Source organism: Enterocloster sp. HCN-30185, assembly GCF_037890305.1.
GTDB lineage: Bacteria > Bacillota > Clostridia > Lachnospirales > Lachnospiraceae > Enterocloster.
Genome location: NZ_JBBKBT010000009.1, coordinates 1 through 57,671, shown reverse-complemented (window position 1 = coordinate 57,671; position 57,671 = coordinate 1). Strand labels below are relative to the sequence as shown.

The following is a 57,671-nucleotide window of genomic DNA, read 5'->3' as shown; positions in this document are numbered from 1 at the left end:
CGGCAGAACAGATCGCAGCCAAAGCGCCTGAGGCAGGAACGATCCAGGATTTGACAGTGTCCGCAAGAGGATTAGGAGGCATTGCTTCTGAGCTCACTGTAAAGGGAGATCAGGATACGGTTCGGATCAAGGGACAGAGTGCCATTCGTACCTTTCTTGGAAATGAAGAAAATGCCATCCGCAGACAGGATGGTTCTAAGATGAACGCAGCGTCTCTGCCAAGTGCATTTATCTCTGTTGATAAAATAACAGAGGAGGACGGGAGCATATTTTTCCGCATCTATGGAGGAGGCTACGGACATGGAGTGGGGATGAGCCAGAACGGCGCTCAGTCTATGGCAAAATCAGGAAAAACTTATAAGGATATTCTGGACTTCTTTTATCACGGAGCAGAGCTTATGGAAAATTAAATAACAGAAAAAACAGCAGGCTCATCTGGGAGTATTTCTCAGATAAGCCTGCTGTTTTTGTGAGTGAGTGGTCTGATATGGGTTATGCTGCTACCAGAAAAACTTCTGTATTCTGAACGCCGTGATGCTTGGATTCGGAATGTGTATCGTAGAAAATATCAATGTGGTGGCCCCGGACTCCGCCACCTTTGTCTTCTGCGGTATATACGACGCCGTTGATCATGATTTTGGAGCCGTAGGGTACCACAGAAGGGTCGACTGCAATGGTATGCCCGGCAGTAGCCACGGCGCCTGTACTGGTATGACGGCCCCAGCCGCCGGAACAGCTTTTGCAGGGACAGTAGCCAGTGGTCTTAAAGATTCCCAGGGAGCGGACAGAAGAGGAGGCTTTAGAATCAGCTTCTTTCTTTACTGCATCCGGATTTCCATAGGTGTAGGTTCTTGTGTTGGAAAAAGTGCGTCCGTCTACCGTAGCCTCGATGATATAGGAGCCGTCGCCGAAGGAGGGCCAGTCCACATTCAGAGTAAAGCCATGATTTCCGTTGCCTTTATCGTCATCGAGCAGCTCCTGGCGGAATTCTCCGGCCTTTACGGATTGATTTAAGACTTCTTTTCCTGTTTCTTCATTTTTGATCGTAATATTTACATTCAGCGCCTCATCCGGCTCATCGCTGTCATAGGCCCAGCCGGTGATGGCGTGCTCAGTCACTTCTTCAAAGCAGCCCTTTGCAGGAGCTGCCAGAGCAGTGAAGGCAGAGGCAGCCATAAAGGAAACCATTATTGCCAGTCCGGTGAGTAAATGTCGTATCTTCATTATAAAATAACCTCCATGCGTTCATAATTGCAATCAATGCTTAACACAATAATAATAATATTTAACACTTTTGTAATATATGAGCAACAAATGCCATTTTAGCATAATTTTTTCGTATGTCAAGGAAAAAAAAAGTAATTCATTGGAAAAGAGATAAAAAAGATCGGAAAACAAGATTGGAAATAAAAAAAGTAGTTGCAGTTTTTTAAAAAGTATAGTAATATAATAGAGATGCGTCTGTAGCTCAGTGGATAGAGCAGTGGCCTCCGGAGCCGCGTGCGTAGGTTCGATTCCTATCAGACGCATTTTTGATACCTTATTCTGCATTACACAGAGAAACCAGGGGGCGTGTCCTCCTGGTTTTTCTGTTGCAATTTGAATCCCTTTTTGCTAGAATAGAGCGGAGATACGGCCTTTACGGGGCCTGAAACGGAGGTCATAGGATGAAGCGCAGGGTTAAATGGAAATCAAGCTATAAAGGGCCCGGAGATGATAAAAGCAGATATGTAAAGCTGGGAGCTGCTGCAGCTGCGGTTTTGGCAGTCCTGGCTGCAGGTTCTCTTATGGTATCCCATTTTGCGGGGAAGGACGGCACACACCAGGATGGCGTAATTGAGATTCTGGGCGAGGATGTGAGTCACGGCACAAAGGAGCAGACCTCTGAGGCAGCAGAGGCGGATGAGCCTTCAGAAGCTTCATTGGCAGAAGAAAACGGCTCAGAAGCAGAGACAGTGACGGATTTTTCTGCGTATGATCTGGAAAAGGATGCCTATCCGCAGGTAAACGAAGTAGTAGGAGCCTATTTTCAGGCAAAGATCGATCAGGATCCGGCTGCGCTCTATCAGGTTTTTGGAAAGGCCGATGACGGAAACATGGACTATTATAAAAAGGCCTTGAAGGAAGAAGCCGTATATGTGCAGGATTATCAGGATGTGACCTGTTATACCAGAAAGGGGCTTACAGAGGATTCCTTTGTGGTTTATGTGACCTATGATGTGAAGTTTAACCGGGTTGATACCCTGGCTCCGGGCATCATGTGGTGCTACGTGGCAAAGGATGAGAGCGGAAGCTATAAAATCCGGGAAAATGTCATTGGCGAGGAAGCCGATTATGTGGCAGAGCAGAACCGGACTGAGGGGGTACGGCTCCTCAATCGGCAGGTAAAGACAGAATTAAAAGAGGCCATAGAGTCCGATACGCTTTTAGCAGGCGTTTATAAGGGCTTAAGCAACGGCGCGATCGTCACAGGGGATGACAGTGCACAGGAAGGCTCTGACAGCCAGGTACAGATTCTGGAGGGAGGAATTTCCACGGACAGTCCGGAATCTCAGGAAGCAGCGGAAGAAGCCGGATCAGGAGAAGCTGAAGCAGAGGCAGATACACAGAGTTCAGGTGAAGAAACAGCACCGGAGCAGACGGTTCAGGAAAGCCAGAGCGAGTCCGAGGCTTCAGTCAGTATAGAATAAAACACAGGCGCATACTGCGCCGTTTGGAGGAAAAACGATCATGGATGTAAAGGATTTTTATTTTGATCTGCCTCAGGAGCTGATCGCTCAGGATCCCTTAGAGGACAGATCTTCATCAAGGCTTCTGGTGCTGGATAAGAACACAGGGGCGATTGAACACAGAGTATTTAAGGATATTGTAAATTATCTCCGTCCCGGAGACTGTCTGGTGATCAATGACACCAAGGTTATTCCTGCCCGATTGTTTGGCGTAAAGAAGGATACGGGGGCAAAAATAGAACTTCTTCTGTTAAAAAGAAGGGAGAATGATATTTGGGAAACTCTGGTAAAACCGGGGAAGAAGGCAAAGCCAGGAACGGTCATTGACTTTGGAGACGGGCTTCTTACAGGAACGGTTTTGGAGACTGTAGATGACGGAAACCGCCTGATTCAGTTTTCCTATGAGGGCATTTTTGAGGAAATTTTAGACCAGCTGGGACAGATGCCCCTTCCGCCCTATATCACCCATCAGTTAAAGGATAAAAACCGCTATCAGACGGTATATGCAGTTCACGAGGGTTCTGCGGCGGCTCCCACAGCAGGACTCCATTTTACAAAGGAGCTGTTAAAGCAGATTGAGGATATGGGAGTTAAGATTGCTCATGTGACCCTTCATGTGGGCCTGGGCACCTTCCGTCCGGTTAAGGTGGAAAATGTCCTTGATCACCATATGCATTCTGAGTTTTATGTGGTAGAGGAATCAGAGGCTAAAAAGGTGAATGACACTAAAGCAGCGGGAGGAAGAGTGATCTGCGTGGGCACTACCAGCTGCCGTACCGTGGAGTCTGCTTCTACCGAGGACGGCATTTTGCAGGCAAAAACAGGCTGGACCGATATTTTCATTTATCCGGGCTACCGTTTTAAAATCCTGGATGCCCTGATCACCAATTTCCATCTGCCGGAATCTACTTTGGTAATGCTGGTCAGCGCTCTGGCCGGAAGAGAGCATATCCTGAATGCTTATGAGGAGGCCATCCGGGAGCGGTATCGTTTCTTCTCCTTTGGGGATGCGATGTTTATTGTGAATGGTCAGGAGTAAGGAAAAAACGGCCGGGATGAAAGAAAGTTAAGCGAAAAAGCGTCAGGATACGTTTGACCGGACGCTTTTTCGCTTATTGCATTTGCGGGTTTTACGCTATACAGGTCCCATGTACAGTACGGTTTTGTTCCCCACATGAACCGCTCCGTTGTGAAAATGCCCCGGCTGAATCCTTGAAAACTGCTACAATACCTGTGGAAAATCTGTTCGCCTGATCCATTTACAAGCATTTTTCGTTCAAAACCGGCTAATTGGATCTGCGCCTGTTTTCTCATATCCTTATTTGGCTCTGCTGCAGACGGCAAATACAGAAGCAAAGGCCTTTTGTTGCCTGAATGTGGAATTGATGATATACTGATGGAACATATTATAGTTGTGAAAGTTTTGATGAAAAGAGAGGGATGCCTGTGGAAGAACGTTTAAATAAATGGCTGAGCCGCATGGGCGTTTGTTCCAGGCGGGAAGCAGATCGTCTGATTGAGGAAGGAAAGATCCTGGTGGACGGAAGACCGGCTGTAACAGGCCAGAAGGTGTCTGAGGGCCAGAGTGTGGTCTGCGGCGGCCGGATTGTGGGAAAAGCTGGGGAAAAGGAAAAAACTCCCAGACAGGTGCTTTTAGCGGTAAATAAGCCCAGAGGGATTGTATGCACTACCTCTGATAAAGACAGGGCACAAAACATTGTGGAATTTCTGGCATATCCGGAGCGGATTTATCCCATCGGCCGTCTGGATAAGGACTCTCAGGGCCTTTTACTGATGACCAATCAGGGGGATCTGGTAAATAAAATCATGCGCTGCGGCAATGGGCATGAAAAGGAGTATGAGGTAACCATAGACCGCCCGGTTACGGAGGAGTTTCTGAAAAAAATGGCGTCCGGCCTGTGGCTGGCTGAGCTGGAACGAAAGACACTGCCCTGTAAGGTAAGGAAAACAGGGGATAAAAGTTTTTCTATCATACTGACTCAGGGCTTAAACCGGCAGATCCGGAGAATGTGTGAGGCCTGCGGCTGCCATGTGCGCACTCTGAAACGGGTGCGGATTATGAATATTCATCTGGGGAACTTAAAGGAAGGCTCTTTCAGGGAAATAACAGGAGAGGAATACAGGACGCTTCTGGCGCAGCTTGAACAGTCAAAAAGTTTGTCCGAAAGAGATTTAAGACTTAAAAATAAATAATGCGAAACAGACAGGAGAAGTGAATGGAAACGAAAATCCAGAGAATGAAGGAATTGATTCCCGTCCTTAAGGAAGCCGGAAAGGCTTACTATCAGGAGAGCCGGGAGATTATGAGCAATTTTGAATATGACAGGCTCTATGATGAGCTGACATCACTGGAAGAGGAAACAGGGGTGATTTTGTCGGGAAGCCCTACCCAGCAGGTAGGCTATGAGGTTTTAAGCGAGCTTCCCAAGGAAACACATGAGGCACCTATGCTGTCGCTTGATAAGACAAAAAGCACAGAGGATTTACAGGAGTGGCTTGGCAGCCAGAAAGGCCTTCTTTCCTGGAAAATGGACGGGCTTACCATTGTACTGACCTATGAAAACGGAAGTTTAATCAAGGCAGTAACCAGAGGAAACGGAGAGATCGGGGAGGTGATCACAGCCAATGCAAGGGCATTTTCCAATATCCCTTTAAGTATTGCCTATAAGGGGCAGCTGGTGCTCAGGGGCGAAGCTGTGATCACATATTCGGATTTTGAAAAGATTAACAGCCAGATCGGGGATGCAGGCGCCAAATACAAGAACCCCAGAAATCTGTGCAGCGGCTCCGTACGCCAGCTCAACAGTCAGATTACAGCAGAAAGAAATGTACATTTTGAGGCATTTGCACTGGTGCGCGCTGAGGGAGTTGACTTTAAGAATTCCAGAAAATGCCAGTTTGAATGGCTAAAGAGCCAGGGCTTTGAAGTGGTTCACTATGAGGAAGTGACAGCAGAAAATCTCCCTGAGAAGATCGAGTGGTTTGGGAAGGAGACAGAGCACAATGATATCCCTTCAGACGGCCTGGTTCTTCTCTATGATGATATTGCATACGGAGAGTCACTGGGACGCACGGCGAAATTTCCGCACAATGCCATCGCATTTAAGTGGCAGGATGAGGTTCGGGAAACCACCCTTTCCTATATTGAGTGGAGCGCCTCCAGAACGGGTCTGATCAATCCGGTGGCTGTGTTTGAACCTGTGGAACTGGAGGGAACTACGGTGAGCAGGGCCAGCGTTCACAATATCAGCATTATGGAGAGCCTTGAGCTGGGAGAAGGGGATAGGATTACCGTCTATAAGGCCAATATGATCATTCCACAGATTGCGGATAATTTGACCCGCAGCGGCGTGAAGCATATTCCGGAGCATTGTCCGGTCTGCGGGGGTCCTACAAAGATCCGGCAGATCAATGATGTAAAGAGTCTGTATTGTACCAATCCGGACTGCCAGGCAAAGAAAATCAAAAGCTTTACCCTGTTTGTAAGCAGGGATGCATTAAATATTGACGGACTTTCAGAGGCAACTCTGGAAAAATTTATCAGCATGGGCTTTATCCACGAATATGCGGATATGTTCCATCTGGAGGCCCATAAAGATGCGATCGTAGAGATGGAGGGCTTTGGACAGAAGTCCTATGACAATTTGATTGCTTCCGTGAAGAAAGCTTCTCAAACGACCCTTCCCAGAGTGATCTACGGATTGGGAATCGCAGGAATCGGCCTGGCAAATGCAAAGATGCTCTGCCGTCATTTCCGATATGATTTTAAAGCCATGCGAAACAGCGGTCTGGAGGAGCTGACGGCTGTGGACGGGATCGGAGAGGTGCTGGCCCGGGCGTGGATGGATTATTTTGCAGATAAGAAAAATAATGATATGGTAGACCGGCTGTTAGAGGAGCTGTCCATAGAAGAGGAGCCGGTGCAGGAGGGAGAAAAGCCCTTTGAAGGGCTTACCTTTGTAATTACCGGATCGGTGGAGCATTTTGCCAACCGCAAGGAGCTCCAGGAGCTGATCGAAAGCAAGGGCGGCAAAGCATCCGGCTCCGTAACCTCCAAAACCGCATATCTCATCAATAATGACACCACATCTAATTCATCAAAAAATAAAAAGGCAAAAGAGCTGGGGATTCCGATTATTTCAGAAAAAGAATTCCTGAACATGCTCTAGGAGGGAGAGGGTTTATATGCCGATCAAAGTACAGAGGGATCTGCCCGCAAAGGCAATCCTGGAATCAGAAAATATATTTATTATGGATGAAGACAGAGCTATGAGGCAGGATATCCGGCCTTTGGAGATCTTGATTTTAAACCTGATGCCCTTAAAGGAAGAAACGGAAACCCAGCTTCTGAGGGCTCTTTCCAATACTCCCCTGCAGGTGGACTGCACCTTTCTCATGCTGTCCACCCACGTTTCAAAAAATACTTCGGCCAGTCATTTAAATAAATTTTATGTTACCTTTGAAAGCATCCGCAGGAAGAAATTTGACGGAATGATCATCACAGGTGCGCCGGTGGAGAATCTGGAATATGAGGAAGTGAATTACTGGGAGGAGCTGTCTGTTATCATGGAGTGGAGCAAGACTCATGTCACCTCCACCCTTCATATCTGCTGGGGGGCTCAGGCTGGGCTTTATTATCACTATGGGATTCCCAAATACAGCAGGGAGAGCAAGCTGTCAGGGATCTACAGCCATAGAGTTCTGGATCGGAAGGTTCCTCTTGTGAGAAGCTTAAATGACACCTTTTTAGCGCCGCACTCCCGGTATACGGAGGTCCGCAGAGAAGACATAAGGAAGCATCCGGAACTGATGATCCTGGCAGAGTCCGATGAGGCCGGCGTATTCCTGGTTATGAGCCGGGATGGCCGGCAGATTTTTGTCCAGGGCCATCCGGAATATGACCGCATGACGCTGAATAATGAATACCACAGGGATTTGAAGAAAGGGCTGGATCCTGCTCTTCCCTGTAATTACTATGAAAATAATGATCCCTTTTCCATTCCGGCGCTGACCTGGAGAAATACGTCCAATACGCTGTATACGAACTGGCTGAACTTTTATGTGTACCAGATTACGCCGTATTTGCTGGATTGTGAGGAGTAGGAAGATAAGTATAAAAAATGGCACTCGCTGCAATGGCGGGTGTCATTTTTTATCCTAACAAAATCTTAATCCTCCGCCATCTGACCCTTTTACCCTCTTAATCCCTCCCATGCTATGATACATACACAGGACAGGAAAACGTCTTCCTGATCCATGACCGGGAAGGAGGCAGGCATTATGAATACAGGAAGAGGAGCATTTGGCAGAATAGAGGCTGCCTTTGACCGCCGGGCCGAGAAATTTACATTTCGTCATCCCTATCTTACCATACTGATCATGTTTATCGCAGTGCCATTTGGGATGCTGGCAGCCGTATCGGCCCTGACTTTTTTAGCGGCTTTTCCGGCAGCGCTGCTGTTTGGACTGGTATAAAAGCATTTATGGAATCTTAACAGAGAGGGTCGGATGCTTAATGCCTATTTTATTATAACTGTGATAATCTCTTGAATACCGAAAGGAGGAAAGACAATGATGGATGTTTTGGTAATGGATGCTTTAATGATAGGTACTCTGCTGGCAGGCTTTGGACTGCTGAGACTTTTTCTCGGATGGTGCATCGACCAGACAGAGGGAACCGGAAAAAAGAACCAGTAAGCGGAATGGTTTGATCAAATGAGAATGCAGGTAATAAGGAGGAAATGGATATGGCGGGAATGATTTTTTTAGGACTTGTCCTGACAGGACTTGCCGGATATCTGGTGTATGCTCTAGTATACCCAGAAAAACTCTAGGCGCGGTTTCCTTTCGGATACGCCAAATGAAAGACAGGAGGAAGAAAAGCGATGCTGCAGATTATGGCGGCGCTTGTGATCTATATGGTTCTGGTGATTCCCATGGGAACGTACCTGTATCACATAACCACAGGCCGGAAAACATTTGCGGATCCTGTATTTGACAGGATCGATAACGGAATTTACAGAATCTGTAAAATTGACAGACAGGGCATGAACTGGAAACAGTATGCGGTAAGTCTGCTGACAACCAATGCGGTAATGATCTTTGCGGGATATTTGATCCTGCGTCTTCAGGGAAGTTTGTTTTTAAATCCCAATGGGACAGGAGCCATGGAACCGACTCTTGCCTTTAATACGATCATCAGCTTTATGACAAATACAAACCTTCAGCACTATGCCGGAGAGTCGGGTCTTTCCTATTTAAGCCAGACGCTGGTAATCATTTTTATGATGTTTACCTCGGCGGCCACGGGATATGCGGCCTGCATGGCCTTTATCCGCGGAATAACCGGAACGGGAAAGGATATGGGAAACTTCTATGAGGATATGATCCGTATCATGACCCGTGTGCTGATCCCCATTTCCATTGTGATCGCACTGATCCTTGTAAGCCAGGGAACACCGGAAAATTATACAGCCAATCTGACGGTGCAGACGTTAGAGGGAAAAAATCAGGATATCGCCATGGGACCGATGGCAGCGCTGGTTGCCATTAAGCATCTGGGAACCAACGGAGGCGGCTTTTTGGGGGCCAATTCATCGACTCCTCTGGAGAACCCGACCATTCTTTCCAATATGGTAGAAATGTATGCAATGGCAATTCTGCCCGGAGCCTGCGTGATCGTCTTTGGACGTATGTTCCATGATAAGAATAAAAAAGCGCAGGCAGAAAAGAAGGGCACCCGTCCCATGTTTGGCCGTCAGGCAGGCCCTGTATTCGGAGCCATGGCAATTCTGTTTTTAGTGGGGCTTATGATCTGCTTTTTTGCTGAAAAGGCCGGAAATCCGGTTCTGGAGCAGGCAGGTTTAAGTCAGGCCATGGGAAATATGGAAGGCAAAGAGGTACGGTTTGGAATCAGCCAGTCGGCGCTCTTTACCACCGTTACCACCTCCTTTACCACCGGTACGGTCAACAATATGCATGATTCCCTCACTCCCTTAGGCGGTATGGTGCCGCTGCTGCACATGATGCTTAACTGCGTATTCGGCGGCAAGGGCGTCGGATTTATGAACATGATCATGTATGCGATCCTGGCAGTTTTCCTCTGCGGACTTATGATCGGCCGTACGCCGGAATATCTGGGAAAGAAGATTGAAGGCAGGGAAATGAAGCTGATCGTGATCGTACTGATCCTTCATCCTCTTTTAATCCTGGGCTTTTCCGCTCTGGCAGTGGTAAACCAGGCGGGACTTGCAGGAATCACCAATCCGGGCTTTCACGGCTTAAGCCAGGTGCTCTATGAATTTGCCTCTTCAGCGGCAAACAACGGCTCCGGCTTTGAGGGGCTGGCGGACAATACGGGATTCTGGAATATGACAACCGGCATTGTAATGTTTTTAGGGCGCTATATTCCTATTATTGCCCAGATCGCCATTGCAGGAAGCCTTCTTGCAAAGCGCCGCATGAATGAAAGCGTGGGTACGCTGCGCACGGACAATGTGCTCTTTATGCTGATTCTTGTGTTTATCGTATATATTTTTGCGGCTCTGACCTTCTTCCCGGCTCTGGCTCTGGGACCAATCGCAGAGCATCTGATCCTGTGGTACCCCATGTAGGCAGGGAAACAGGTAGAAAGGAATTTCTATGGCAAGAGAGAAACATACTGAATTTATTACAAAGGATATTCTGAAAAGCTCCGTTAAAGGAGCCTTTCAGAAGCTGGATCCCAGATATATGATAAAGAATCCGGTGATGTTTGTGGTGGAGGTCGGATTTTTCATTACCCTGCTGTTAAGCATTTTTCCTTCTATGTTTGGAGATGGCGGTGAGCTTCGGATTTACAATACGATCGTAACGCTGATCCTGTTTGTGACAATCCTGTTTGCAAACTTTGCAGAATCGGTTGCAGAGGGCCGTGGAAAAGCTCAGGCAGAGACGTTAAAAAAGACGAAAAAGGATACCACGGCCCGGATTCTGGATAAAGCAGGGAATGAAACGGTGATCCCGGCTTCCCAGTTAAAGAAGGGAGACGTAGTATTAGTAGAAGCAGGGGAGCTGATCCCCAATGACGGAGAGGTGATTGAAGGAATTGCTTCTGTGGATGAATCGGCTATTACCGGTGAATCTGCCCCTGTAACAAGAGAGGCAGGCGGTGATTTTTCTTCTGTCACAGGCGGAACCACGGTGGTATCAGACTGGTTAAAGATCCGGATTACCTCAGAACCAGGCCAGTCCTTCTTAGATAAGATGATTTCACTTGTAGAAGGCGCGTCCAGACAGAAGACGCCCAATGAGATCGCTTTAAATACCCTTCTTGTAAGCTTAACCATTATTTTCCTTATTGTGGTAGTGACGCTGCACTGCTTTGCAGATTATTCTCAGACCCGGATTCCCATTTCAACCCTGATTGCCCTTCTGGTATGTCTGATCCCAACTACTATCGGCGGCCTTCTTTCTGCTATCGGTATTGCGGGAATGGACCGTGTGACCCGGTTTAATGTAATTGCCATGAGCGGTAAGGCCGTAGAGGCCTGCGGAGACGTAGATACCATGATCCTTGATAAGACGGGAACCATTACATACGGAAACCGTCTGGCTGCGGAGTTTTATCCGGTAAAGGGTGTTTTAAAGGAAGACCTGATTGATTATGCGGTGATGACCTCTTTAAAGGATACCACTCCGGAAGGAAAATCGGTGGTAGAACTGGGAAATACCATGGGAACCAGGATCGACCCTTCAGCAGCCGGTCAGATGGAATTTGTGGAGTTTACGGCTCAGACCAAGATGAGCGGCGTTAATCTTTCAAACGGTATGGAGGTAAGAAAGGGCGCCTCCGAGGCCATCAAGGCCAGAGTAAGGGAATTAAAGGGAACCATCCCTCAGGATCTGGAAGAAATTGTAACAGGAATTTCCAAGCTGGGTGGTACTCCCTTAGTGGTTTGCGCCGGAAATGTGATTTATGGTGTGATTTACTTAAAGGATACCGTAAAGCCCGGACTGACGGAACGCTTTGAGCGCCTGCGCCAGATCGGAATCAAGACCATCATGTGTACCGGTGATAATCCTCTGACAGCAGCTACCATTGCGAAGGAGGCAGGCGTAGACGGCTTTATCGCAGAGTGTAAGCCGGAGGATAAGATCGACGCCATTAAAAAAGAGCAGGCAGAGGGAAAGATCGTGGCAATGACCGGCGACGGAACGAATGATGCTCCGGCTCTGGCTCAGGCGGATGTGGGGCTGGCAATGAATTCCGGTACGGCCGCGGCAAAAGAGGCTGCTAATATGGTTGATCTGGATTCCGACCCTACAAAGATCCTTGAGGTAGTAGAGATCGGAAAGCAGCTTTTGATTACCAGAGGTTCTCTGACTACTTTTAGTATTGCAAATGACGTGGCAAAGTATTTCGCCATTATCCCGGCCATGTTTATGATGGTGATTCCTCAGATGGGCCGGCTTAATATCATGGGGCTTTCAAGCCCATACAGCGCCATTTTATCCGCACTGATTTTTAATGCGCTGATCATTCCCGGACTGATCCCCATTGCAATGCGCGGCGTTAAATATAAGCCTATGAGCTCGGAGCGTATGCTGCTTAAAAATATGGGAATCTACGGAGCAGGCGGAATTGTAGTACCTTTTATCGGAATCAAGATCATTGACCTGATCATTGCTCCCCTGGTTGGACTGATGGGGCTGTAATACAGCCCCCGGTTTCCGGGCGGTTTATGAGGAGGAGAGGAATATGAAGCAATTTTTAAAGACATTAAAGGGAGCGGTTGTCCTGACCGTGCTTATGGCTGTTTTAAGCTCTGTTATATATCCGGCTGTGACGACGGTACTGGCTCAGACGGTGTTTAAGGAAAAGGCAGATGGAAGCCTGATTTACGCAGACGGAAAGGCGGTAGGCTCTGAGGTGGTGGGACAGCAGTGGAGCAATCCCCGCTTTTTTAAAGGAAGACCTTCTTCGGTCAATTATAATGTGTATACAGATGAGGAAAAGGCAGACGGAACCTATACAGGCGTGGCATCGGGAACCTATAACTATGGTCCATCCAATGAGGCATTAAAGGAAAGGGTGGAAACAGCTGTAACAGAGTTTAAGGCAGAATATAAAAAAGCCACAGGAGAAGAACTGACAGAGGAAATCCCGACAGATCTTTTAACTGCTTCCGGTTCTGGACTGGATCCCCATATCAGCCCGGCATCAGCCAAGATCCAGGTTCCCATTGTGGCAGCCAATACAGGCTTTGAGGAGGAGGAGCTTTACCAGATGGTAGAGGCCCACACAGAGCATAAGGTATTTGGGATTTTTGGAGAGGAACGGGTCAATGTGCTGAAGCTGAATCTGGACCTGGCAAGGAAGCTGGGAGTGACAGCATAAGGAGGCTTAGATGGAAGAGAACAGACCGAACCCGGAGCTTCTTTTAAAAAAGCTCCGTAAAGAGGAAGAAAAGCGGGAGAAGGAGCGAAAGGGAAAGCTTAAGATCTTTCTGGGATATGCGGCCGGCGTGGGAAAAACCTATGCTATGCTGGAAGCAGCCCAGACCCTTCGCGACAGAGGACAAGAGGTGGTAGCCGGATATATTGAACCCCATGACCGCCCGGCCACTCTGGCTATGGCAGAGGGGCTGGAAACGCTTCCTCCGTTTATGGTTGAATATAAAGGCATCCGTTTAAGGGAATTTGATCTGGACGGAGCCTTAAAGAGAAAACCAAAGCTGATCTTAGTGGATGAGCTGGCGCATACAAATGCTCCCGGACTGCGGCATGAAAAGCGGTATCAGGATGTAAATGAGCTTTTACAGGCCGGGATCAGCGTATATACCACCTTAAATATCCAGCATCTGGAAAGCCTCAATGACCAGGTCGGAAGCATTACGGGAATCCGGGTCAGGGAAAGGATTCCGGACGGGATTTTTGATCAGGCAGATCAGGTAGAACTGATCGACATTGAGCCTTCGGATCTGCTTCAGAGACTGAAGGAGGGAAAAATCTATCATGCAGCCCAGGCAGAACGGGCGCTGGATCATTTTTTTGCAGAAGAAAAGCTGATTGCCCTGCGTGAGATTGCACTGAGACGCACTGCAGACCGGGTCAACCGTCTGGCAGTAATGGAGAGGGAAAACAGAGGTGGAGCAGATTACTATACAGGTGAGCATGTGCTGACCTGTATTTCGCCGTCTCCGACCTGTGCAAAGGTGATCCGTACAGCGTCCCGTCTGGCCTATGCATTTCGGGGGGAATTTACAGCCCTTTATGTGGAAACGCCTTCGTTACAGCATGCAGATCCGAAGGTCAGGCAGATGGTAGAGGAAAATATCCATCTGGCGAAAGCTCTGGGAGCCAGAATTGCTACGGTTTTTGGAGAGGATATTGCAGGGCAGATCGCAGAGTATGCCAAGCTTAGCAATGTATCAAAAGTCGTTCTTGGAAGAACGAATCACAAGATTTTATTTGGACAGACAAAGGGAACACTGGCGGATCATGTGGCTCAGTATGCTCCTAAACTGGATATTTACATCATTCCGGATATAGAAAACGGAGGGACGAAAAAGAAAAGAGGTTTTTACGCCGGATACGGCAGAGGAAAGAGAAAGAAACCGGAGACTTTTATGGAAGGGATCGGAGGAGACTGCGTGAAATGTTTTCTGGCTTTGGCAGTATCTACAGGGTTTGGAATGATGTTTCAGCATTTTCAAATGTCTGAATCCAATATTATCATGCTCTATCTTCTGGGGATTCTTTTAGCGGCTATGACTGTTTCCAGACGGGGGGCAGTGGTCATATCTTCTCTGCTCAGCGTGCTTTTGTTTAATTTCTTTTTTGTAGAGCCTCTTTACAGTTTTCAGATGGATGGAAAAGAATATCCGGTTACGATCGCCGTAATGCTGGCGGCTTCCCTTATTACTTCCTCTCTTATGAACCGTGTCCGCAGCCATTCCAGAGAAATGGCAAAAAAGGCATACCGGACGGAGATCCTTTTAGATAACAGCAGAAGGCTGCGGAGAATCCGGGATAAAAAGGAAGCGGTAAAGGAGGTGAGCGGACAGATCAAAAAGCTTCTGGGGCTGCCCGTGCTTTTTTATCTGTATTCCGGAGGCGGACTGGAAGGGCCGTTTTTCTTCCCGGCTGACGGAGAGGGCCATATGCAGGAGGAGGAATTTTTAAATCAGAAAGAACGGGCAGTGGCGATGTGGAGCGCCGCACGGGGAAAGAGGGCCGGAGCATGTACCCATACGCTGCCGGATGCCAAAGCGATTTACCTTCCTGTTAAGAGCGGTGATAGAGTATATGGCGTAGCGGGAATTGCTCTGGAGGAGCGAAGGGAGATCCCCCCGTTTGAATACAGCCTTTTAACCGCCATGTTAAATGAAGCCGGACTGGTATTTGAACGTATGGAAATGATGGCGGCTTCAGATGAAATGAAAGAAAGGAAGGGGGAAATTATATGACTCAGGGAGAGCATATTTTAGTTTGTCTGTCCTCTTCTCCGGCCAATGGAACCATTATCCGGGCTGCTGCCCGGATGGCGGAGGCCTTTAAGGGGGAATTTACAGCGCTGTATGTGGAAACTTCCCAATCCCAGAAAATGGACGAGGAGGACAGGAGCCGGCTTCGGGGGCATATCCGTCTGGCAAAGAAGCTGGGAGCCAAGATCGAAACCACCTGCGGGGACGACATTGCGTTTCAGATATCTGAGTTTGCCAGACTTTCCGGCGTGACAAAGATCGTGATCGGAAGAAGCATGGCGGAGCGCAGGCATCTGTTTGGAAAGCCGCCTCTGACGGAAAAGCTCATTACCAATGCTCCCAATATGGATATCTATATTATTCCCTGTCAGATGGCGGAAAACCGCAAGTTCAGCCGCAAAAACTGGCAGAGCGCTCTTGTATTATCTGTTGGAGATATGATAAAGAGTGTTTTGGGACTGGCAGCGGCAAGTTTCATCGGTATCCTGTTTGAACATTTGGGCTTTGATGAGGCTAATATTATTACTGTTTATGTGCTTGCAGTATTGATTATATCTGTGGTGATCCGCAATCAGATCTACAGCCTGATAGCGTCGATTGTCAGTGTTTTAGTATTTAATTTTCTGTTTACAGATCCCAAATATTCGCTGATGGCTTATGACAGAGGCTATCCAGTGACTTTTTTTGTGATGTTTATTGCGGCTTTCCTTACGGGGACGTTAGCTTCCCGGATGAAAAACGGTTCCAGACAGCTGGCCCATGTGGCTTTTCGGACCCGGGTGCTGTTTGAGACGAACCAGCTTTTACAGCAGAAAAAGACCCGGACTGAGATTGTATCTGCCACGGCCCACCAGCTGATGAAGCTTTTAAACCGGGATATCATTTTTTATCTGGCAAAGGACGGGAAGCTGGGAGAAGCTCAGGTATTCCGGATAGAGGGAACGGACATACCGGAGGATTATGTATCGGAAGAGGAAAAAAAGGCCGCCCAGTGGGCGTTTGACAATAACCGCCATGCGGGTGCCACCACCAGAATCCTGTCCCATGCAAGCTGTCTGTATCTGGCGGTGCGGATTAACGACGCGGTATACGGAGTAGTGGGAATTGTCATAAAGAAGCATCCGCTTGCCATGTTTGAAAACAGTATTCTCCTTTCAATTTTAGGTGAATGTGCCCTTGCGCTTGAAAATGAAAAAAATGCATGGGAGAAGCAGGAGGCTGCCGTCCTGGCAAAAAACGAGCAGCTTCGCTCCCAGCTTTTAAGGGCTATTTCCCATGATCTGCGTACCCCGCTGACCTCGATTTCCGGTAATGCGAGCAATCTTTTATCCAACGGCCCCTCCTTTGACGAGGCCACCAGACAGAGCCTGTATCAGGACATTTATGACGACGCCATGTGGCTGATCAATCTGGTGGAAAACCTTCTTTCCGTCACCCGGCTGGAGGAAGGGAGGCTGAACTTAAATATGTCTGCGGAACTGGTGGACGAGGTGATAAAAGAGGCGCTTAATCATGTGGACCGGAAATGCACGGAGCATATTCTTACGGAACGCTGTGAGGACGAACTCCTTTTGGCAAAAATGGATGCCAAGCTGATCGTCCAGGTGGTGATTAACCTGGTAAATAATGCCATCAAGTATACAGAGCCCGGTTCCCATATTTCGGTTGAAGCAAAACAGGAGGGAAAATGGGCGGTGATTTCCGTGGCCGATGACGGACCCGGCGTTCCGGATGAAAATAAAGAGAAGCTTTTTGAAATGTTTTACAGCGGGGCCAACCGGATCGTGGACAGCCGCAGAAGCCTGGGGCTGGGGCTTTCCCTGTGCAAATCCATTGTAAATGCCCATGGAGGCACCATTTCTATACGCGATAATGAGCCTCATGGGGCCGTGTTTACTTTTACGCTTCCCGTAGAAGAGGTACAGCTGACAGAATAAACCGGAAAAAATGTGTATTTTTGATGATACAAGGCGATTGTATGCTTAAAAAGGCTTGCAATCGCCTTTATCCATGCCTATAATATGTTTGATAAAAAATAGACAAGTGAGGATACAGAATATGAGAGGAGTAGAGACCAGGATCCAGGAGATCCGTCACAGAATTTTCCGTGAGGTTGCCCGCATGGCTTATCACACCGAATGGCCGGTGGACAAGCGGATCGAGGAGCTTCCCTACAAGATCATTCCCGGCGAAGTTGGGAATTTCCGCAACGATGTATTTTTAGAGCGCGCCATTGTAGGAGAACGTCTTCGTCTTGCCATGGGTCTTCCCAGCCGCAGTGCAGCAGAGCATGCGCCTCTTTCCGATAACATAGAAGCAGCCGATAAGGCGGAGACCTATTATACGCCGCCGCTGATCAATGTGATCAAGTTTGCCTGCAATGCCTGCAAGGAAAAACGTGTTATGGTAACAGACGGCTGCCAGGGCTGTCTGGCCCATCCCTGCGTGGAGGTCTGTCCCAAGGATGCCATTCATTTAGACCGTACCAACGGCCGTTCCCATATTGATGAGGACAAGTGCATTAAGTGCGGCAAGTGTGCAACCGTATGTTCCTATAAGGCGATCATCATTCAGGAGCGCCCCTGCGCCGCTGCCTGCGGAATGGACGCCATCCGCAGCGACGCAAACGGCAAGGCGGACATTGATTACGAAAAGTGCGTGTCATGCGGACAGTGCCTTGTAAACTGCCCCTTTGGAGCCATTGCAGATAAGTCCCAGATCTTTCAGGTCATCCGCTCCATCCAGTCCGGAGAAAAGGTGTATGCTGCCGTTGCTCCGGCCTTTGTAGGCCAGTTCGGTCCGAAGGTAACACCGGGAAAGGTTCGTGCGGCGATGAAGGCCCTGGGCTTTACGGATGTATTTGAGGTAGCGATCGGAGCGGATCTGTGTGCGACCCAGGAGGCCATTGACTTTTTGGAGGAGGTACCAGAAAAGCTTCCGTTTATGGCAACTTCCTGCTGTCCGGCCTGGTCTGTGATGGCAAAGAAGCTGTTCCCGGAGTACGCTAACTGCATTTCCATGGCATTGACCCCTATGGTTCTGACCGCCAGACTGATCAAGAGAGAGCACCCGGATGCCAAGATCGTATTTATCGGCCCCTGCGCGGCAAAGAAGCTGGAAGCGATGAGAAAATCTGTCCGCAGCGAGGTGGATTTTGTCCTGACCTTTGAAGAAATGGATGGAATCTTTGATGCAAAGCATGTGGATATTGAGAATATCGAAGAGGATCCAGAGGGCGTAAATGACGCTTCCACAGACGGAAGAAACTTTGCTGTGGCAGGCGGCGTGGCCAAGTCCGTAGCCGATGTGATCCATGCAAAATATCCGGATAAGGAAGTAAAGATCGCCAATGCAGAAGGCTTAAAGGAATGCCGTCAGCTTCTTAAGATGGCAACTCTTGGAAAGTACAACGGTTATCTGTTAGAGGGTATGGCCTGTCCCGGCGGCTGTGTAGCCGGAGCCGGAACCATGCAGCCTGTGAAAAAATCCCAGGCAGCCGTAAATCTCTACGCATCCAAGGCAAAGCATAAAAACTCAAATGAAACAGAGCATGTAAAAGAGCTGGATAAGCTTGTATATTAAAAAGATAAAATCCCCGGACAGCGGCTGGAGACGGCCTTTTGTCCGGGGATTTTTCTGTTTTTGCCCCCAGGCCGTTGCTTAAAAGAAAAAATTTCGATATAATGGACAGATAAAAGAAAAAATCTGCAAATGGAGAGGATGCTGTTTTGGAAACGGAGAAGAAACAGACCGTGCACACGAACGTTAAATGGAAAATTTTAGCTGCCACCGCTGTTTTCCTTACTTTGATCCTGGCGTTTCCTGGCTATTGTCAGGAGAAAAAACGGATCATCCGGGTGGGAGTATTCTCCATGGAAGGCTATCATATGACGGATGCAGATGGAGTGCGCAGCGGTTACGGCTATGACTTTCTTCAGAAGCTGAGCCGTTATGGAAATGTAGTTTATGAATATAAAACTGCAAACGCTGAGAATGGCGGCGTCCTAAAAATGCTGAAAAACGGAGAAGTTGACCTTGTGACATCGGCGGTAAAACGCGGGCAATGGGAAGAGGATTTTGTGTTTTCAAATCAGCCTGTAGGTACCTGCGGCACCATGCTGACGATAAAGGCGGGAAATGAACAGATCATTCCTCAGGACTATTCTACCTATGACGGGATGAGGGTAGGAATGATCCGTCAAAACATCAGAAATGAAAATTTTAAAAAATTTGCCGAAATGAAGGGCTTTTCCTATGAAAGTGTTTATTATCCAGATGCAGCCGCTCTTTATGACGGACTTCAAAGCGGTGAGGTAGATGCAGCAGTTACTACCAGTTTGCGGGCAGTTAAGAATGAATGGATGCTGGATATTTTTTCCCGGGAACCATTTTATGTTATGGTACGCAAAGAAGATACAAAGCTTTTGCAGTGGGTGGATCAGGCCATCGCGGCTATGGATCAGGACGAACCGGGATGGAGAACGCTGCTTTCCAGTCAATATTATGAAGATCAGCTCCATGGATCGCTTCATCTGAGCCAGAATGAAAAGAAATATCTGGATCAGCTGGAAAAAAATGGAAGTGTTTTTACGGTGGCGGTAAATCCGGACCGCTTTCCCTATTCCTACTATGAAGACGGACAGATAAAGGGAATCCTTCCGGAGCTTTTTGCGGATATTGCAGAGCGGGTGGGGATACGGTATCAGATTTTGATATCCAGGACCAGAGAAGAATATAAAACTCTTTTAGATGAAAAAAGGCCGGATTTGTGCATTGACTGTCATGACAGCTTTTCGCGGGCAGAGGATCTGGGCTACAAGCTGACGGATTCCTATGTAAGTGCAGGTATGTCCTGGCTTGAATTTAAGGATTCCAAGGGAGAAAAAGAGAAGATCGCTGTGATCGGAAATTCTGTTTTTCCTGAAAGCCTGCCTGAAACTCTGGGAAAGGACTGCCTGGTATACTGTGATTCCTTTGCAGAATGTTTAAAGGCGATGGAGACGGGAAGAGCAGATGCTTCCTATGCGTATACCTATCAGGTGGAAAAAACTGTGTTTGACGATATAAAGGATAAATATAAGACATCGTTTACATCGCATTATCAGTATTTTAATATTGGTATTTCCGAGGATCTTGACAGTATTCTGGTCCGGATCCTGAATAAGGGTATAAAGAGCATGGATTCTGATTTTGTAGATCAGGTTATCAGCAGGAACACCGATTACGGTACCCCGCCTTTTTCCATTGCCAGAGTGGCCTACCAGTATCCTGGACTTATGATCCTTTTATGCGTTATGATCGCAGCGATCATTGCGGGACTTGTATGGGTCTATGTACAGTATAAGTATCACAGCCGTTTGATGACAGCCCTGGAGGAGGCCAAAAGCGCCAGTAGGGCCAAGTCGGAATTCCTCTCTAATATGTCCCACGATATCCGTACGCCGATTAACGGGATTATGGGAATGCTGGAAATCGCCCGGCGCAGTATAGGGAATCCGGAGCGGATGGAGGATTGTCTGAATAAAATCCAGGGAGCTGCGGGTCATCTGATGGCTCTGATCAACGATGTGCTTGATATGGCAAAGCTGGAAAGCGGAAAAGCAGAAAGCAGCATGGAATCTTTTGAGCTGCAGGAGATCCTGGATGACTGTATTTCCATTACAGAGGGACAGCTTACAGGCAGGAGGATAGAATTTATAAAAGAGACGGATTACGCCAGAGGGGAGCGGGCAGTGGGAAATCCTCTTCATCTGCGCCGGATCCTTTTAAATCTTTTAAGCAATGCAGTTAAGTATACAGAAGACGGCGGAAGGATTCGCTTTTGCGTTCATAAAGAGGCAGAAGATGAAAACAGCATGCTTTTTGTATTTACAGTGGAAGACACCGGGATCGGCATGAGTCCGGAATATATGGATCATTTATTTGAGGCGTTTACCCAGGAGCATCGACAGGCCAGAACTACCTATCGGGGCACCGGCCTGGGAATGGCAATTACCAAAAAACTGGTCGATCAGCTGGGAGGAGTAATTGAGGCAGAAAGCCATCAGGGAGAAGGAAGCTGCTTTACCGTCAGGCTTTCCTTTGAAAAGGGAGAAGCTTCAGATGTGCATGAGGAAAGGAAAATGACATCTTGCCGGGCTGTTCTGAATGGTCTTAAGATCCTGGTGGCTGACGATAATGAATTGAACAGGGAAATTGCCGTATGCCTTTTGGAAGAAGAGGGTGCGCATGTGACGGCTGCAGAGAATGGAAAACAGGCTGCAGAGGTGTTTGAAAATCATCCGCCAGGCTGCTTTGACGCCATTCTTATGGACATTATGATGCCGGAAATGGATGGGCTGGAGGCTGCAAAAAGGATCCGCTCCTGTAAAGGACGGCCGGATGGAGAGACGGTTCCCATTATCGCCATGACAGCCAATGTGTTCGCAGAGGATATCGCAAAAACGCATGGTGCAGGAATGGATGCCCATCTTATAAAACCCATCGACTTGGATCAGGTATGCAGGGCACTGCACAAGTTGGTTAGAAAAGAGAAGAAGGATGAAGAGTACGGAAATAAGAACAAAACAGAGAATTCTGATCGTAGATGATTCGGAAATGAACCGGGCGATCCTTGCGGATATGCTGGGAGAGGGATACGAAATTTTAGAAGCGGAAAATGGTCTTGAGGCGGTAGCGTATTTAAAAAAGCTTACTACCAATATTGACCTGCTCCTGTTGGATATCATGATGCCTCTGATGGACGGATTTGAGGTTCTGGCTGTGATGAATAAATATCATATGATTTCCGACATTCCTGTGATTATGATTTCTGCAGAAAGCGCTTCCTCTTATGTGGAGCGTGCGTATGAAATGGGAGTTACAGACTATATCAGCCGCCCCTTTAATGCGCTTGTGGTTCAAAAGAGGGTGGAAAATACGCTCATGCTTTATGCTAAACAGAAGCGTCTGGTCCACATGGTGGCAGACCAGATTTATGAGAAGGAAAAGAATAACGATATGATGATCAATATTCTGAGCCATATGGTGGAATTCAGAAATGGAGAAAGCGGACTTCATATTCTTCATATCCATACAATGACAGAAATCCTGCTGCGTCAGTTATGCTCCAAAACAGACCGCTACGGCCTGACAAGAGAGGATATTGAGCGTATCAGCACAGCCTCAGCGCTGCATGACGTGGGAAAAATCAGTGTGCCTGATTCAATTTTAAATAAGCCGGGCCGTCTTACAGATGAAGAATTTCAGATCATGAAAAGCCATTCTGTGATAGGAGCCCAGATGCTTTCCCAGCTTCCTGTTTATAAGGATGAGCCCTTTATCCAGACTGCCTATGAAATCTGCCGATGGCATCATGAGCGCTATGACGGAAAAGGGTATCCGGACGGTTTAAAGGGAGACGAGATCCCGATTTCAGCTCAGATCGTATCTTTGGCGGATGTGTATGACGCCCTTACCAGCGAGCGTTGCTATAAAAAGGCATTTTCCCATCAAAAAGCCATGGAAATGATTTTAAACGGAGAGTGCGGCGCCATAAATCCCTTGCTTCTGGAGTGTCTTGAGGAAGTGCAGGAGCTGATCCGCGAAGAACTGCAGGTTTATTCTCCAGGCACCAGGCATAACCGGCAGATCTATGAGACAGTGGAGCGCAAACTGTATAATAAAGAACTTCGGATGGTGGGATACAATGTAGGCCAGATAGAGATCCAGGAGGAGAAAAAACAGTTTTTTCTTTCAAAAATCCCCATAGTCAGCTTTGAGTACAGCGCAGTGACAGGTATTACAGAGATGTCCGGTTATGCGGCAGAGGTTTTTGGAATGGAACCGAATGTGCTGGATATAAGAGATGAATCCTGGATAAATTCGGCAGGTACAGAGGCTGGGAAAATTGTAAAAATGGTTCGCGAAACAACGCCGGAGGATTCTGAGCGGGAGGATGAAATAGAACTCCTGTTTAATAATGTACTCCATAAGTGCCGTGTGACGGTACGCACTCTGTGGTCGAAAGATCAGAAACCTCAGTATCTGGGTGCGGTAGGAGTGGCTGTAAAAATATGAAAAGGCGTAATAGAGGTGGTATTTATGACAATAAAAGAATGCTATGAACAAATAGGAGCCGATTATGAGGATGTGCGTTCCAGACTGCGCAGCGATCTGTTGATCCGTAAGTTCTTTTTAAAATTTCCCGATGATAAGAGCTTTGGACAGTTAAAGGAGGCGTTAAAATCCGGGGATCGTGAGGGAGCCTTTCGAGGGACCCACACCTTAAAGGGGGTGGCGCAGAATCTGGGATTTGTTCCGCTTTATGAGGCGGCGGACCGTCTTACAGAGGATCTGCGTCCTGAGGGAAAAGGAGCGGCTTTAGAAGAAATAAACGATGCTTTTGCGGTGGTAAATGAGGCGTATGAGAAAATTATAAAGACGGCAGAGCAGTTTATAAAAGAAGAATAGAAGAATTAAAAGGAGGACGGAAAAATGAAACTGGTCATCATAGAACCTTTGGGTGTAGAAAAGGAACGGCTGCTTTCCATGGCAGAGGAGGCCCTAAAAGGAAGGGCAGAGATTATTTATTATGATACAAGAGTAACGGATACGCAGGAGCTGATCCGAAGGGGGCAGGATGCGGATGTGATCGTGGTGTCGAATCTGCCTTTAAATGGAGAGGTGATCCGGGGCTGCAGAAATCTGAAGCTTTTATCCGTGGCATTTACAGGGGTCGACCACATTGACATGGAGGCCTGTAAAAAACAGGGGGTAACGGTGTGCAATTGCGCCGGCTATTCTACCTGTGCGGTGGCGGATCTCGTCTTTGGCCTGCTTATCGGCCTGTACCGCAATCTGATCTCCTGCGACAGCGTCTGCCGCAGGGAAGGGACGAAGGACGGCTTGGTGGGCTTTGAACTGGAGGGAAAGACTTTTGGCGTCATCGGAACAGGAGCGATCGGCTTGCGGGTGGCAAAGATCGCAAAGGCATTTGGCTGCCGGGTGCTGGCTTACAGCCGTACCGTAAAGGAACTTCCAGGTATAACCTATGTGGATATGGACAGACTCCTGGAGGAAAGTGATATCATTTCCCTCCATGTGCCATTAAATGACAAAACACGAGGCATGATCGGGGACAAAGAGCTTGGAAAGATGAAAAAAACAGCCGTACTGATCAATACGGCCAGAGGGTCGATCGTAGATTCGAAAGCTCTCGCAGAGGCATTAAAGGAGGGGCGTCTTGCCGGAGCCGGTGTGGATGTATTTGAACAGGAACCTCCGGTGCCGTCGGATCATCCGCTGTTTTCGGCGCCCAATACGATCGTGACGCCTCATGCTGCCTTTGCTACGAAGGAAGCCATGGTAAAGCGGGCTGTGACTGTATTTGAAAATGTGGATTTCTATTTAAAGGGTACGCCACGGAATGTGATGTGAGAAAGGGCCATATAATGAGGAAACAGATCCGCAGACATATTTATTTTTCCGGACGGGTTCAGGAGGTGGGATTCCGCTTTACCGCCTGCCTTCTGGCCCGCCGCCTGGGCCTTACCGGCTGGGTGAAAAACCTGTGGGACGGCCGGGTTGAAATGGAGGTTCAGGGAACAGAGGATGAGATCCGCCGTCTGATCCAGGGGCTGCAGGAAGGACCTTATATACGAATTGAGGGGATGGAAGCAGAGAATCTTCCTTTAAAGGAGGAAGAAAGGGAATTTCGTGAGACCTGGTAAAAAATGGATATTGTATGAAGGGAGAGAAGGATGGTAAAATGGATTGCTGCCGGAAGAGAAATTTACCGGAAGTACAAGGAGGATGAGATGACCGTCTATGCGGCTCAGGTCTCTTTTTTTGTGCTCCTGTCCTTCGTACCCTTTATTATGCTGCTTCTTACTGCGGTCCAGATGATACCGGCCATTTCGCAGGCGGAATTTATGGAACTGGTCGTAGCATTTACGCCGGAGGATTATAAATCTCTGGCGTTTCGCATGGTAAATGATCTTTCTTTAAAGTCTCCGGCTACGATGGTTTCCCTTACAGCGGTGACGGCGTTATGGTCGGCCGGAAGGGGGATGTTCAGCATGGCAAGAGGGCTGGACCGCGTATGGGGAAAGGAGGAGAAATACTGGTACATTATCAGCCGGCTGATCTGCTGCGGCTACACCATTGTTTTTGTGGCTGTGTGCATCCTTTCTCTGATCCTTCTGGTGTTTGGCCAGCTTCTTCGGGGGTTTTTGAACACACATTTTCCCTTTGTGGGAGCTGTGATTGGCCGGCTGATCGATTTCAGATCCCTGTGGTTTTTTCTGGTTCTGTTTTTCTTTTTCTGGGGGATTTATACCTTTGTGCCGGAAAAGCGCTTAAAGGCGGCAAAGCAGATTCCGGGAGCGCTCTTTTCCGCTTTGGCATGGATGGTTTTTTCTCTGGGCTTTTCCATTTACTTTAACCGGATCGGAGGACGGGGATATTCGTATATGTACGGCAGCCTTGCAGCCATTGTGATCCTCCTTTTGTGGCTGTATTTCTGTATGTGCATTCTTTTTATGGGGGCAGAGCTGAACTGGTTTTTTGTACGGCTGTGCGGTGGAGAATGGAAAAAATTCGATAGAAACAAGGAGAAACGGCAATGAAACGATTGCTCAGTTATATGAAGGCGTACAGGACAGAAAGCATCCTGGGGCCTCTTTTTAAGATGCTTGAGGCCAGCTTTGAGCTGTTTGTGCCTCTGGTGGTGGCAAGTATGATCGACGTTGGAATAGGGGGGAGGGATACGGGCTATGTGTCTCTTATGGGAGGTCTTCTGGTGCTCCTTGGAGTGATCGGCCTGGCCTGCTCCCTCACCGCGCAGTATTTTGCAGCCAAGGCAGCCACCGGAGCAGCTACGGCTCTGCGCAATGATCTGTTTACGCATATTTCAGGCCTGTCTTATAAAGAAATCGACCAGGTGGGAGCATCTGCCCTGATTACCCGCATGACCAGCGATATCAATCAGGTACAGAACGGCATCAATATGACTCTGCGCCTGCTTCTGCGGTCTCCGTTTGTAGTGTTTGGAGCCATGGTAATGGCCTTTGCGGTAGACCGGAAGGCGGCCATGGTTTTTGCAGTGACGATCCCTCTTTTATGTATCGTAGTATTTGGGATCATGCTCATCAGTATGCCCCTGTATCAGGCGGTACAAAAAAAGCTGGACCGGGTACTGATGACTACGAGAGAAAATCTCATGGGAATCCGGGTGATCCGTGCCTTTAACCGGCAGGAAAGTGAAAAGAAAACGTTTGAGAAGGAAAATGGTAGCCTGGTGCAGATGCAGGTATTTGTGGGAAAAATTTCTGCTCTTTTAAATCCCGTTACCTATGTGATCGTCAATCTGGCTGCTGTGGCTGTGATCTGGGTGGGGGCAGAACGCACCGATGCAGGCATCATTACTCAGGGACAGGTCATTGCGCTTGTAAACTATATGTCTCAGATCCTCACAGAACTGGTTAAAATGGCCAATCTTATTATCCTGATCTCAAAGGCAGTGGCCTGCATGAAGCGGGTGGACGGAGTATTTGAGCTGGAAAGCAGCCTAAGGGACGGCTCCGGTTTGAATCCTGCCGGGGCAGAAAAACAAAGCGGTCCAATGGTGGAATTTAAGCGCGTAAGCTTCTCCTATGGGGAGACTCAGTCGGAAGTCCTTACAGATCTTTCATTCTGCGCCATGAAGGGGCAGACGGTGGGAGTCATAGGAGGCACCGGTTCCGGCAAATCTACGCTTGTAAATCTGATCCCCCGGTTTTATGATGTGGGAAAGGGAATGGTTCTTGTAGACGGCCGTGATGTGAAGGATTATTCTATGAAAGAGCTACGTTCCATCATCGGAGTGGTGCCTCAGAAGGCGGTGCTTTTTAAGGGGAGCCTTAAAGACAATATGCGCTGGGGAAAGGCGGATGCCTCGGATGAGGAAATCTGGGAGGCATTAGAAATTGCCCAGGCAAAGGAAGTGGCAGAGAAAAAGGGACAGGGACTGGAGTTTATGATCGATCAGGGAGGCCGAAATCTGTCCGGAGGCCAGAGGCAGCGTCTGACCATTGCCAGGGCTCTGGTGCGCAGACCGCGGATCCTGATCCTGGATGACAGCGCATCAGCCCTTGATTTTGCCACAGATGCCAGGCTGAGAAGAGCGATCCGGGAAAAAACGGGGGATATGACGGTATTTATCGTATCCCAGAGGGTATCGGCTATCCAAAGTGCAGACTGTATTCTGGTACTGGATGACGGGCATCTGGCCGGTATGGGAACCCATAAAGAGCTTCTTTCTTCCTGTGAGGTTTATCGGGAAATCTGTCTGTCGCAGCTTTCAAACGAGGAGGTGGAACGGGATGAGCAGTAAGGGAAAATTAGATAAAACAAAAAGCATACAGACCCTGAAAAGGATCCTGCTCTATATAAAAGATTACCGTGCGGCAGTGCTTTTGTCCCTTTTTCTGGCAGTGACAACGGTGGCTTCAACTCTCTATATCCCGATCCTTACGGGACAGGCTGTGGATCAGATCGTGGGAAGAGGACAGGTGGACTTTCAGCAGCTGATCCAGATACTGAAACGGATTTTGATCGTTATGGCAGTGACAGCAGTAAGCCAGTGGCTGATGAACCATATCAACAATACCATTACCTACCGTGTTTCCATGGATATACGTACCCGGGCATTCGATCATCTGGAGGTTCTTCCTTTAAGTTACGTTGATTCTCATCCGGCGGGAGATATGATCAGCCGTATTATTACAGATATTGACCAGTTTTCAGAAGGCCTGCTGTTAGGCTTTACCCAGTTATTTACCGGTGCTTTAACGATTTTGGGAACTCTTTTATTTATGCTGTCGATCCAGCCATTTATTACTGCTGCGGTGGTGGTGTTGACGCCAGTATCCTTTTTTGTAGCCAGCTTTATTGCAAAAAAGACTTTTGTGATGTTTAAGCAGCAGTCTGAGGCCAGAGGTGAACTCACAACACTCACAGATGAGATGCTGGGAAATATGAAGGTCGTTCAGGCCTTTGGATATGAGAAGGAGGCTGAAAAACGTTTTCAGGAGATTAACAGCCGGTTGGCCGGATGCAGCCTTAAGGCCACCTTCTTTTCTTCCATTACCAATCCGGCCACCCGTTTTGTTAACAGCATGGTCTATGCGGCGGTTGGGATTACCGGAGCCTGGGGAGTGATCCGTGGGCTTTTAACCATCGGGCAGCTGACCAGCTTTTTAAGCTATGCCAATCAGTATACAAAGCCATTTAATGAAATTTCCGGAGTAGTGACAGAGCTGCAGAATGCGTTGGCCTCTGCTGCCAGAGTTTTTGAACTTATGGATGAACCAGCCATCCCGGAGGATGGACCGGAGGCTGTTGTTTTAAAGGATGTGGATGGAAATGTAGCTCTGGAGCATGTGAGCTTTTCCTATCAGCCGGAGCGTCCTTTGATCGAGGATCTGAACCTGAGCGTCAAACCGGGGCAGAGAGTGGCGATCGTTGGGCCGACGGGCTGCGGAAAGACTACCGTGATCAATCTTCTTATGCGTTTTTATGACGTAAAATCAGGAAGCGTACGGGTAGAAGGAAGAGATATCCGGGATATAACGAGACAGAGTTTAAGAGCCAGCTATGGCATGGTTCTTCAGGAAACCTGGCTGAAGGCCGGAACCATCCGGGAAAATATCGCTTACGGAAGGCCGGAAGCTTCAGAGGAAGAGATCATCCGTGCAGCAAAAGAGGCACACGCCCACAGCTTTATCATGCGTATGCCTCAGGGATATGATACGGTCATAAATGAAGATGGAGGGAATCTGTCTCAGGGACAGAAACAGCTTTTATGCATTGCCAGAGTGATGCTCTGCCTACCGTCTATGCTGATCCTGGATGAGGCCACCTCATCCATTGATACCCGCACAGAAATCCGGGTACAGAAGGCATTTTCACGGATGATGGAGGGAAGAACCAGTTTTATTGTGGCCCACCGTCTTTCTACCATCCGGGAAGCGGATGTGATCCTGGTCATGCGTGATGGCCGTATTGTGGAAAAGGGCCGTCACAAAGAGCTGCTGCGTAAAAACGGCTATTATGCAGAAATCTATAATAGCCAGTTTGCCCCTTCCACGGGGGAATGACCGTTTACTCTTTACATGGAGCGAAGAAGGTCCGGTAGCTCGCTAAGAGCTTTGATCGTATGATCGGGGCGGATTTCTCCGGAAGATTCTTTTAAGTCCTTATTAAACCATATGGTGCGGATCCCTGCACGGATTCCGCCTAAGATATCAGAGGTTAGGCTGTCACCGACCATGACAGCCTCCTCTTTTTTAAAATCAGGGATTGTTGCAAAGCAGCGTTCAAAAAATGAGGTTTCCGGCTTGTTGCAGCCCAGTTCCTCGGAGATGAAGATTTGTTCAAAAAACGGTTCGATCTCTGCACTTTTGAGTCTGCTTTTCTGCACAGATGCTGTGCCGTTTGTTGCCAGATAGAGATGAAAGGAGCCATAAAGCGCCTGAAGCATTTCCACAGCCCCGTCCATAAAGTAATGGCCCTGTCCTAAAAGGCCTTCATAAATACGGGCGGCTTCCTCAGGGGACGCATCCGTTTTAAGCTCGTCAAAGAGAAGCCGGTAGCGGCGCACCTTTACCTGTTCCCTTGTAAGCTTTCCCTGCTCCAAAAGCTTCCACTGGGCCAGATTGAGCTGGCTGTAGCGGCGGATCACCTCTGGAGAATGTGGGACAGACAGGGCGGAAAGGGTCTTTTCCAATGCTATAGCCTCGGCTTTATTAAAATCCAGAATGGTATTATCTACATCAAGAAAAATATGAGTGATCATTTTTACCTCCAAGTATGTATCATTGATGTTACTTTAACACAGTTTTAACGCTTCGTAAATAAAACTTTTAGCTGACAAATTCCTCCTTTTTCAGTATAATGTACCTTATACCATCAAAAAGGAGGAATTTTTTATTATGGAATCCGATCCGCAATCGGCCAGTATCATCACACAGCTTCTGATCCTTCTGGTGCTGACTCTTGTCAATGCATTCTTTTCAGGCTCTGAGATGGCTGTGGTCTCTGTCAACAAAAACAAAATCCACCGTCTGGCGGAGCAGGGCAATAAAAACGCTGCTCTGATCGAACGTCTGATGGAGGACTCTACGGTCTTTCTTTCTACGATCCAGGTCGCGATCACTCTGGCAGGCTTCTTTTCCAGTGCGTCTGCGGCTACCGGTATTGCTCAGGTACTGGCAGTAAAAATGAGCCAGTGGAATGTGCCCTACAGCCAGACGGCAGCAGGAGTGCTTGTTACCATTCTTTTGGCCTATTTTAATCTGGTTTTTGGTGAGCTTGTGCCAAAGAGGATTGCTCTTCAGAAGGCAGAGGGCTTTAGCCTGTTCTGCGTAGGCCCGGTATATTTCATTTCCAGGCTCATGAATCCCTTTATCCATCTGCTCACCTTTTCCACCAGCGGTATTTTAAAGCTTATGGGGATGCACAGTGAAACTCTGGAGACAGACGTATCAGAGGAAGAGATCAAATCCCTTCTGGAAACAGGAAGTGAGACAGGGGTATTTAATGAAATTGAAAAGGAAATGATCACATCCATTTTTTCTTTTGATGACAAGAAGGCCAGAGAGGTCATGGTGCCCAGACAGGAAATGGTGGCGATTGATATTGAAGAACCGTTGGAATCCTATCTGGATGAAATTTTACAGTCTATGCATTCCAAGATTCCGGTTTATGAGGGAGATATGGATAATATCATCGGCATCCTGTCCACCAAGCTTTTAGTGATTCAGGCGAGAGAACGCTCCTTTGAAACACTGGATATCCGCTCCATCCTGCTGCCGCCGTATTTTGTGCCGGAAAATCTCCGCACAGACGCCCTGTTTGAACAGATGCAGGCCAGAAAGGAAAAGATGGCTATTCTGGTGGATGAGTATGGTGGGGTTTCCGGTATGGTGACCCTGGAAGATCTGATCGAGGAGATTGTGGGAGATATCCATGAAAAATATGAGGAGGAAGAGCCGGAAATACAGGAGTTAGAGCCTCACCGGGTTTATCGGATCGCAGGCAGTATTTCTCTTTTTGACCTGAAGGAAAAACTCCATCTTCATATGGACAGCACCTGCGATACGCTTTCCGGCTATCTGATGGAGCTGTTAGGCCATATTCCTGAAGAGGGAGAGCTTCCGCTGACCGCTCAGACGGAGGAGGCGTATTTTGAGATCGAATCTGTGGAGGACAGAGTGATCGATAAGGTAAAGCTTACTTTAAGAGATCTGCCGGATGCGATTGAAGAGGAAGAAATATTGCAGAAAATTAGCAGACAAATGTAAAATAATCAGTTATAATAAGAGCGATGTGCGAAACGGCACAAAAATACCGCAGATGTGTATGGAGAAAAAAGAGGGTTTTCTATACACGCGCAAAAGGAGGAGAAACGATGAGTTTTCTTTTGGAGGGAATCCTGGCAGTCACCTGGCAGCAGCTGGTCATGTATGTGGTGGGTATTGTGCTCATATGGCTGGCGGTCAAAAAGGAATATGAGCCTTCGCTGCTGCTGCCGTTGGGATTTGGTGCAATTTTGGTGAATCTTCCCTATTCCGGTGTGATCGACCAGATGGTTCAGGGAAAGGTTCCGGCAGCGGGTATCATCCAGTGGCTTTTTGAGACCGGAATTGAAGCATCAGAGGCTATGCCGATCCTGCTGTTTATCGGTATCGGAGCTATGATTGATTTTGGCCCCCTGCTCAGTCAGCCTGTGCTGTTTCTGTTCGGTGCGGCCGCACAGTTTGGTATCTTTGCTGCAATCCTGATCGCCTGTCTGCTGGGCTTTGATCTTAAAGACGCTGCATCCATCGGCATCATTGGAGCTGCGGACGGCCCTACCTCGATCCTTGTATCTCAGGTGCTTGGTTCTAACTATATGGGACCGATTGCAGTGGCAGCCTATTCCTATATGGCTCTGGTTCCTATTATCCAGCCTTTTGCGATCAGGCTCGTAACCACTCACAAAGAACGCTGTATCCATATGGAGTACAATCCCAAGAGTGTCAATAAAACACTGCGGATCGCATTTCCGATTGCAGTTACGATTATTGTAGGCTTTATTTCTCCTCAGTCGGTCGCTTTGGTCGGCTTTCTGATGTTCGGCAATCTGCTGCGTGAATGTGGCGTGCTTAACAGCTTAAGCCAGGCAGCGCAGAATGAGCTGGCAAATATCATTACCCTTCTTCTGGGAATTACGATTTCCTTCAGCATGAAGGCAGAGCAGTTTGTAAATCCTGCAACACTGATGATCATGGCCTTAGGCCTGGTTGCTTTTGTGTTTGATACCATAGGCGGAGTGCTTTTTGCAAAGCTGGTTAATGTATTCCTTAAAATGGCAGGCAAAAAGCCTGTAAACCCAATGATCGGCGGCTGCGGCATTTCCGCGTTCCCCATGTCTTCCCGTGTCGTTCAAAGACTGGCGGCAGAAGAGGAGCCGGGAAATATCATTCTCATGCAGGCAGCCGGAACCAATGTATCCGGACAGGTGGCCTCTGTGATTGCAGGCGGCCTGGTGATCAGTATTGTGACACAGTATCTGTAAGGAGGAAGGTTTATGAATAACATGGCAATTGCCCTGGAAATCATGGCAAAGGGAATGGGTGGAATTTTTGTTGCTATTTTTGTGATCATGCTGGCAGTGATCGTTTTGGGAAAGATTACTGGTGGCAAGAAGGACGAATAGAAACTGCTTTTAGAAAAATTAGTGTAAAAAGGCGCCGCTGTAGAGAATGCGGCGCCTTTTTTAGTTTTTAGAGCAGATTGCCGTACGTTTACTGGATCACTGCCCGCATGGTTTTTCCGCACATTCCGTTTACATTAAATTCCAGATAAACAGAGCCGTTTTCAGTACGGATCGTGATACCGTCATCTGCTTCGATCAGTTTGCCGGATATGGGAAGCTCCTGAAGCTTCAGGCAGATCGTTCCTGTATTGAGCATGGTGGGGTCGGACAGGGCGATGGTAAAGGCTCCGTTGTTTTCCTGAACCATCACAGATGCCTGGCTGTCGCAGCTGATCCGGTCTGTCTGTCCGCCTGCTTCATCCCAGAAGTTTACAGCCAGAGTGTTGGTGGAATGATCGTTTACGGCCTGCAGCTTCTCAGAGTTTTCAAGTATTTCCACATCAGGAGACTGGCTGTAGGCTTTCGTTTCTTCGCTGGTCATATCCGGAAGGAGAACATAGCTGTAGGTATCATTTTCCGGTGCAGCGCCGTGGTCAAACCAGCATGTGAAATAGGAGCGCTCAGCAGTTTCCTCCTCTGTCTTTAGATCGCCTTTGATCTGGTGATAGCTTCCGGTTCTGGTACTGCCCATGATGTGAACATCCTGTTTTTCAGGGAAGTAGTAGCCAATATCAGAGCCGGTTTCGGTATTTCCTTTTAAATGAAGCCACTGGGGAGAAATGATCTGCTCCTCAGGCATGATCCATTCTCCTGCATCGGAGCTTATCTGATTGGAACCGCCGCTGTTTAATTTCCGGTTTTCCACAGTGGTGATTACCGGAGCGTCTGAACCGCTGTTTTGGATTCCCGCACCCAGACAGACAATCTCATCATCAAACATGAAGTAGGACTTTTCTGCACGGAAGCTGTCTGCATAGACAGTAGAAGAGGCATTGCTTTGATCCCCATTGGATACTGCAGTGCCGTTTACCTTCATTCCGCTGACTCCGGTCGTTCCGATCGAGGTGCCGCCCACCCAGTTTTCAGGAGAGAGAAAATCGCCGCCCTGATGGAATCCGCTGGAATCAGGCTCGCCGTTGTCGACTTCTTCTGCCACGATGGTTGTTCCCGGCAGTCTCAGGGGATCCACGGTATCCCAGAAGTGATCCGTATACTGCTGCTTATCATCATTATAGAGATAGGTCATTCCGAACCCGGTGAACCAGCCTTTCAGATTCTCGTCGTTCATGATCTCGCAGTTGCTGATGCGGCTGGAATACATACTGATGCCGAACAGATAATCAGTGGTCCGGTGTATGGTGCGGTCCATGTAAGGATATACCTGGTGCATTGCTGCTTCGGCTGAGGAGGTATCGATGGTATCGTCTGCCATGATTTCTTTCAGGCTTGAAAATACGGAGATATCCTTTACTCCGGCCAGGAACTGCTCTTCACCGGACTGGCTTACCCATGTTTTTACAGCGCCGCGGATCTGTGCGGCAGTTTCCGGAGAAACGATATCAATGGTTTGGACGATCATTTCAATGATCTGCTGTCCGGCAGCCCGGTCAGTCAGATCGGGTCTGGAAATGGCTCTGCCACGGAGCATATCCAGCGCAGCGCCCTGATAGATAGAAGGAAGATAGCCCTTGACTACGTAGGATTCCAGCATTTTGGCGTTTTCCGGAGAAAGAGCCCAGGGGCTGTCTGCCAGCAGAGAGCTTAAGCGCACGGAGCCTTTCAGAAAATCAATGCCGTAGGAAGCCGTGTAGGGTACGGTACCGTGGTCAATGTAGGAGCCGTCTTCATAAAATCCATTTGCATAGACATAGTTTCCGTCTTTCAGTTCCGGTTTCTGAAAGCGTTCCAGGGTAGTGGCAGCTGCCTGCTTTGCAAGAGCCAGATATTCGCTGTCTTCACACACCAGGCCAAGGCCGACGGATGTGTAGGCGCAATCCATCAGGTTTGCGCTGGCGGCAGGCGCATAGCCGGAAGGAAGGGTACTGGCAGTACCTAAAACAGCCAGATGAAATGGATCGGGCATGAAGAATTCCACGCCTTTTACAAATTTGCGGCTTTGCTCTTTGGGAATATCATCATAAATATAGAGGACAGCCGGAAGGACGTTCTTTGGCATTCCGATTTCCCAGTTCCACCAGTTGTCGGTTTCGGAGCGGGGATAGTAGCAGTTATCGGTCAGCCAGTCCAAAATATTGACAATATCCGTTAAGAGGGCTTCATTTTTATAGTAGGAACTGGAAGGGGATGCGTAGGCTTTGGCCATAGCCTCTGCCTTCTGATAACTTTTGCGGAATTTTGCGGCGTCATTTTTGTAGTTTTCTTCATCGCCTCCTGCAAGATCCTCCGCCCAGGGAACGCCTGCGCAGCCGCTGCCTTTATAAAGGTAGCTGTTCCATGCATTGTCACAGGCCTGGTCTGTGGCCTGGATCATAGCAGCGGCAGCGGGAGAGGATATATCTATATTTCCTCCGGTCAGACGCTCTACATAGCGGGTACGGAGTGTCTGAAAATCCTCTTTGGATGTTTCGGGAAGCTGATCCTCTGAAAAAATCCGAACTTCCATAGGAAAGATCCGGCGATTGCCGTTTTTGTCCTCCGCTACTGCAAACAGATGATTGCCTTTTTCAAGAGCAGTAATGGTTCCGTCTGGTTCGATTTTTAAAAGATGTTCTGCAGAGGCATAACCGGCTGTGCGTTCCCCGTCCGTTTCTCCGTCGCTTAGCGGATACTTTTTCTGGCTGCCTCCTACGGTTTTCATGCCGTTTGTGACAGTCCAGCGGATTTCGCCCTTAAAATTGGCCGGGAGCGGCAGCCTGGTGGATTCTCCTTTTACAAGAACCACGGGCTCTGCCCAGGATTCTCCTTCTGCGGGTTCTGCGGTCGGAGCTGCGTTTATGTCCGCGGTAGAATCCGGAATGGTGTCTGTTTTTGTGCTGTTCATCTGGCAGCCGGCTGCGCTGACTGTCATGCAGGAAATCAGGGCAGCGATCAGTGCTTTTTTGTACATTGCATTTCCTCCTTTTTTATGAACGGTATTCATGAACGTTTGATGCGAGCAGAACAAGGTGTTCGCGGTATTGTGAGTTTACTTCAGTTTACCAATATATTTACCAAAGTTTACAAGACATATATACCATTATTTTACCAATAAATCAAGACAAACTGAAAAAAGTTTACAAAAAAATGGGAAAACAGACGAAATAATGATTGATCTGAGCAAAAAAGAAGCTTATAGCTGTTTCGGTGGGGATAGAAAGAAAAAAACCGCCTGCTACCAGATGGTATATCAGGCGGTGATGAAGGAGAATCATAAAACAAGATCGATCTCCCTCTGGCAAAATGATTAAATTATACATTAAAACGGAACAGAACCACATCTCCGTCCTTCATGACGTATTCCTTGCCCTCAGAACGCACAAGTCCCTTTTCTTTTGCGGCATTCATGCTTCCGCAGGCCATAAGATCGTCATAGTTTACAACCTCTGCCCGGATAAAGCCGCGTTCAAAATCGCTGTGGATTTTTCCGGCAGCCTGAGGTGCCTTGGTGCCTACTTTAATGGTCCATGCTCTGGACTCCTGAGGACCTGCAGTCAGATAGCTCATAAGTCCCAGAATACGGTAGCTGGCAGCGATGAGCTTCTCAAGTCCGGACTCTGTTAAGCCCAGATCATCAAGGAACATTTTCTTTTCATCTTCCTCAAGCTCTGCAATTTCCTGCTCGATTTCTGCACAGATCACAAATACCTCACAGTCATTTTCTGCTGCAAACTGGCGTACCTCAGATACATACCGGTTGGAAGCGCCGTCATCTGCCAGATCATCCTCGGAAACATTGGCAGCAAAGATAACAGGCTTCCAGGTCAGCAAATCCAGCGTGTTGATAAATGCGCGGTCATCCTCGTCTTCGGGTTCAAAGCTGCGGGCCAGCTTTCCATCCTCCAGATGTGCTTTGATCGCCTTTAAAAGAGCGACCTCCTTTGCCAGCTCCTTATTGTTAAATGCGCCTTTGGACTGCTTTGCGATCCGGCGCTCCAGGATTTCGATATCAGAGAAGATCAGTTCCAGATTGATGGTTTCAATGTCGCGGACCGGATCTACGCTTCCGTCTACATGAATCACATTAGGGTCATCAAAGCAGCGCACCACATGGACGATCGCGTCTACCTCCCGGATATTGGAAAGAAACTGATTTCCCAGACCTTCACCTTTGGAAGCTCCCTTTACCAGACCTGCAATATCTACAAATTCAATCACTGCATGGGTGGTTTTTTCGGAGTTATACATGGCGGTCAGCTTGTCCAGCCTCTCATCGGGAACCGGTACAACGCCTACATTGGGATCGATGGTACAGAAGGGATAATTGGCAGACTCGGCGCCTGCTTTTGTGAGAGAATTAAAAAGTGTACTTTTTCCTACATTCGGAAGTCCGACGATACCTAATTTCATTTTTATCTTTACCTGTTCAGAAACCCTTGATTTATGCGGGTTTCTGCCTTTCTCTATATTTCTTTTATTGTATGTTAAAAAAGTCTGATGCAGATATAAAGTATATCACAGGGATTCCGTTTTTTCAATCACTGAAGTGGAAATACGGGGTGTTTCGCAGCAGTTCAGCCCTGCAAAAAAGATGTTTCTTTTTGGTTTATTTCTGGTAAACTATGTTTATAGGCACACGGGCTGTATTTTAGCCGGTGTAAAGCCCGTGGATCCGGTTGTTAACTGCATGATCCTGCCATATGATGTACACGATTTAAGGATACGTTTTGCAGCTTTGTTGTTTATTATGTTCGTTGACAGCCCATAAGGAAAGGAGGTTTTCCATTGTCCCGTCCACAGCAAGACCGCATGAAACTAAAAAAATATATACGTTATATTTATTACTTATAAATTAAGTAAATACAAACAAAAATGAATAAAGTTGACATTATAAAAAATAAACGATATAATAGATATAGACTTATTATATCGTTTATTTTTTACTTTGCTGGAGGAATCAAATGCACAATATTATCCCATTCCCTGATAATGGTGTGAAAGAATATAGACAAGAATGTTGCTTTATGAATAGAGCGGTACAGATAGAAGGAGAAGATGGAAAATTAAAAAATTATCCGTGCATCGTACTTTATGAAATGGAAACGAACATTCCGATTTTATATACGGGGTTAGAAAGATATTTGTGTCATCTGCAAAAAAGTGAATCACTAGATGAAAAGAGCTTATCAATTAAAGCATATGCAATTTGTCATTTTTTGAACTATGTATTAAGAAAAACCAATATTAATTCTTTACATGAATGTACGCTTGAGACAGTAAGAGGATTTTTAAAATCGATAAAAATGAAAGAAAATGGAAGCGAGTACAACAAAGAAACATGGCTTCGCTACAGAGATTACGTTATGGATTTCTTAATATTGTACTATACGTACAATAGAGATGTATTACCGTTTCGATATATGGGGGAAGAACTAAAGTCATTAACAATTGCAAAGGATGAGAAGTATCATAAAAAAGTTGCTATTGTCCATAACGCATCTTTTCGTATTTCGCCTCCTAAAACTATACATAAAAAGAATCGAGTTCTTGTGGATGGTTATCTCGATTTATTACTATACGAAGCGAAGAAATATGCGCCAGACATTACGCTTGGGATTGCTCTTGGAGCTTATGCGGGATTACGCGAAGGAGAAGTGGTAAATGTTACCTGTGGCAGAATTAAAACACTTAGAAGAGGGTTTGGCATGATTGCAGGAATAGAAATAGATCTTACAGATGAGGCTCCATTTTTCAAAAGTTGGAGCAAGAAGACAGATCCGGGTGCGATCAAGAAAAATCGTATTCAAAAAGTTTATAATGATTTTATTGCAGAAATAAAAGATTTGTACGATTATCACATAGCATTAATGGAACAGAAAGGGTTTGACACGGGTAAAAATGCACCATTATTTGTTAATAAACAAGGAAATCCAATGACGGTACAAACTTACTCGGACAGAATAAAAAAACTGTTTTATGAAAGATTTTTGCCATCCTTAAAAAAATCATGTGAGCGTCAGGGAACATATGCTGACAATGCCGCGTTTATTGAAACATATGAAATCGAATATCCGGGTGCACATATGTTTAGACACTGGTTTACAATGTATTTGTTAACAAAAGCAAAACTTACGAGTGGAGAAATTATGAAATGGCGTGGTGATTCGAGTCAGGAGTCGATGAATGATTATATTCATGAAAATTCAGAATTAATAGAGGTCTTTAGAGAAAGCTCTTACATATTTCAGGCACAGATTTTGGAGGATATTTAGTAGTGTCAAAGACTGCAAAAAAAGAGAATGATTTAGTAACAATATATAAAGCAAGTCAAATTATTAAAGTGAAAGCACGAGTTCTTACATATCACATCGAAAACGGCAAAATTGAATCTACAGATGGTAAGATACATAAGTCTGTTTGCAATAAAATATTAGAGCAGCAAAGTAATTATATTGGTATTAGATTCTTTTTAAAAAAGCACGACTCAGATAGATTTGATTCTAAATATGCAAAAAATCGTGATAAATATATCGACTTCCTCGAGGAAAATAATTATTTTAACATAGAAATTGTCGAAACAGAAAATATATTATTTAATCTTCCAGATAAAGAAGATTTTTATGTAACAAAAGAAGATGCGCAATTTCTTGAATTCAAAAGTGAAGAATTTTTTCGTGATTTTGGTCTTACAGAAAAAGAAAAGATTGAATCAATGATAAAGCTTTCAGCATGGCATCCATTAAATAAAAAATATGTCAAGAAATATATTACGTATATTGAAAATGAAAATAACATATATACTCCGGCACTTACTGAGTTTGTTAAAATTATATTTAATATATCGGAAATCACAAGAATTACTGATGAAGAAATCATTTCAGTGATTGAAGACGCAGATATAGCAAGAACAAAAATACTGTTGGTAGATTTTTTTAGGTATGTAGCCGATTATGAAATTGTAAATTATCACAACATCGAATTAAAGAAAAAAGAACGAAATCCAGCTCCAGCGTATTCTTATGAGGATTTTGTCAAACTGGCCAGAATACTGTTTAATTCGGATTATGACAAAGAGCACAATCTTACCATAAAAGCACTTGAAAATAGTAAATATATTGAGACGTGGATGTTTCTTGCCTGCCATTATATTTGCGGTTGGCGTGCATCTGATATATGCAATAGATGGGTTTATCCAGATATAAAAAGTAATGATAATCCTTTTAAAATCAATATAAAAACCCTAAAAGAAGATATATTAAATGAAAATATTACAGATGATACTTATGATAAAATTGCTCTTTATTCTATACGAAGAATTGAGATGGCAAATAACGCACCTCAAAAGACTGGAATGGGAAAGTTGCGGTCTGAAATAGTACCAGAACTTAGAAAATATTTTGGAAAATTAATTTTAGTAGCTGAGTATCATCATATAACGTCTGGCGAAGGATATATGCATTCTTATCGTACTGATATGTATCGTAATTGGGTTATATGCAAAGAATTCTTTGGTGAAGAAATTTTTGCGATAACCGGTAGCCAGCCAATTTCTTCCAGGAGACTTAATAAATCGTATTTGCAAGGTTTAGAACAGGCAGCGAGAGACAATGGCAATACAACGTTAATGGCTCATGTTGTAGCTGCATATGCACGCAATCATGCTAATATTAATACTACAGCTATTTACCTTAGAGATCATGGCCTTACGGGAGAAAGTGCTGAAATAGTCTTATATATGATGATGCAGAGAGGTGTATTTGGCGTATCATTGTATCATGCTCTTATTGCAGCATATCCACAGGCATTTAAACAACTACCGGCAAAAGAACAAACGGAAATTATGGCGAAAATCCCGTTGTCAGCATTTGAACTAGAAACTGCTGGTGCAGCATTTATTGCAGCGAATAGAATAGCAGGAGAATTTGCAGAAGGAAAAGTAGAAGAACCGAAAGAAATATTAAAAGCGATGTACAACATTGTTCAGGATAGAGGCAAAGGCAAGGATGCAGGTATTTACTGCAAAAAACAAGCTTTAGGATTTTGCTGTGGATATCCAACCTACGAATCATGTCTTGCAAATCTTTGCCCGTATTATGTGTTTACAAACGACGGAATTCCCTCTCTCATAAAAGTAATTAAAGACTATCAGTGCAAAGCTATTGCAACTGGAAATAACAAATATGAAATTGCACTTAAATCAAAAATAATCCCTGCTTTCCAGACAATTATCAATGAAATCATAAAAGAAATGTCAAAAGAAGAAAAAGAAGGCATGAAGAAATTACTTAAGGAGGTTTTGGATGGATAATTTTTTACGAGAAATTGAATCCGAAGATGTTGTAATCTATACAGATCAAGTATATAGTGCAGATTTATTGAACAAATGTCGTGAAATACATAGAAAATTAGTAATTGAAGGAAAAATGGAAGGAGAGTTCAATTCTGATAAGTGGATGGGGTATTCGGGCGTAAGAAAATATGGAATAAAATTCACTATGAATGCTAGTCTATATTATAAGCACATGGGAAAAGAGTTTGAAATTCCAATCGAAACAATGAAAAATATGCTTCGTTGTTATGCTATTTATTATAATGGTGTGTATATATATAACACGATTGCAAGAAATAAGATTTACATTATAAAACACTTCCTTATGAGATATAGGGATAAGGATTTTGAATTAACAACCGAAGATATTGTTACGGTTAAAGAGTTTCTTGGATTTATTAATACTCCTAATGAACAAATTGAAAAGATTATTTCATATATTAAACTAAAAAAGTGCAGTAAAACTTCGCAAAGAAAACTGTCACCAATCATTAATTATCTGGTGATAGAAAATGAAATAAATCGCATTTACAAAGAAGAATGTGAGGAAGAAGTTTTTATAAAATGGTTTCCTATTTATTTTTGGGTTAATGTTACGTTCATTTTGCCTCTTAGAGCAACAGAAATGTTGCTTACACCTAAAAATTGTATCGAAAGAAAGAATAATAAAATTTTCTTGACAGTACGTCGCACAAAACTAAAAAAAGGGAATAAAGCTGTTTATTATGATGTAAATAAGGATTATAAAGAATTCGTTTATGAAATTCCGGATACAGAGGTTGTTCGCAATATTGAAAAATATATAGAATTAACGGAAAAAGAAGATAGAAGATTTTTGTTTGTGTATAGTGAGTTGTCAATTAATAAGATGCTTTCTTTGGGGGCATTTAATCAGCTTATAGCTTCTTTCGTGGAAAAACATATTATTGGTAATCATATGTATGATTTTGCAAAATATGCATCTGGCATTACGGAATACGAGCGTGTGACAGCAGGAGATAGTAGACCTATAGCAATGGCTAATTTATATTTCCAGAAATCAGGAGCAGACATATGTCGACAGCTTGCGGATCATATAAATATCAGTACAAGTTCTGGATATTATACAAATATTTCGGATACTATATGGGCTTCATCGATTGTCCATTTGCAAAAACAATTAGATTATGAATGGAGATATTCGGCAGAACAATATGAAAAAAGTGCCTTGATGGTAGTAAATATGGGGAAGTCTGTTTGTACAGCTCCAAAACGAATATTAGACGGGAAAAATATTGATGATTGCATTGAACAGGGACATTTAGCTGATTGCATGGGATGCAAATACTATAAACCAACAAAATCGGAGTTGGAAGCATTCATTTGTGGGCAAAAGAAAAAAGCAGACGATAGTGCTAAAAGAGTCATCGAATTTATGAATAATACTATGAGCATGAAAAATAGAAAAATAACTTTGGAAGAAGTATTTTTAGCTGTCCAGACAGATGCTACACGTTTGCGAATGGGCTGTAATATAAAAGCAAGGGAGAAACTGGAAGAATGGCAAAAACTCAAAAATATGACGAAGACCAGTTGCTAGATGCAGTGGTCAAATATGCCGAAATTGAAAGAAAGAAAATAAAAGCAACCGAGCTTGCTAAATGGTGCAGAAATAATATTGAAGGTTTGGAAGAGGTGCGGGATTATCATTTTACTCGTCCAATTAGAGAAAAAGATGAAAAAACAGGGAAAGTAATTGATAGATCTAAGCTTTGTACTTTAAAAATTGAAGAAATTAATAAAACACGTAGTTTGACTGCAAGTATAAATACGAATCTCCTTCTTAGAGCATCAAATATAGATACTTTTATGGAACAAACAGATATAGTTAAAAGGAAAATGATTGTTGAAACAAGGAAAACCGTAGACAAATTGCTCGTACAAAATGGGAATATCGTGAGAGAGAACGAAGCTTTGAAATCTGAAAATAAATCAATGAAAATTGATATTTTAAAGCTGACAGAAAAAATAGATAAATTACAAATAGTTCAGGATGCTCTAAGTAAACGAATTACATATTTAATGAAAGCTACAGATGAAGCAGCAAGAAAAGAAATGCTTTCGCAGATGGGTATAACAGATAAAAAGGTTGATTTGGATGTATACTCTGAAAGTTTGCAACAAAAATTGTCAGAAGTAATTGATATTAATAAAACATTACGGAGATATTTATCGGATGTAGATGAAAAAGAGGAAAAAACATCGGATATAACCAGTGATATTATGTCGGGGCTGAATTTGTAGGAGTAACACATGGGTAAGAGAATTGAAGTCACAAAAGAAAATTGTATAGCCACAACACATCCACAAATGGCTATTCAATGGCATCCAACATTAAATGGAACGCTTACGCCAAATGATGTGCGGGCTGGTTCTACGGATAAAGTTTGGTGGATTTGTTCTAAGGGACATGAATGGAAAACAGAGGTAAGAGTAAGATGTCAACGTAATAATGACTGTCCTTATTGTGTTGGTAAATATGTTGCGAAAGGTGAGAATGATATCGAATCTCAAAGACCGGATTTAAGCAGAGAATGGGATTTTGAAAAAAATGGTGATTATACGCCTGATAAAGCCAATATTAATTCTAAACGTATGGTTGGTTGGATTTGCGGGAGAGGACATAAATGGACAGCTTCGATCGAGAAACGAGTAACAAGAAATCAAGGATGTCCATATTGCTCTGGACGTGTGGCAATTCCTGGAGAAACAGATATAGCAACCACAAATCCAGAACTTATGTTTATGTGGGATTATGACAAAAATGCTGAGGAGGAAATATTTCCAGAAAATATTAAAGCACATACAAGCATCAAAACATGGTGGAGATGCGAAAACAACCATTCATGGAAGACCAATGCAGCACATATTATGAGGGGGCGGAGATGTCCATATTGTTCTGGGAAGAAGGTAATTCCAGGAGAGAATGATTTAGAGACTCTTTATCCAGATATAGCTGCAGAATGGCATCCAACTAAAAATAATAAATTAAAACCATTTGATATTAAACCAAGACATGCCAAAAAAGTTTGGTGGATATGTCAATATGGACATGAATGGAGAGCAACTCCAGATCATAGAGTTGGTGGAGAAGGATGTCCGTATTGTAATGGAGAATTTGGTTGTAAAAATAGAAATCGAAATTAAACAGAAAAGACAGGTAAAATATAGATTGAAACTGGAAAATATTTATGATAAATGTCCGGAATTGATGAAAGAATGGAATTGGGAAAAAAATAAGCAATTGAACCCACAAGATATTACTCGTGGCTCAAACAAGGAAGTCTGGTGGATATGTCCCAAGGGACATGAGTGGATAGCGAGTGTGTACCACAGGACAAATAAAAAATCAAGTTGTCCTTATTGCTCGGGGCGATATGCAATATCTGGTGAAAATGATTTGCAAACATTATATCCAGATATTGGAAGAGAATGGCATCCTGAGAAAAATAATAAATTACGTCCAATAGATGTGAAAGCTGGTTCTAATAGAAGAGTTTGGTGGATATGTTCGGCAGGTCATGAATGGCAAGCCAAAATTTGTGATAGAACGAGAAAAAAAGGCTCAGGATGTCCCTATTGTTCCGGAAATTTAAATATTGAAGGTGTAACGGATCTTAAAACGCTATTTCCGAAAATTGCTAAAGAATATGATTGTGTAAAAAATGCTAACAAATTACCAGAAAAAATATTTGCAAAGTCAGGAAAGAAAGTTTGGTGGATCTGCGATAAAGGACACAGTTGGCAAGCATCTGTAATTAGTCGCACAAATATGGATTCCGGATGTCCGTTCTGTTCTGGAAAACGGCCTGTTCCAGGCGAAAATGACTTAGAGACATTACGTCCTGACCTTGCTGCTGAATGGCATACACAAAAAAATAAAACTTGTAAGCCATCTGATTGTACTATTTCATCAGGTAGAAAAGTCTGGTGGATATGTTCATTTGGTCATGAATGGCAATCAGTGATAAATACGAGAACTGGAAAAGAAAAATGTGGATGTCCATATTGCTCGGGACGTTATGCAATTCCGGGAGAAACCGATTTGGAAACGTTGAGACCTGATCTGAGAGAGGAATGGCATTTCGAGAAGAATAAAAAAATAAAAATGAACGAAGTAACACTACATTCGAACAAAAAAGTCTGGTGGAGATGTAAAAATGGTCATGAATGGAGAACTACGGTGGCAATAAGAAGTAGAGGAAGCAATTGTCCTTATTGTTCAAAATGATGAGACTAATTTTGAAATCACGCAAAAAAGGAGTTGTGGCAAGAATAAGAACTATTGATTAATAAACAAAAACATTTCTAGGAGAAGAAATATATCTGAACAGCCCTGTATTTGATTTTGATACCAAATACAGGGCTGTATTTTATATAATGGAAAATAAAATGCAAATGGCATTTTGATCTTATTTTGGAATATCATTTTCACAATATTCTATCAAATCGCCAATAGAACAATTCAAATATTGACACATATGGCATAGGGTGTTCACATCAATTCGTTGGATGAGACCTTTACAGTAGTTATTTAGTTGTGTTCTTTGCAAGCGCAGATCAAGGCACATACGATTTTTAGAGATACCTTTTTCTTTTAGAATATCTTCAATATGAAATTTCAAATATCCGTATTCATTCATGATTAATTCCTCTTTTATATATCTGCATAAGAAAATAGAATCTATCGTTTGGTTAGAATGGAAAAGCATTGCACATTTACCTAATTCAGCATATGAAACGAATTGCACGGGGAATTTACTCTTTTTCAGTAAGAGGCCTCTAGCGTAAGTTCTAACCATTTCTACTTTATTGTTTAATTATATTTAAATTATTGTGTTTTTAACACCTGTATGCTATAGTGAGCTAGATAGCATACAGGTGTATGCTAATTAATGTTTTGCATTAAGGAGACAAATTATGCAGGAAATAAATGAAAAAATAGAGAAGGGTAGCGAAAATTTAAAAACAAAACCAGAGACCCCAAATACAGATGGAGAATATGGGGTGGATAATAATGATACGTTAGAAAGTGAAAAAATAACGGAATATGATTATTCGGATGAAAGTTCAATTGAGAAGTTACATGATGTAATAGATTGTTTATCTTCAGAAGAAGCGTTGTCTGCACTGGAGGCAATTAGAAGAACTCATGGAGTTGGAAATACATTAAAATTAATGGGTTTTAAAGAGTGGTTCGATAAGGCATTTTTTCCTGTGTTACAAAACTTTGCAGTTGAATCTTTCGCAAAACTTTATGTTGAACGGGATGCAGATGAAAATATTACTGTTACTATAGTCAATAAACAAGGTTTTATAATTGGAGAGAAGCAAAAGCAGATGCGTATGGTTTTAATGGCTGCTGATGATATTAGCATTAGTCAGTGGGGAGGTGTACCGCAAGTAGAAATGGTGTTGTCATTTAATGCTCCGCAAAAAAGTTATATTGTATGATATACAGATAAGTATTTACAATGCATTTATGGATAAAAGCAGAGAGATAATTATGAATAAATGGAACGAATTAAAGAGTGAACATTATGAAGGACCATACTGTATTGATTATAAAGGTGGAATGATTGATTTTGATCCAGAAGGTATGGATGATGTTCGAGGAAGCAATTTTAAAAATTATGATGAATATTTAGATATTCAAGAGGCTTCTTGTGGAAAAATTAGAAAGTATTTACAATTTGCATATTACAATGCATCAGATACAAAAATATTTTTTAAAGGACAAATTGAAAAAATTGATTGCGAAGCAGCAAAAGTGCTTTTCAAAAGAATTGTAATTTTGGGAACATATTATGAGATAACCAGCACATATGGCAAAGAAGATCATATTTGGATGGATCGAGTAGGATTTGAGGGCATACAGGCAGGGGATTGTATAGAATTTGAGGCAGAGATTTACAGATATATGCGGTATAAAAAGAAAAAAAAGATTGATTATGCCTTGGAAAACCCTAGCAAAATTAAAAAGATTAATGAACATATGATACCATCAGATCAAGATTTAGTAGATCAACAGATCAAGCAATTAGTGTGTGAAACTTGCAACTATGCAAACTGTTGTCATTTTGGTAATTGTATTGTAGATAAGAAAGTAGTATCCGAACGAATTGAACTGCTAAAAAGACTACAACCAGGAAAATTTACACCATATACTGTGCTGTTGGCATATGAATTGGAATATCATCTCATGGCACAATGTGGACCGATTAAGATAAATGAGTTTAAACCTGATTTATATATTATGAAAAGAATTGTTGAAATCTGCAAATCGCAGCCAATACATTATACTGCTAATATTCTAGAGCCTTTCATTAAAATGCTAAATCCTAAAAAGCCGAGAATTTATATAAAATAATAAGAAAATAAAAAGTTTGAAAGAAAAGTATTGAGGGCAGAATCGGATTTTTGGATTCTGTCCTTGATTGCTTTAATGTATTAGAATTCTGGCGTTTAAAGTGAGTATTGTGATGAATTTTACTACATGAAAAAGTGTCATATTTAATGGTGACACTTTTTCATGTTAAAAATGAATATTGCGTGGTATGGTTCATTTGTCTGGGTTATGAGAGGCAATGTTCCAACGAACTGCACAAGAATAATTAACTTAAATTTCCCAGACTTAAAAGATATGTTGAACTTTGAAAATTCAATATTTCAGCCAATAAAAGGGGATAATCAAATTTGTTGAGGATTTTTCATTAGGGGAAACTAGAGGGGCTGTGAAAAATGATGATCTCATTTTTCACAGCTCCTTTTCCTTTTATTCAGACCGTTCGTATCGATAGATAAAGTGAGAACCAATATAGTAGGTTTCCGAATACTCAAAACGGCGTCCGTCAGTCAGATGGCCCGGATGGGAAATTTTCAGAAGCGGGATATCGTCGATTTTCAGCCATTTTTTTTGCTGTGGGGTAGGCAAAACCGCACTGATTGTGCGGGAGCCGTCTGTGGGATCAATGTCATAGTGCTGCGAGATATAATTGTAAAGGGAACCCTCCAGCATACGAAGATCAAAGTTAGGAAACAGGCTGACAGGAAGGTAGGTGTAGTTGAGAGCCATGATCGTGTCGTCTGCGGTACGAATTCTTATAATAGAATGGACCAGCTCATCATCCCCAAGTCCCAGTTCTCTTGCGGCTTCGGGAATTTCAGCGGCCCGATGGATGGAATAAGACACTAAAATAGAGCCTGGAGCTTTTCCAATCGACCGCATATCATCTGAAAAGCTTCGGGTAAAGTTGGCTTTTTTTGAAATTTGTATAGAACTTACAAAGGTTCCCCTTCCCGGCATGCGGTTTATATAGCCTTGCGAAGAAAGCAGATCCAGGGCTTTTCGGGCAGTCATACGGCTGACCTTGTAGCGCTCGCATAGTTCATTTTCTGTTTCAATCTGATCCCCTGTTTTGAGAGCGCCGCTCTGTATCTGATTAAGAATATCCCGTTCTATTTCTTTATATTTCGGTAACTGCTTTCCCATAAAATCCTCTCTGATTTAAATATATTTAACTCAAACTTCCCACACCATTTGGTGTGTTTAACATTGAAAAATCAATATTTTAACCCATAAAAAAGACATAAACCGCTCGCTAGTGGTATAATTGAGTTGACGAAAAACAATTACACAGCAAGGAGATTTATGCCATGTCAAGTATACCACGTAATTCCCAAAACGAAAACAATGTTTTAGATTTTGTCACAAATTTTATCGCGGAGTTTCATATAGGCAAGCTTTTGTTTAAGAGCAATGCCGGAAAAGAAAAGGGGATTCCGGTAATGGATATCTTTCGCTATCTATTTTGCCTCCTTTTTTCTGACAGAAGCATGTATATGCAGCGAAAAACAGGCATATTTAAGGAAGATTTTTCTAAAAATACCGTCTATCGCTTTATAAATAGTCCGAAGACGAACTGGCAAAGGTTTACAACACTGCTTTCTGCAAATATCGTCAATGATTTTATGAAGCCACTGACTTCCGAAGACCGCAAGGACGTATTCATTATCGATGATAGCCTGTTTGACCGGTCACGTTCTAAGAAAACAGAACTTCTTGCAAAAGTCTTTGATCACTGCTCGATGAAATATAAGCGTGGCTATCGTATGCTGACACTTGGTGCAGCTTGGCTGGTCTGATGGAAATTCCTTTGTTTCAATTAATCATTGCTTTCTCTCAGCTGCAGATGACAAAAATCTTCTGTGCAGAGCTGAATGCTATGATGGACGTTCCCTTGCCAGGAAACGAAGAAGTCAATCCCGGCGGAAAGCTACTGATGTCATGGTCGAACTGATCCATTCTGTTCAGAAAGCAGGGATTGCTGCAAAATACGTTGTTTTTGACAGTTGGTTTTCTTCTCCAAAGACAATCCAGGCTTTAAAAAAGGAAGAAAATCTGGATATCATTGCCATGATCAAGAAAAGGAGCAAGATCAAATCTGGATACCAAGATAAAAATCTGAATATCAAGGAAATCTACAGTCGTAATAAAAAGAGGCGTGGACGTTCCAGATATCGGCATATGGGATATTGAAGTTTTCTTCAAATCCTGCAAATCGTATCTTCATCTGGAGAAAGAATGCAGAAGCACATCTTATGATGCCTTAAATGCTCATATTGCCATCGTTTTTACAAGATACATGATGCTGTCTATCGCACAAAGACGTAATACAGATGAGAAAACCATCTGTGAACTATTTTTCTGCCTACTGGATGAATTGGATGATATCACATTCAGCCAATCCATGAGGATTATTATAGATGCCCTAATGGATGCTGTTATGGAATACTTTCATATAACAGAAAGTCAGTTGGAAGAATTTACATCCAACTTTATTTGACGACTGCCAAAATATATGCAACAGGCATTATGCTATGCTTAAAATGCCTGTCAGAATGTTAATTTATGAGTTAAAGTATTGATTTTTCAAGGTGCGAGCCCCATTTTTTATGTGGGAAGTTTGAGCTTAATTATTATAATCGAAATGGAGAAAAAGGTCAATGTATATACAAACAAAAGACACGACAAACGCATGAATGATTATCCCCTGTCAATTCTTTTTTTACTATATTTCATTTTTTTAAGCTTCTAAAAGTTCTTCCAGATATTGAATCGGGTGCAAACTAACTACAAACCTTTTCTTTCTCATCGACAGCTTATGCCTTGTCATCTGTGCCGGTTTCAAAATACTCAGGCTCCATTTCCTTATGATATTCAAATTTTGTGCTGCCAGCTTATCTATTGTTGTGTTCGCATCTTCCCGGAAGGTTACATCCAGATACCAGTGCATGCTTTCTATACTCCAGTGTCCTCTAACTGCACGGCTGACCTGTTCGATATCTGCCCTCAAACTGCTAATGAAATAACGATACTCTATGGCTGTATTGCCTTCCTTCTTCAGGGTTTTCTTTTCCATTATGATGCTGGACAGTCCTTTCCACTTCTTTTTTTGGCTTAACCACTTTATATCCTCTGTCTGATAATACTCCCTTATCTCGATCTGACCATGTGCTTTTTCCTGGGTTTTTTTGTAATTACCTCTTTCACGGATCTCTTTTTGGAACTCTTCGTCTGAAAAGTATTCTTGTACATCTTCATACAGACTGTTTTGATTTCTCTTCAATGCCAGCACATAGTCTGCCCGTTTTTTCTTTATTTTCTCCGCTATTGCAGTCTGCGTTCCCATTGCATCGATTGTTACGATCTGGCCTTTTATCTGGATCTTGTCCAGCAATTCCGGGATCGCTACGATCTCATTGCTTTTTTCTTCAACTGCTTTTTGACCAAGGCAAAAACCATCCTCCTTACTCCATCCTGATACAATGTGAGCCGCCTTCCCATCTCCTCTTTTATTGGAACGCATGGTTTTTCCATCGATACAGATGATCTTCTTCAACAGTTCCCCATCGTCCTGATTTAAACGATCCTGCCATTTTCCATAGAGCTGCTGCAGGATTTCTGGTGATATCATTCCCATTACGCGTCTTATTGTATCATGAGATGGTATTCCGTTTTTTAACTCTATATATTTGCGAAGATAATCCTGATAATTTTCTGCAAATAATGCCATTTCTACCCAGTCATCTGCATTTGCTAATGTTGCAAACAACACAATAACAAGAATGTCCTTTAATGTATGACGAACTTTCCTTTGCTGACGATCATCTTTTATGTATTCCAGCCAATCTAATAATTCCTGCATGTATCAACGCCCCTTTTCTTTTAATTTTATCAGAAAAGGAGCGTGTTCACAATTTATTTACTCATGCGTTTGTCGTGAAACAAAAGATGTTTCTTTTAAATGTATAAAAAAGTATGAAAAATGTAAAAAAATATTGCAAAAAAGTATGAGTATGTTATAATGAACCTACATAAATATATATACATATGTAGAGGAAAGAAATGTAAAATCGCCAATAATGTATATATATTACAAATAAATGTAAATATCAATAAAAAGAAGGGAGGATGGTGGGATGAGGCATCTGCTGTTAGCTTCCCATGGCCCATTAGCAGGAGCTATACTGGAAAGTGCTTCGTTTATCTGTGGAAGTGCACTGATAAGTCCGGTAAAAACCATAATGGTCGCAAGAGAGGATTCAGGCGAACGCATCCGGACACAGGTTGAGCAGATTCTTTCCGGATTTGAAGCCGGAGATGAAATCATAGCGCTGACAGATGTGTTTGGAGGAAATGTGAATAACATTCTGACGGAATATCTGTCCGCTAAGAAGCTGTATCTGGTTGCGGGCATGAATCTGGGCATGGTGTTGGAAGCGCTTTTAGCACCGAAGGATATGCAGACAGAGGAATTGGCTGCATATCTGGAAAACGTAGGAAAAGAAGGCGTCAGGTATGTGAACCGGATTGCACAGCCGGGAGAGGAGGATGAACTATGATAAAGGCACTGCATTTGGATGACCGTCTGATTCACGGACAGGTTGCTATATCATGGACAAGGTTTCTGGATGCAAACGTACTTTTAGTAATCAACGATGAGGTTGTAAAAAACGAGCTCAGGAAAAAAACTTTGAAAATGGCAGTTCCGCCGGGGGTGAAATATGGCTTCCGAAGCGTGGAGGATGGAATTGCTTTTTTAAACGCACCGGAGAATCAGAAGTATAAGATTATGGCATTGGTCAGCGACCCGCAGGATGCGGCGAAGGTATGCAAGGGCGTAAAGGACGTACAGCGTCTGACCATCGGAGGAGTGAGAAAAAGGGCGGAGTATATTACAGATAATCTGAATTTGACAAATGAGGACATGAAAGCACTTCTTGAAGTGATAAAAACAGGAGTGGCAGTGGGAATGCTTCCGACGCCCAGTGACAAATTCGTAAATCTTGAGAAGCTTCTTGTAAAGGCATTGAAAAATCAGGAGGGATAACCATATGTTTATGAAGGCTTTTTTAGTGGCGCTGATCGCGGGAATATGTAAAATTGATAACCGTATTTTCGGAATGACGATGATACAGCGTCCATTAATCGTTGGAACACTGGTAGGATTCATTTACGGGAACCCGGTAGAAGGAATGATAATAGGAGCGCAGTTTGAACTGCTCAGTATGGGACTGGTGGGAATCGGCGCACATTCCGGTATGCCGGAAATCACTCTGGGAAGCGCATTATGTACTGGTTTTGTTCTGGGGAGCGGAACAGGAACCGAGGTAGCGCTGGCGCTGGCACTTCCGATTTCTACTTTCGCAACAACCATAGGATACCTGACATGGATTCCGTTAAACCATCTGCTCAGTGAGCGGGCAAAACGGGCGGCAGAGGACGGGAATACCCGTACTATGGAGATCTGTCAGTGGATGGGACTGTTCAATTATTTCTTCTTCCCGTTTTTGGTAGTCCTTTTAGGCATGCTGGTAGGAGCGCCGCTGTTTGAATATCTGATTAAAGTGATTCCTGCATTTATTACAGACGGAATCAAAGTGGCTTCCAATATGCTTCCGGCTCTGGGCTTTGCGCTGCTGATGCAGCTTACCTACAATAAGGAGCTGGCACCATACCTGTTTATCGGTTTTGTATTCGTTGCATTTTTAGGAATGAGCAATGTAGGTGTTGCGATTGTGGGAGCGATTCTGGCGGTTTTAGTATTTAATTCCAGCAATCATGCAAATAAGGAGGTGGCTGTCAATGACAACGAAATCTAATGAAGAGGCAACAGGCAAAAAAATAACGAAAAAGGATCTTATGTCTTTGTTTTTCCGCTCTTTTCTTCTTCCGGCCTGTTATTCCATGGACCGTATGCAGGCACCGGGCTTTGCCTATTCCATTATCCCTGTACTTAAAAAGCTGTATGGGGATAATAAGGAAAAATTATCGCAGGCTTTGAGCCGCCACTCTGAGGTATATAACAATACATTTGCCTGTTCTCCCTTTGTTCTGGGCATTGCGGCCGCAATGGAGGAGGAAGCTTCCGAAAATGAGGATTTCGATGTATCTTCCATAAACGCCATAAAGGTAGCCCTTATGGGTCCGCTGTCAGGAATCGGCGATACCTTTTTCTGGGGAACCTTCCGTATCATTGGCTCCGGTATTGGTATATCACTGGCTATGCAGAGGAATCTTCTTGGCCCCCTTCTGTTCCTGCTGATTTATAACATCCCTAACTTCCTGGTGCGCTACTATGGCGTCCTGTTTGGCTACAAGCTGGGAGCGGACTCAATCGACACATTGGTTTCCGGCGGTCTTATGAACCGCGCGACCAGGGCGGCATCGGTTATGGGACTTACGGTAATAGGCGGCATGATTGCATCCATGGTATCCATAAAAATAGCGTTGGTAGCTAATTTTGGCTCTGATGTTACATTGGATGTTCAGTCAATTTTTGATGAAATCTGCCCCTGTATGCTTCCCCTTGCGGCAACCTTTATTGTATACAAGCTGTTAAAGAAGGGCGTAAAGGCATACTGGATCATGCTTGGAATTATTGCGGTAGGCATTGTAGGAAAATTTTTCGGAATACTGTAGATTTAAAGGAGAATTGAAATGAGTGATTTTGTAATGATGGATTATATCAATGAAACGCAGGAGGCAGCACTGCATATTGTAGATAAGAGTGAAGACCTCTGCCGCGTTTTTGCTGAAAATTTTGCAAAAAAGCCATATGAGAGAGTAATTTTGGCGGCCAGCGGAACCTCCTATAACGCATGTGTGACAGCAAGGTATTTTATGGAGAAGATGCTGGGAGTTCCCTGCGTGACAGTGACTTCCTACGCATTTGCGCATTTTGAAGACACACTGAAGCCGGAGACTGATCTGATGGTAGCTGTGACCCAGGAGGGGGAGAGCACGAATACCATTGATGCCCTTCAGAAAGCAAATACCCTTGGAATGGATAACTTTGTTGTGACAGAGTATTTGAACAACACATGCACCCAGACCGCAAAGAACAAGGTGACAATCGACTGCGGACGTGAGTTTGTGGGGCCAAAAACGAAGGGGTACACCTGCACGGTGCTGACGCTTTATGTGATGGCTCTGGAAGCGGCAAGGTACAGTAAGCGGGTGGATGAAGATACATACAGGAACTATAAGGAAAGACTGAATAAGGTGTTGGGTCACACAAACGCGGTGGTTGAAAAAACCAAGGCATGGTTTGAGACGAATAAAGAAGATTGGAAAGCCTGTGAGAAATGTTATGTGATCGGTTATGGCGCAAATGTGGGAACGGCAATGGAGGGAGCACTGAAATCTATGGAAACGGTCCGCTATCCCTATTTCTGGTTTGAGTCTGAGGAATTTCTTCATGGCCCTCTGGCCTCTGTAAAGCCGGATGTGTACACGGTGCTTATTTCTCCAAAGACCTGGGGTTATGACAGAATCAATACATTATTCAAAATCATGAATGACCAGAACGAGCATGTATATTCCATCGGCGCACAGGACGGAGTGGAGTCCGGCCATGTTCTGGAAGCGGATTTTATAAACGATGAGGACTTTTCTGCCCTGGAATACTGTATTCCGATGCAACTTTTGGCTTATCTGACTTATACAGCAAAGGGGATTGATCTGAATGTGCGCAATTATCCGCGCACAAGGGATGCATTACAGACAAAGGCAAAGCCAGTTCAGCGGTAAGAACGAGGAAAGGTGCAGGCGGATGGACGGAAGGATAAAGGCGGTCATTTTTGATATGGACGGTGTTTTGATTGATTCAGAGATTGTCTATATGAGAAGGCTTAAAGAATTTACCCGTGAGGCAGCCCAAAGGGAGGTTCCAAGGAAACAGCTTTTAAAGATGGTGGGAGCTACCTCGGAGGGGCACTGGAAGGCGGTCCGGGCGTATTTTCCGCCTGAATGGACCAGAGAACAATTTTTTGAGGCTTATAGAGTTTACGGAAGAAGCCATCCGGTGTCTTATCAGGATATTGTGTTTGAGGATACCATTCCTACGCTGAAAAGACTGAAGGCCATGGGTCTGCGTCTGGCTATGGCAACCTCCACGCCAAGGGAAAAGGCAATGGAGACGAAGGAGTTGTGCGGTTTTGGCAGTTTTATGGAGATTGTGCTGTGTGGGGATATGGTTAAGGAAAGCAAGCCTAATCCCGAGATTTACCTGAAATGTTTGGAACAGCTGGGATTATCCGGGGAGCAGTGTATTGTGGTGGAGGATTCCGCTTATGGAATTGAGGCGGCAAAAAGAGCCGGCCTTTATGTGGTAGCCAGGCGTGAGACCCGGTTTTCTATGAATCAGGAGGGGGCGGATTGTTATATTAACCGGCTGGGAGAGCTTCCTAGGCTGTTGGAAAACATGTAGTGTAACGGTTTCTAAATAACTGCACCATTCACGCAGAATGTTTTTTCAAGAGTACATGTCAAAAAACGTAGGCGTAGCGGGGCTACGCTGAGGCTTTTTGGCATGTATTCTCGGGAAAATAGGCAAGTGATATGGTGTAGTTAATTTAAAACCGTTACACTAGTATAATCCACTTTAAATAACAAACTATTTTAATTCACATTCCTATTATGGTATAATTGAACCATCGGAGGTGTCAATTATGCCTAATACAATTAAAACTATTTCTTTAACAGATGATGATAAATCTTACTTAAATAAACTGCTGACTCAGAGCACTTTGGAAATTCGCGTTTATCAACGTGCTAGGATCCTTCTGCTCAAATCTGAGGGTGCATCTAACGAAGCAATTGCTGACAAACTGGATATTGGAATCGGTGTGGTAAAACGTTGTCTTAATAAATCTAAAGAGAACGGTGTTGAAGCTTCTTTACATGATAACAACGGCCGTGGAAGAAAAACGGAAATCACCGATGACGATATCACCTGGGGAATCAGTAAAGCCTGCCAAAAACCGAAGGATTACGGCTATTCTGCTGAATTCTGGTATCCCATGAGTTTCAGGAAATTCATCAACTCTATAGCAGAAACGGAAGGACATCCTCGTATGGCAACAGTAGCTGAAACAACGCTTCGGAAAATTCTGAGCAATGCAAGGATCAAACCGTTTCAGGTGTCCTATTACTGCGAAAGACGGGATCCTGAGTTTGATGCAAAAATGCATGATGTCCTTGTTATCTACAAGCAGATTGAAATGCAGTTTGACAAGGATGGAAAACTGATTCCCTTTGAGAAAGATGCCGTACATACCCTGTCTTATGATGAAAAGCCAGGAATTCAGGCAATTGCTACCACAGGTGAAGACCGTCCACCGATTCCGAATACAGATAAAAGCAATGGCTATCAGCGAGATTATGAGTATGTCAGGCTGGGAACCCTCTCCCTGCTTGCAGCGATTGATTTGCTCTCAGGAGAAGCAATTCCATTAGTAAGTGAAACTCATAAAAGTTCTTACTTTGTGACTTTTCTAAAGAAACTTGATGAAAAATATCCAAAGGGCGATATTATTCAGATTATTCTGGATAATCACTCTGCACATACCTCCAAAGAAACCCAGGAATATCTGAATACGGTTTCTGGACGTTTTGAGTTTGTATTTACACCCAAACATGGTTCCTGGTTAAACATGATTGAAGGTTTTTTCAGTAAAATGACAAAGCAGATGCTGGATGGAATCCGTGTGGAAAGCAAGAAAGAACTCGAAGATAGAATCTACAGATACTTTGATGAAATCAACAAAGAACCAGTGCCCTACAAATGGACATATAAAATGGATACCATCGATTTTTCTCAAGAAGATATTGATTCCATAGTGTATGAGGTTGTAAATGCAAAAGCTGCTTCAGCAGAAAGCAAAAACAAAAAAGCACCAAAACCAATTTCACGAAAGAGAAAGTCTATCCAGGGGGCTGTGAAAAAACATAGCCTATAAAAAAGAAGGACCAAGGGTTCATAATG

At 44.3% G+C, this 57,671-nt stretch carries 48 protein-coding genes, 1 tRNA gene and 1 pseudogene (1 of these 50 running past the window's edge); 43 read left to right on the top strand and 7 right to left on the bottom strand.

Annotated features, from left to right (window positions below):
* On the top strand, positions 1-410 hold the 3' portion of the coding sequence (locus tag WKT10_RS10750; protein ID WP_337932103.1) for a SpoIID/LytB domain-containing protein. It extends 1,876 nt beyond the left edge of the window; only the last 410 of its 2,286 coding nucleotides appear in the window; its start codon lies beyond the left edge, outside the window; it ends in the stop codon at positions 408-410.
* 82 nt (positions 411-492) lie between these two features.
* Here WKT10_RS10750 and WKT10_RS10745 read toward each other — a convergent pair whose 3' ends face one another.
* The gene (locus WKT10_RS10745) at positions 493-1,224 is read right to left on the bottom strand and encodes a 3D domain-containing protein (RefSeq protein WP_340277162.1); all 732 of its coding nucleotides are present in this window, start codon (positions 1,222-1,224) and stop codon (positions 493-495) included.
* Positions 1,225-1,457: 233 nt separating this feature from the next.
* On the opposite strand from WKT10_RS10745, the gene WKT10_RS10740 reads away from it, so the two are divergent.
* The 23 genes from WKT10_RS10740 to WKT10_RS10635 all read left to right on the top strand — a co-directional run bounded on the left by WKT10_RS10740 (position 1,458) and on the right by WKT10_RS10635 (position 29,334).
* Positions 1,458-1,529: transfer RNA gene (locus tag WKT10_RS10740), tRNA-Arg, on the top strand.
* A gap of 138 nt (positions 1,530-1,667) precedes the next feature.
* Positions 1,668-2,690, top strand: coding sequence for a hypothetical protein (locus WKT10_RS10735; protein WP_340277161.1), 1,023 nt, complete (start codon positions 1,668-1,670; stop codon positions 2,688-2,690).
* Positions 2,691-2,730: 40 nt separating this feature from the next.
* Positions 2,731-3,768, top strand: coding sequence for a tRNA preQ1(34) S-adenosylmethionine ribosyltransferase-isomerase QueA (queA, locus tag WKT10_RS10730; protein ID WP_317439739.1), 1,038 nt, complete (start codon positions 2,731-2,733; stop codon positions 3,766-3,768).
* 401 nt (positions 3,769-4,169) lie between these two features.
* Positions 4,170-4,943 carry a pseudouridine synthase gene (locus WKT10_RS10725; RefSeq protein ID WP_337934196.1) on the top strand — a complete coding sequence of 258 codons (774 nt, stop codon included), beginning with the start codon at positions 4,170-4,172 and terminating at the stop codon, positions 4,941-4,943.
* Positions 4,944-4,966: 23 nt separating this feature from the next.
* Positions 4,967-6,919, top strand: a complete 1,953-nt coding sequence (gene ligA / locus WKT10_RS10720) for an NAD-dependent DNA ligase LigA (RefSeq protein ID WP_337433980.1) — start codon at positions 4,967-4,969, stop codon at positions 6,917-6,919.
* A 16-nt stretch (positions 6,920-6,935) separates the two neighbouring features.
* Complete coding sequence (gene metA / locus WKT10_RS10715; protein ID WP_066549522.1) at positions 6,936-7,853, top strand: homoserine O-acetyltransferase MetA; 918 nt, start codon at positions 6,936-6,938, stop codon at positions 7,851-7,853.
* 177 nt (positions 7,854-8,030) lie between these two features.
* The gene (locus WKT10_RS10710; RefSeq protein WP_317437864.1) at positions 8,031-8,225 is read left to right on the top strand and encodes a hypothetical protein; all 195 of its coding nucleotides are present in this window, start codon (positions 8,031-8,033) and stop codon (positions 8,223-8,225) included.
* A gap of 96 nt (positions 8,226-8,321) precedes the next feature.
* Positions 8,322-8,447 carry a hypothetical protein gene (locus WKT10_RS10705; RefSeq protein WP_278284591.1) on the top strand — a complete coding sequence of 42 codons (126 nt, stop codon included), beginning with the start codon at positions 8,322-8,324 and terminating at the stop codon, positions 8,445-8,447.
* Between the two features lie 44 nt (positions 8,448-8,491).
* Complete coding sequence (gene kdpF / locus WKT10_RS16045) at positions 8,492-8,584, top strand: K(+)-transporting ATPase subunit F (protein WP_445293012.1); 93 nt, start codon at positions 8,492-8,494, stop codon at positions 8,582-8,584.
* Positions 8,585-8,635: 51 nt separating this feature from the next.
* Entirely contained in the window at positions 8,636-10,363 is a 1,728-nt protein-coding gene (kdpA, locus tag WKT10_RS10700; protein WP_340277154.1) for a potassium-transporting ATPase subunit KdpA, read from the top strand.
* 28 nt (positions 10,364-10,391) lie between these two features.
* Complete coding sequence (gene kdpB / locus WKT10_RS10695) at positions 10,392-12,446, top strand: potassium-transporting ATPase subunit KdpB (RefSeq protein ID WP_337934197.1); 2,055 nt, start codon at positions 10,392-10,394, stop codon at positions 12,444-12,446.
* A 43-nt stretch (positions 12,447-12,489) separates the two neighbouring features.
* Positions 12,490-13,128: a potassium-transporting ATPase subunit KdpC gene (gene kdpC, locus WKT10_RS10690; RefSeq protein ID WP_337934198.1), complete on the top strand. Its 639-nt coding sequence runs from the start codon at positions 12,490-12,492 to the stop codon at positions 13,126-13,128.
* A gap of 10 nt (positions 13,129-13,138) precedes the next feature.
* Positions 13,139-15,199: a DUF4118 domain-containing protein gene (locus WKT10_RS10685; protein WP_337934199.1), complete on the top strand. Its 2,061-nt coding sequence runs from the start codon at positions 13,139-13,141 to the stop codon at positions 15,197-15,199.
* Positions 15,196-17,154: an ATP-binding protein gene (locus WKT10_RS10680; protein WP_340277151.1), complete on the top strand. Its 1,959-nt coding sequence runs from the start codon at positions 15,196-15,198 to the stop codon at positions 17,152-17,154. The genes WKT10_RS10685 and WKT10_RS10680 overlap by 4 nt, the downstream gene beginning before the upstream one ends.
* A 121-nt stretch (positions 17,155-17,275) precedes the next feature.
* Complete coding sequence (locus WKT10_RS10675) at positions 17,276-18,799, top strand: 4Fe-4S dicluster domain-containing protein (protein ID WP_066549508.1); 1,524 nt, start codon at positions 17,276-17,278, stop codon at positions 18,797-18,799.
* Positions 18,800-18,945: 146 nt separating this feature from the next.
* Entirely contained in the window at positions 18,946-21,807 is a 2,862-nt protein-coding gene (locus WKT10_RS10670) for an ATP-binding protein (RefSeq protein ID WP_337934200.1), read from the top strand.
* On the top strand, positions 21,758-23,275 hold the full coding sequence (locus WKT10_RS10665; RefSeq protein ID WP_337433975.1) for an HD-GYP domain-containing protein: 1,518 nt from the start codon (positions 21,758-21,760) through the stop codon (positions 23,273-23,275). The genes WKT10_RS10670 and WKT10_RS10665 overlap by 50 nt, the downstream gene beginning before the upstream one ends.
* Before the next feature lie 24 nt (positions 23,276-23,299).
* The gene (locus WKT10_RS10660) at positions 23,300-23,668 is read left to right on the top strand and encodes an Hpt domain-containing protein (RefSeq protein ID WP_340277148.1); all 369 of its coding nucleotides are present in this window, start codon (positions 23,300-23,302) and stop codon (positions 23,666-23,668) included.
* A 24-nt stretch (positions 23,669-23,692) separates the two neighbouring features.
* Complete coding sequence (locus tag WKT10_RS10655; RefSeq protein ID WP_340277146.1) at positions 23,693-24,634, top strand: 2-hydroxyacid dehydrogenase; 942 nt, start codon at positions 23,693-23,695, stop codon at positions 24,632-24,634.
* A 14-nt stretch (positions 24,635-24,648) separates the two neighbouring features.
* Positions 24,649-24,927, top strand: coding sequence for an acylphosphatase (locus tag WKT10_RS10650; protein ID WP_337433972.1), 279 nt, complete (start codon positions 24,649-24,651; stop codon positions 24,925-24,927).
* Between the two features lie 30 nt (positions 24,928-24,957).
* On the top strand, positions 24,958-25,824 hold the full coding sequence (locus tag WKT10_RS10645; protein WP_340277144.1) for a YihY/virulence factor BrkB family protein: 867 nt from the start codon (positions 24,958-24,960) through the stop codon (positions 25,822-25,824).
* The gene (locus WKT10_RS10640) at positions 25,821-27,569 is read left to right on the top strand and encodes an ABC transporter ATP-binding protein (RefSeq protein WP_340277142.1); all 1,749 of its coding nucleotides are present in this window, start codon (positions 25,821-25,823) and stop codon (positions 27,567-27,569) included. The genes WKT10_RS10645 and WKT10_RS10640 overlap by 4 nt, the downstream gene beginning before the upstream one ends.
* Positions 27,559-29,334, top strand: coding sequence for an ABC transporter ATP-binding protein (locus WKT10_RS10635; RefSeq protein ID WP_340277140.1), 1,776 nt, complete (start codon positions 27,559-27,561; stop codon positions 29,332-29,334). The genes WKT10_RS10640 and WKT10_RS10635 overlap by 11 nt, the downstream gene beginning before the upstream one ends.
* 11 nt (positions 29,335-29,345) lie before the next feature.
* On the opposite strand, the gene WKT10_RS10630 is transcribed toward WKT10_RS10635, so the two are convergent.
* On the bottom strand, positions 29,346-30,032 hold the full coding sequence (locus WKT10_RS10630) for a YjjG family noncanonical pyrimidine nucleotidase (protein ID WP_066549487.1): 687 nt from the start codon (positions 30,030-30,032) through the stop codon (positions 29,346-29,348).
* A gap of 136 nt (positions 30,033-30,168) precedes the next feature.
* Here WKT10_RS10630 and WKT10_RS10625 point away from each other — a divergent pair, with 136 nt between their 5' ends.
* The 3 genes from WKT10_RS10625 to WKT10_RS10615 all read left to right on the top strand — a co-directional run bounded on the left by WKT10_RS10625 (position 30,169) and on the right by WKT10_RS10615 (position 32,936).
* Positions 30,169-31,539: a hemolysin family protein gene (locus WKT10_RS10625; RefSeq protein WP_066549485.1), complete on the top strand. Its 1,371-nt coding sequence runs from the start codon at positions 30,169-30,171 to the stop codon at positions 31,537-31,539.
* A gap of 107 nt (positions 31,540-31,646) precedes the next feature.
* Entirely contained in the window at positions 31,647-32,795 is a 1,149-nt protein-coding gene (locus WKT10_RS10620) for a sodium ion-translocating decarboxylase subunit beta (protein ID WP_296038328.1), read from the top strand.
* 12 nt (positions 32,796-32,807) lie between these two features.
* Positions 32,808-32,936: an OadG-related small transporter subunit gene (locus WKT10_RS10615; protein ID WP_278284588.1), complete on the top strand. Its 129-nt coding sequence runs from the start codon at positions 32,808-32,810 to the stop codon at positions 32,934-32,936.
* Positions 32,937-33,024: 88 nt separating this feature from the next.
* On the opposite strand, the gene WKT10_RS10610 is transcribed toward WKT10_RS10615, so the two are convergent.
* Both WKT10_RS10610 and ychF read right to left on the bottom strand, forming a co-directional pair.
* Positions 33,025-35,943, bottom strand: coding sequence for a polysaccharide lyase 8 family protein (locus WKT10_RS10610; RefSeq protein WP_340277135.1), 2,919 nt, complete (start codon positions 35,941-35,943; stop codon positions 33,025-33,027).
* Between the two features lie 341 nt (positions 35,944-36,284).
* Positions 36,285-37,382, bottom strand: coding sequence for a redox-regulated ATPase YchF (ychF, locus tag WKT10_RS10605; protein WP_066549480.1), 1,098 nt, complete (start codon positions 37,380-37,382; stop codon positions 36,285-36,287).
* Positions 37,383-37,933: 551 nt separating this feature from the next.
* Here ychF and WKT10_RS10600 point away from each other — a divergent pair.
* Genes WKT10_RS10600 through WKT10_RS10575 form a run of 6 tightly spaced genes read left to right on the top strand, consistent with a single transcriptional unit; the run spans position 37,934 to position 45,571 of the window.
* The gene (locus WKT10_RS10600) at positions 37,934-39,244 is read left to right on the top strand and encodes a hypothetical protein (RefSeq protein WP_340277131.1); all 1,311 of its coding nucleotides are present in this window, start codon (positions 37,934-37,936) and stop codon (positions 39,242-39,244) included.
* Positions 39,245-39,246: 2 nt separating this feature from the next.
* A complete protein-coding gene (locus tag WKT10_RS10595; protein ID WP_340277129.1) occupies positions 39,247-41,280 on the top strand; it encodes a hypothetical protein in 2,034 nt (677 codons plus the stop codon).
* Complete coding sequence (locus WKT10_RS10590) at positions 41,273-42,880, top strand: hypothetical protein (protein ID WP_340277127.1); 1,608 nt, start codon at positions 41,273-41,275, stop codon at positions 42,878-42,880. The genes WKT10_RS10595 and WKT10_RS10590 overlap by 8 nt, the downstream gene beginning before the upstream one ends.
* On the top strand, positions 42,841-43,584 hold the full coding sequence (locus WKT10_RS10585) for a hypothetical protein (RefSeq protein WP_340277125.1): 744 nt from the start codon (positions 42,841-42,843) through the stop codon (positions 43,582-43,584). The genes WKT10_RS10590 and WKT10_RS10585 overlap by 40 nt, the downstream gene beginning before the upstream one ends.
* A gap of 9 nt (positions 43,585-43,593) precedes the next feature.
* Positions 43,594-44,487, top strand: coding sequence for a zinc-ribbon domain-containing protein (locus WKT10_RS10580; RefSeq protein WP_340277124.1), 894 nt, complete (start codon positions 43,594-43,596; stop codon positions 44,485-44,487).
* Positions 44,450-45,571 carry a zinc-ribbon domain-containing protein gene (locus WKT10_RS10575; protein WP_340277122.1) on the top strand — a complete coding sequence of 374 codons (1,122 nt, stop codon included), beginning with the start codon at positions 44,450-44,452 and terminating at the stop codon, positions 45,569-45,571. Before WKT10_RS10580 ends, WKT10_RS10575 begins: the two co-directional genes overlap by 38 nt.
* Positions 45,572-45,752: 181 nt before the next feature.
* On the opposite strand, the gene WKT10_RS10570 is transcribed toward WKT10_RS10575, so the two are convergent.
* Positions 45,753-45,983: a helix-turn-helix domain-containing protein gene (locus WKT10_RS10570; RefSeq protein WP_340277120.1), complete on the bottom strand. Its 231-nt coding sequence runs from the start codon at positions 45,981-45,983 to the stop codon at positions 45,753-45,755.
* Positions 45,984-46,260: 277 nt separating this feature from the next.
* Between WKT10_RS10570 and WKT10_RS10565 the strand changes: the two genes are divergently transcribed.
* Positions 46,261-46,794, top strand: coding sequence for a hypothetical protein (locus tag WKT10_RS10565; RefSeq protein ID WP_340277118.1), 534 nt, complete (start codon positions 46,261-46,263; stop codon positions 46,792-46,794).
* 52 nt (positions 46,795-46,846) lie between these two features.
* Positions 46,847-47,710: a hypothetical protein gene (locus WKT10_RS10560; protein ID WP_340277116.1), complete on the top strand. Its 864-nt coding sequence runs from the start codon at positions 46,847-46,849 to the stop codon at positions 47,708-47,710.
* Positions 47,711-48,115: 405 nt separating this feature from the next.
* On the opposite strand, the gene WKT10_RS10555 is transcribed toward WKT10_RS10560, so the two are convergent.
* On the bottom strand, positions 48,116-48,832 hold the full coding sequence (locus WKT10_RS10555; RefSeq protein WP_118543991.1) for a GntR family transcriptional regulator: 717 nt from the start codon (positions 48,830-48,832) through the stop codon (positions 48,116-48,118).
* A 164-nt stretch (positions 48,833-48,996) separates the two neighbouring features.
* On the opposite strand from WKT10_RS10555, the pseudogene WKT10_RS16040 reads away from it, so the two are divergent.
* Positions 48,997-50,186, top strand: a pseudogene (locus WKT10_RS16040) (IS4 family transposase).
* Between the two features lie 240 nt (positions 50,187-50,426).
* Here the strand turns inward: WKT10_RS16040 and WKT10_RS10540 are convergent.
* Complete coding sequence (locus tag WKT10_RS10540) at positions 50,427-51,548, bottom strand: ISAs1 family transposase (RefSeq protein ID WP_340277105.1); 1,122 nt, start codon at positions 51,546-51,548, stop codon at positions 50,427-50,429.
* Positions 51,549-51,822: 274 nt separating this feature from the next.
* Between WKT10_RS10540 and WKT10_RS10535 the strand changes: the two genes are divergently transcribed.
* From WKT10_RS10535 to WKT10_RS10505, 7 genes are all read left to right on the top strand, one after another.
* Positions 51,823-52,245: a PTS sugar transporter subunit IIA gene (locus WKT10_RS10535; protein ID WP_118544320.1), complete on the top strand. Its 423-nt coding sequence runs from the start codon at positions 51,823-51,825 to the stop codon at positions 52,243-52,245.
* Positions 52,242-52,733: a PTS sugar transporter subunit IIB gene (locus WKT10_RS10530; RefSeq protein WP_340277101.1), complete on the top strand. Its 492-nt coding sequence runs from the start codon at positions 52,242-52,244 to the stop codon at positions 52,731-52,733. Before WKT10_RS10535 ends, WKT10_RS10530 begins: the two co-directional genes overlap by 4 nt.
* 4 nt (positions 52,734-52,737) lie before the next feature.
* Positions 52,738-53,505 carry a PTS mannose/fructose/sorbose/N-acetylgalactosamine transporter subunit IIC gene (locus WKT10_RS10525; RefSeq protein ID WP_340277099.1) on the top strand — a complete coding sequence of 256 codons (768 nt, stop codon included), beginning with the start codon at positions 52,738-52,740 and terminating at the stop codon, positions 53,503-53,505.
* Complete coding sequence (locus WKT10_RS10520; protein ID WP_340277098.1) at positions 53,489-54,325, top strand: PTS system mannose/fructose/sorbose family transporter subunit IID; 837 nt, start codon at positions 53,489-53,491, stop codon at positions 54,323-54,325. Before WKT10_RS10525 ends, WKT10_RS10520 begins: the two co-directional genes overlap by 17 nt.
* Positions 54,326-54,343: 18 nt before the next feature.
* Positions 54,344-55,435 carry an SIS domain-containing protein gene (locus WKT10_RS10515; RefSeq protein WP_118544316.1) on the top strand — a complete coding sequence of 364 codons (1,092 nt, stop codon included), beginning with the start codon at positions 54,344-54,346 and terminating at the stop codon, positions 55,433-55,435.
* Positions 55,436-55,457: 22 nt separating this feature from the next.
* A complete protein-coding gene (locus WKT10_RS10510; RefSeq protein WP_182430427.1) occupies positions 55,458-56,114 on the top strand; it encodes an HAD family hydrolase in 657 nt (218 codons plus the stop codon).
* Positions 56,115-56,355: 241 nt separating this feature from the next.
* Complete coding sequence (locus WKT10_RS10505; protein ID WP_118705621.1) at positions 56,356-57,645, top strand: IS630 family transposase; 1,290 nt, start codon at positions 56,356-56,358, stop codon at positions 57,643-57,645.
* The last annotated feature ends 26 nt before the right edge of the window (positions 57,646-57,671 follow it).

Bases quoted from the DNA above. Each gene is read 5' to 3' on its own strand.
- WKT10_RS10745 (WP_340277162.1), bottom strand. From the start codon at position 1,224: ATGAAGATACGACATTTACTCACCGGACTGGCAATAATGGTTTCCTTT.
- WKT10_RS10735 (WP_340277161.1), top strand. From the start codon at position 1,668: ATGAAGCGCAGGGTTAAATGGAAATCAAGCTATAAAGGGCCCGGAGAT.
- queA (WP_317439739.1), top strand. From the start codon at position 2,731: ATGGATGTAAAGGATTTTTATTTTGATCTGCCTCAGGAGCTGATCGCT.
- WKT10_RS10725 (WP_337934196.1), top strand. From the start codon at position 4,170: ATGCCTGTGGAAGAACGTTTAAATAAATGGCTGAGCCGCATGGGCGTT.
- ligA (WP_337433980.1), top strand. From the start codon at position 4,967: ATGGAAACGAAAATCCAGAGAATGAAGGAATTGATTCCCGTCCTTAAG.
- metA (WP_066549522.1), top strand. From the start codon at position 6,936: ATGCCGATCAAAGTACAGAGGGATCTGCCCGCAAAGGCAATCCTGGAA.
- WKT10_RS10710 (WP_317437864.1), top strand. From the start codon at position 8,031: ATGAATACAGGAAGAGGAGCATTTGGCAGAATAGAGGCTGCCTTTGAC.
- WKT10_RS10705 (WP_278284591.1), top strand. From the start codon at position 8,322: ATGATGGATGTTTTGGTAATGGATGCTTTAATGATAGGTACTCTGCTG.
- kdpF (WP_445293012.1), top strand. From the start codon at position 8,492: ATGGATATGGCGGGAATGATTTTTTTAGGACTTGTCCTGACAGGACTT.
- kdpA (WP_340277154.1), top strand. From the start codon at position 8,636: ATGCTGCAGATTATGGCGGCGCTTGTGATCTATATGGTTCTGGTGATT.
- kdpB (WP_337934197.1), top strand. From the start codon at position 10,392: ATGGCAAGAGAGAAACATACTGAATTTATTACAAAGGATATTCTGAAA.
- kdpC (WP_337934198.1), top strand. From the start codon at position 12,490: ATGAAGCAATTTTTAAAGACATTAAAGGGAGCGGTTGTCCTGACCGTG.
- WKT10_RS10685 (WP_337934199.1), top strand. From the start codon at position 13,139: ATGGAAGAGAACAGACCGAACCCGGAGCTTCTTTTAAAAAAGCTCCGT.
- WKT10_RS10680 (WP_340277151.1), top strand. From the start codon at position 15,196: ATGACTCAGGGAGAGCATATTTTAGTTTGTCTGTCCTCTTCTCCGGCC.
- WKT10_RS10675 (WP_066549508.1), top strand. From the start codon at position 17,276: ATGAGAGGAGTAGAGACCAGGATCCAGGAGATCCGTCACAGAATTTTC.
- WKT10_RS10665 (WP_337433975.1), top strand. From the start codon at position 21,758: ATGAAGAGTACGGAAATAAGAACAAAACAGAGAATTCTGATCGTAGAT.
- WKT10_RS10660 (WP_340277148.1), top strand. From the start codon at position 23,300: ATGACAATAAAAGAATGCTATGAACAAATAGGAGCCGATTATGAGGAT.
- WKT10_RS10655 (WP_340277146.1), top strand. From the start codon at position 23,693: ATGAAACTGGTCATCATAGAACCTTTGGGTGTAGAAAAGGAACGGCTG.
- WKT10_RS10650 (WP_337433972.1), top strand. From the start codon at position 24,649: ATGAGGAAACAGATCCGCAGACATATTTATTTTTCCGGACGGGTTCAG.
- WKT10_RS10645 (WP_340277144.1), top strand. From the start codon at position 24,958: ATGGTAAAATGGATTGCTGCCGGAAGAGAAATTTACCGGAAGTACAAG.
- WKT10_RS10640 (WP_340277142.1), top strand. From the start codon at position 25,821: ATGAAACGATTGCTCAGTTATATGAAGGCGTACAGGACAGAAAGCATC.
- WKT10_RS10635 (WP_340277140.1), top strand. From the start codon at position 27,559: ATGAGCAGTAAGGGAAAATTAGATAAAACAAAAAGCATACAGACCCTG.
- WKT10_RS10630 (WP_066549487.1), bottom strand. From the start codon at position 30,032: ATGATCACTCATATTTTTCTTGATGTAGATAATACCATTCTGGATTTT.
- WKT10_RS10625 (WP_066549485.1), top strand. From the start codon at position 30,169: ATGGAATCCGATCCGCAATCGGCCAGTATCATCACACAGCTTCTGATC.
- WKT10_RS10620 (WP_296038328.1), top strand. From the start codon at position 31,647: ATGAGTTTTCTTTTGGAGGGAATCCTGGCAGTCACCTGGCAGCAGCTG.
- WKT10_RS10615 (WP_278284588.1), top strand. From the start codon at position 32,808: ATGAATAACATGGCAATTGCCCTGGAAATCATGGCAAAGGGAATGGGT.
- WKT10_RS10610 (WP_340277135.1), bottom strand. From the start codon at position 35,943: ATGTACAAAAAAGCACTGATCGCTGCCCTGATTTCCTGCATGACAGTC.
- ychF (WP_066549480.1), bottom strand. From the start codon at position 37,382: ATGAAATTAGGTATCGTCGGACTTCCGAATGTAGGAAAAAGTACACTT.
- WKT10_RS10600 (WP_340277131.1), top strand. From the start codon at position 37,934: ATGCACAATATTATCCCATTCCCTGATAATGGTGTGAAAGAATATAGA.
- WKT10_RS10590 (WP_340277127.1), top strand. From the start codon at position 41,273: ATGGATAATTTTTTACGAGAAATTGAATCCGAAGATGTTGTAATCTAT.
- WKT10_RS10585 (WP_340277125.1), top strand. From the start codon at position 42,841: ATGGCAAAAACTCAAAAATATGACGAAGACCAGTTGCTAGATGCAGTG.
- WKT10_RS10580 (WP_340277124.1), top strand. From the start codon at position 43,594: ATGGGTAAGAGAATTGAAGTCACAAAAGAAAATTGTATAGCCACAACA.
- WKT10_RS10575 (WP_340277122.1), top strand. From the start codon at position 44,450: ATGGAGAATTTGGTTGTAAAAATAGAAATCGAAATTAAACAGAAAAGA.
- WKT10_RS10570 (WP_340277120.1), bottom strand. From the start codon at position 45,983: ATGAATGAATACGGATATTTGAAATTTCATATTGAAGATATTCTAAAA.
- WKT10_RS10565 (WP_340277118.1), top strand. From the start codon at position 46,261: ATGCAGGAAATAAATGAAAAAATAGAGAAGGGTAGCGAAAATTTAAAA.
- WKT10_RS10560 (WP_340277116.1), top strand. From the start codon at position 46,847: ATGAATAAATGGAACGAATTAAAGAGTGAACATTATGAAGGACCATAC.
- WKT10_RS10555 (WP_118543991.1), bottom strand. From the start codon at position 48,832: ATGGGAAAGCAGTTACCGAAATATAAAGAAATAGAACGGGATATTCTT.
- WKT10_RS10540 (WP_340277105.1), bottom strand. From the start codon at position 51,548: ATGCAGGAATTATTAGATTGGCTGGAATACATAAAAGATGATCGTCAG.
- WKT10_RS10535 (WP_118544320.1), top strand. From the start codon at position 51,823: ATGAGGCATCTGCTGTTAGCTTCCCATGGCCCATTAGCAGGAGCTATA.
- WKT10_RS10530 (WP_340277101.1), top strand. From the start codon at position 52,242: ATGATAAAGGCACTGCATTTGGATGACCGTCTGATTCACGGACAGGTT.
- WKT10_RS10525 (WP_340277099.1), top strand. From the start codon at position 52,738: ATGTTTATGAAGGCTTTTTTAGTGGCGCTGATCGCGGGAATATGTAAA.
- WKT10_RS10520 (WP_340277098.1), top strand. From the start codon at position 53,489: ATGACAACGAAATCTAATGAAGAGGCAACAGGCAAAAAAATAACGAAA.
- WKT10_RS10515 (WP_118544316.1), top strand. From the start codon at position 54,344: ATGAGTGATTTTGTAATGATGGATTATATCAATGAAACGCAGGAGGCA.
- WKT10_RS10510 (WP_182430427.1), top strand. From the start codon at position 55,458: ATGGACGGAAGGATAAAGGCGGTCATTTTTGATATGGACGGTGTTTTG.
- WKT10_RS10505 (WP_118705621.1), top strand. From the start codon at position 56,356: ATGCCTAATACAATTAAAACTATTTCTTTAACAGATGATGATAAATCT.